Origin of the sequence: Embleya sp. NPDC020630 (assembly GCF_044334985.1) — a bacterium.
In the GTDB taxonomy this organism is placed as follows: Bacteria; Actinomycetota; Actinomycetes; order Streptomycetales; family Streptomycetaceae; genus Embleya.
In genome coordinates this window covers 57,266-114,936 of record NZ_JBIRUB010000017.1, presented here as the reverse complement: position 1 = coordinate 114,936, position 57,671 = coordinate 57,266, and the positions used below count along the sequence as shown (strand labels likewise).

Below are 57,671 nucleotides of genomic sequence, written 5' to 3'. Positions count from 1 at the left end.
GGCCCGATCGACGCGCCGGTGACGCTGGTCGAGTACGGCGACTTCGAATGTCCGTTCTGCGGTCGGGCCGAGCCGGTGGTGCGGGAGCTGCTGGCCGACTTCGGCGACGTGCGCTACGTCTGGCGCCACCTGCCGCTGCCCGACGTACACCCCCGGGCCCGACTGGCGGCGATCGCCGCCGAGGCCGCCGCGGATCAGGGCGCGTTCTGGGAGATGATGGACCACCTCCTCGAACACCAGGACGCACTCAAGCCGAGCGACCTGATCGAACACGCGCGCACCCTGGGCTTGGACGTCGACGAGTTCCGCCTGGCGCTGCGCACCCGGCAGGGCGCCGATCGGGTCGCCGAGGACGAGGAGTCGGCGGACCTGAGCGGGGTGACCGGTACACCGACCTTCTTCGTCAACGGCCGCCGCCACCACGGCCCGTACGACATCGCCGGCCTCACGGCGGCCGTACACGCGGCCAAGGAACGCGCGCTGATGGACCGCTGAGCGGGCGGCGCGCGGGGCCACTCACCTCGGCGCGGCCACCCGCCTCGGGACAGCGGACACAGCGGACACAGCGGACGTAGCGGACGCCGCGCTCACCCGGTCGATTCCGCGAAGTCGTCGCGGGCCCGGACCACGTCCCGGGTCAGCCGTTCGAAGGCGCGGGCGGCGGCGCTGCGGTAGGCGCTCTCCCGGCGGAGCAGCACGACGGTACGCACCGGCAGCGGCGGGTCGACGGCCACCGGGCGCAGATGCGGATGGTCGCGGGCGATCGCGTCCGGCAGCACGGTGGCCAGCGGGGTGCGTCGGACGATCTCGGTCAGTGCCTGGATCGAGTTCGCCTGGACCGCGATCCGGGGCCGTACGCCGTGCCGGGCGAAGTACTCGTCGATGTGCCCTCGGGTGGCGAAGTCGTCGCTGAGCAGCGCCAGATGCTCCGTGTCCAGGTCGCGCACCGGCAGCGGCGGGGCGTCCGGGGCGGGGGTCGGCCGGGTCGCGCCCACCACCAGGCTGAGCCGTTCGGTGCCGAGCGCCGTCCCGACGAGGCCCGGCAGGTGTGTGCCGCGAAACGCGATGCCCAGGTCGAACTCGTCCGCGGCCAAACCGGATTCGATCCGGTCCTGGGTGGTCTCCACGACGTCGAGGGCGATCCCGGGGTGCCGGGCGTACAACTCCTCGGTCAGCGGCCCGACCAGGTATGTGGTGAACGTCGGCGTCACCGCGAGCCGCAGGCCGCCGCGGGTCAGGTCGGCCACGTCGTGCACGGCGCGTTCGGCGGCAGCCAGGTCCTGGAGGGCCCGGCGGGCGTAGTGCAGGTAGCTCTCCCCGACGTCGGTCGGCCGCACCGTGCGCCCGCTCCGATCGAGCAGGCGTACTCCGAGGATGCGTTCGAGCTGCTTGATCTGCTGGGACAGGGTCGGCTGCGAAACACGCAGCTCCTCCGCCGCACGGGTGAAGTTACCGTGCTCGGCGACGGCGAGCAGGTAGCGGAGGTGCCGTAGTTCCGGAGCCATGCGGACGACTATAGGTGATGGCTATGGCTTCGATGGGTACTGCGTCTTGGACGCTATAGGCACAGCTCATGCATGGTGGATCCAGTCGGACAGGAGCGCCTTCGAGGAGCACCTTCGGGGAGCAACTTCGGGGAGCACCTTCGTCTTCGTAAGGGAGTAGTGCCAGCCATGCATCACCTCACCGCCGGTGTCACCCGGTTCCAGCGCGATGTGTTCCCGGCCAAGGCGCCGCTGTTCGACCGCCTGGCCCATGCCCATCGGCCCGCGACACTTTTCATCGGCTGCTCCGACGCCCGCGTGGTGCCGGAGCTGATCACCCAGAGCGAGCCGGGCGAGCTGTTCGTGATCCGTACGGCCGGCAATCTGGTGCCGGCCCACACACCGGGCGCGGGCGGCGGTGACGGGGTGGCCGCGAGCATCGAGTACGCGGTCGCCGTCCTGGCGGTCACGGACGTGATCGTCTGCGGGCACTCGGCCTGCGGGGCGATGACCGCGCTCGCCGAGGGCCACGACCTGGCCGGTACGCCGCAGGTCGCCGACTGGCTCAGGCACGCGAATCCCGGCCGGGCCCGCCCGGCCGCCGACGCCTCGGATCGGGTGGGCGCGCTGGTTCGGAGCAACGTCGGCGACCAACTCGCCAACCTGGCCACACATCCGAGCGTGGCCCGCGCCCTGGCCCGGCAGGCACTGACCCTGCACGGCTGGGTCTATGACATCGGCTCCGGCACGGTTACCGCGCTGGACGCCGCCACGGGCCGGCCGATCGCCCTACCGGCCTGATCCCTCCCCTCCGTCCGACCGCCCCCTCCCACACCCACTCTCGTAAGGAAAACCCCATGCCGCACGCCCTGTTCGACCCCGCCCCCCGTCAGCAGCTCGCCGCCACCGCCGTCGAGGCCAAGATCCGCAAGGACCTGACCTGGGAGCGGATCGCCGAACCCACCGGCCTGTCCGTCGCGTTCGTCACCGCCGCCGTCCTCGGTCAGCACCCGCTGCCCGCCGACGCCGCCCACGCCGTCGCCGAACTCCTGGACCTGGGCCCGGACGCCGCAGCGCTGCTCCAGGCCATCCCCACTCGGGGCCCGGACACCCCGGGCCTGCCGACCGACCCGACCATCTACCGCTTCCACGAGATGCTGATGGTCTACGGCACCACCCTGAAGGCGCTGATCCACGAGCAGTTCGGCGACGGCATCATCAGCGCGATCAACTTCCGCCTCGACGTGCGGAAGGTCGCCGACCCGGAGGGCGGCGAGCGCGCGGTGATCACGTTGGACGGCAAGTATCTGCCGACCAAGCCGTTCTGAGATTCCGGCTTTCCCGTCTCTTTCCGCCCACCTTCACCCGAACAACCAAGAAAACCCCACGACCAAGAAATCCCAAGGACTCCCATGGACTTCGCCCAACGCACCATCGACCTCGCCCTCCGCAACGTCGAGGAGGGCGGCCGGCCCTTCGCGACCGTGATCGTCCGCGACGGCGAGATCGTCGCCGAGAGCGCGAACAAGGTGGCCCAGACCGCCGATCCGACCGCGCACGCCGAGATCCTGGCGATCCGCGAGGCGTGCCGAAGGCTGGGGACGGAGCATCTGACCGGCGCCACGATCTACGTCCTCGCCCACCCGTGCCCGATGTGCCTGGGCTCGCTCTACTATTGCTCCCCCGACGAGGTCGTCTTCCTGACCGCCCGCGACGACTACGCGCCGCACTATGTCGACGACCGCAGGTACTTCGAACTCGACACCTTCTACGCGGAGTTCGCCAAGCCGTGGGAGGAGCGCCGGCTTCCGATGCGCTACGAGCCGCGCACCGCCGCCACCGACGTCTACCGCGAGTGGCAACGCCGCAACGGCGGCGAACGCCGGGTCGCGGGCGCCCCCACCGCCTGATCCGGCCGCCGGGGCCGTTCGCCGCCGTTGCGGAGTCGATATCGCCAACTTCCGCACTCGCCTTGACGATTACGCTTCGGCGTTTCTAGGGTGCGGCGAGTAGTCACCCTCCGGAAAGGTTGGTTCGTGATGGCCGCTCGGTCCGTCGTTCCCGCGCGCCGGTGCGTTTCATGACGGTGGGGCCCGACACGCTGACGGCGCTGCTCAAGCGCAAGGACGTGCTCCCGGCGGGATGGGAGTCGGTGTTCGGCATGGTGGCGCGCGAGGACTTCGTGCCCGCCCGGATCTGGCCGGACGACACCGACGCGCTCCTCGATCGCGACCGGGATCCTGAGGCGTGGCGCCGCGCGGTCTATTCGGACCGGGCGTTGGTGACCCAGTGGGACGACGGCCGGCACTCCGGCGCCGAGGCGGGTCGGCTGGCCACCTCGTCGGCGTCGATGCCCTCGACCCTCGCGGAGATGTTGTACGACCTCGACGCGGCGCCGGGGATGCGGGTGCTGGAGGTCGGCACCGGGACCGGGTACAGCGCCGGCCTGCTGGCCGCGCGCGGCTGCCGGGTCACCTCGATCGAGGTGGACCCGCACCTGGCCCGGCGGGCCCGGGAGAATCTGGCGGCGGCCGGGTTCGGCGATCTGGTCGAGGTGATCACCGGCGACGGCACGCTGGGCCATCGGGCGGGCGGGCCGTACGACCGGATCCAGGTCACCGCCGGGGTGCGGCGGGTGCCGGCGGCGTGGATCGAACAGGCCGCGCCCGGCGCGGTGATCGTGCTGCCGTGGGGCACCGACTACGGCAGTGGCGACTGCGCGCTGCGCCTGGTGGTGGGCGCCGATCGGCGTGGTGCGAGCGGGCCGTTCACGCTCGCCACGGCGTTCATGAAGCTGCGGGCCCAGCGGCCGGATTGGCGGCGCTACGGCGGCGCGGCGCTGCCCGACGACTGGGCCGCCTACGCGCGGGCGACGACCACGACGTTGGGCTACGACGACGTGGTGGGCGGGCCGTTCGACTCGGTGGGCTTCGTGCTCGGCCTGTGTGTACCCGATTGCCTGGCCCGGCCGGTGCTGCACGGGATATTCGGCGCGACGTTGTGGCTGTACGGCGCCGACACCGGCCGGGGTCACTCGATCGCCGCGGCCGACTTCGGCACGGACGCGCCGACCGTCCGGCAGTCGGGCCCGCGTCGGTTGTGGCATGAGGTCGAGGCGAGTTGGCACTGGTGGAACGCCCGGGGCCGGCCGACCATCCACGACTTCGGCCTGACCGTCACAGTCGCCGGCGACGGTGTCGTCGACCAACAACCGTGGTACGGCGCCACCACGTTTCCGCTCGTCCCGCCGGCGCACGACTGGCCCGCGGCGGGCCGCGGTTGACGTCCGGGGGTCAGGCCGGGGTCGGGGCCGCGGCGGCGGGGAAGCCGGCGTCCGCGAGCCAGAGCAGTGCGCTCTCCGCGACTTCCGGCCATCCGCTGTCGACGGTCAGCGAGTGGCCCCGGTCCTCGAAGCAGCGATAGTCCGTGATGGCACGGGAGTTGCGGTAGCACTTGAGCGTGGCGCGGGTCAGCACGTCGGGGACGGTGTGGTCCTGCTTTCCGGACAGCAGCAGGAGCGGACCGCGCGACTGGTTCCTGGTGGCGACCTCGGCGGCGGAGTTGCGGGTGAGGTTGCCCAGGGCCAGTTGGAAGAGTGGGCGGGCCGAACTGGGGATCGTCCAGGCCGCGAACAGGTCCTCCGATTCCTTGCGGGACACGGTGTTGGCGAAGCCGTACCGGAACTGGGCCTGATTCAGCGACACCGCGCGCTTGGCGTTGGCGGGGTTGCGCAGGATCGCGTATGTCGCCTTCACCTGGGCCGGTCCGATCGCCTTGACACCCTTGATCTGACCGGGGCAGATCGCCACGGCCGCGGCGGCCAGGCCCTCGCCGAGCAGCTGCTGGGCGATGAGGCCGCCGACGGAGTGGCCGATCAGCACCGGCGGGGTGTCGAGGCCGCGAATCACGTCCGCGTACGCCGCGGCGATTTCGGCGAGGCCGACGCCGGCCTGGCTCTGCGGGTCCCGGCGGGTGGCCAGTACGGTGCCCGGCACTCCGGGCCACTCGGGCGCCAGCGGCTCGTAGCCGGCCTTCCGGAATCGTTCGATCCAATTCCGCCAGCTGGTCGAATGCAGCCACAAACCATGGATGAACACCACGGGAGTACGTTTCACGGCCCTACCTCGCCTCGCTCACCAAGCCCCCGCCGCACAGCCCGAACAAGATCCTTTCCCGCCACTGTGGCACCGCCCCCGACACGGCGCCGGCCGCGCCGCGGCGGACGTGTGGTTGTGTCCGGGGTGGGGGCGTCGACGGGGGCGGATTTCGGAATGGGCGTCATGTAAGGTTTCTACAGATGTGTAGAAGCTTGGTTTCGGCGGGCTCGGTGCGAGCGAGGCCGCTTGGTCGCCTGCGATTCAGGGGGTGGAACTGTGCTGAATGATCATCGAGAGCGACGCATGGGAGTCGAGTGGGTGACGGCTCCTCCGGAGGAGGAGATCCGCCGGGTCTACGAGCCGGTGGAGATCCGTAACCGGGACGGCAGTTGGGCGCTGGGACGAATCAACGCGCGCTGGTACGGCGGGCGCGGCGAGGACTGGTGCCGCCTGCGCATCGTGGGCAGCGACCGCCCGGCCCGGTGGGTCCCGTTCGACCCGGACGTCTTCGTGGAACTGCAGATCGACGGGACCTGAGGGCGGCCGCCACGGCACGGCTGCGCACCGCCCGTAGGGCGCCCGTGGGGCTATGGGGGCGGCGCTGCCGGTCGGCAGGCGCCGTGGGCTCTGGCGCGGCGGCGACCGGTACGCGCCTACCGGCTCGGGACGCATCGCCGCCGACGCGGCGCAGGCCGAGATGCGGCGTTGCCGGTCGCCGCGGATCGAGGGGCGGTGCTGCCGCCAACAGGCACCATGAGCGCGGGCGTGGCGGCGCCCAGCGCGCGCCTACCGGCTCGGGATGCACCGCCGCCGACGCGGCGGGGGCCGAGATGCGGCGTTGCCGGGCTGCGCGAGGCGAGGTGCGGCGCTGACCGCACGCGCGGCCCAGGACGCTTGGCTTGCGGGCGGCGCGAGGCGAAGTGCAGGTCTGACCATACGCGCACGCCAGGGCGCTTCACCTCCGGGCGGCGCGAGGCTAGGTGCGGCGCTGACCGCACGCGCGGCCCAGGACGCTTGGCTTGCGGGCGGCGCGAGGCGAAGTGCAGGGCTGACCATACGCGCACGCCAGGGCGCTTCACCTCCGGGCTGCGCGAGGCGAGGGGCGCTGACGGCACGCGCACGGCTGCGCGCCTCGCTTCCGGTTGACGCTCGCCGGGCCGCTCCCCCGCCGGCCTTGGGTCCGCCGGGGTGCGGCCGTCGACCCTCGTTGGGGGCCTCGTAGGCTCGGGCGTTCGACGCTGTATGAGGAGGTCGACGTGTCCGATGGGACGTGGGGCTTTCCCGCCGTGGGGCGGCGGGTGCTGGTCAGTGGGGCCGCGCGGGGGTTGGGTCGGGCCGTCGCCCGGGCGTTCGCCGCGCATGGGGACCGGGTGGTGGTGCACTACGGATCGCGACGGGACGAGGCCGAGGAGACGCTGGCCGGCCTGGCCGGTCGGGGACACGTGCTGATCGGCGCGGACCTCGCCGAGCCGGACGCGGTCGAGCGGCTGGTGGCCGAGGCGGAGGAGGCCCTCGGGGGCATCGACGTGCTGGTCAACAACGCCGCCGTCAACACCCCGCATCCGCCTGCCACGACCGACTACGCCGAGTGGGTGACCGCCTGGCAGCGGCACGTCGCGGTCAACCTCGTCGGCGCGGCCGGATTGAGCCACCTCGTCGCCCGGGGCATGATCGCGCGCGGCACCGGCGGCCGCATCGTCAACGTCGGCTCGCGCGGCGCGTTCCGGGGCGAGCCGGACCACCCCGCCTACGGCGCCACCAAGGCCGGACTGCACGCGCTGGGCCAATCCCTGGCGGTGGCGCTCGCCCCGCACCGGATCGCGGTCGCCTCCGTCGCCCCGGGTTTCATCGACACCGACCGGGTGGCCCACCGCCTCTCCGGCGCCGAGGGTGCCGCGATCCGCGACCAGAGCCCGTTCGGCCGGGTCGCCGATCCGGCCGAAATAGCCGCCGCCGTCCTGTGGTTGGCCTCCCCGGAGGCCGAATGGGCATCCGGCACGATCCTCGACCTCAACGGCGCCTCCCACCTGCGCACCTGAACCGACTCCGGATCGCGCGGCCGGGATGCCGGAGCACCGACCCCCACCAACCGAGCATTCACCGTTTGCCGTTCGTACTACGAACTATTAATATTTGTAGTACGAACAGTATTCTTATCCAATACCCCTACCCCGCCAAGCCGGACACCGACGTCGCCGCCGACGCGCTGGGCCGGATCCGCGAGACCACACCGAACTGGCGCGCGCCGAACGGGTGTTGCTCGTCGGCGCCGGACCGGTCGGGCTGGAGCCGGCGGGCGAGACCAAGGCGGTGTGGCCGGACAAGCAGATGGTCGTGGTGGATCCCGCCGAACAGCTGATGTCCGGCTTCCGGCCCGAGCTGCGCGCCGACCTGCTCGCCCAACTCGAGGCGCTGGGCGTGGAGTCGCGCCTGGGTACGACCCTGACCACCCAGCCGCCGAGCGAGCCGGGGCAGGCCAAGGCGTTCACCGTGGACACCACCGAAGGCGGCGGGATATCCGCCGACATCTGGTTACGCTGCCACGGGGTACGGATCAACGGGGACTACCTGGCCGACGGCGCTCGTCGCCACCCGCACGCCGCAGGGGCAGGTCCGGGTCACCGACACGCTCAACGTCGACAGGCACGCGCACATCTACGCGATCGGCGATGTCACCGACCTGGCCGAGTCCAAGATGGCCGCGTACGCGATGCGGCACGCCGAGGTCGTGGCGCGGAACATCCTGGCCCAGGTGCGGGGGGGGGAGGCGCCCACGGCCACCTACCTGCCCTCGCCCGAGCCCTCGATCCTGCTTCCGCTCGGGCCCACGGGTGGCGTCGGCCAATACCCCACGCCGGACGGGCCGATGGTGGTGCCGGCGCAGAACGTCGCCGAGTACAAGGGCCGGGATCTGGGCACCGGCCGGTTCGTCGATCTGTTCGGTACGGGCTGAGTCGCGGCGTGGACCGCGCGCGCCGGCGTGGGTCGCCGGCGGTCGCCGTCAGGCGCCGTTCCCGCAGGCGCCCTCGTCGAGTTCCATGAACACCGCCGGCACCTCGTTGTCCCGGACCAGGCGGGACAACAAATCGGCGAGCCTGGTGCGATCGGCGTCGCCCAGACCGGTCGGCAGCTTCTCGACCCGCCGGCAGGTCTCCGCGTAGAACTCCTCCGCGAGTTCGGCGCCCTGCTCGGTGAGCGCGATGCGGACCGCGCGGCGGTCCCCGGGGTCCGGCTCGCGGCGCACCAGGTCGCGCTGTACGGTGCGGTCCACCAGCCCGGTCAGGCTGGACTTGGCCAGGCCCAGCATCTCGCCCAGCTCGCGCATCCCGTACGGCTGCGGCATCAGTACGCAGAGCAACTGCCCCTGCTGCGGGGTCAACCCGTGGTCGCGGCTCGACTCGGCGTATACCGCGTTCACCAGGAATGCGGATCGCACCAACGCGGTGACGACCCCCATCTGCTCACCCACGGTCTTTCCCATCCGCCAAGCCTACGGCACCGCCGGTCACGGAAGGTGAGGGCGGTCCCGTCGCCCCCGGGTGGGGGTGACGGGACCGCCCGGTGTGTGCGTGTGCCGTGCCGCGCCGTGCGGTCGGCGCGGTCAGCGGCCCTGAAGGGCCTTGACGTTGTTGCCGAAGGTCCAGTTGCGCGAGCCGTCCCAGTTCAGCGACCAGGTCATCAGACCCTTGAGTGCGCCGCCGTACTTGTTCCACGCCTGCGAGACCAGGCCGGTCGACATGTAGCCGCCGCCCGCGCCCGGTTGCGCGGGCAGGCCGGGGACCTGCTTGTCGTAGGGAACCTTGATCGTGGTGCCCTGGACGACCAGGCCACGGTTGAGGCAGTCGGTCTGCGCGGTGAAGCCGGCGACGGTGCCGGCGGAGTAGGAATCGCCGTTGCAGCCGTACATGTTGCCGTTGTAGTACTGCATGTTCAGCCACCACAGCCGGCCGTTGTCCGCGTACTTCTTCACGATCGGCAGATACGCGCCCCAGATCGAGCCGTAGGTGACGCTGCCGCCGGTGACGTAGGCCGTTTCGGGGGCCATCGTGAGACCGAACTGCGGTGGCATCTGGGCCAGTACGCCGTCGATGATGTGCATCAGGTTGGCCTGCGAGGTGGACGGGGTGTTGATGTTGCCGCCGCCGACCAGGCCGGTCTCGATGTCGATGTCGATGCCGTCGAATTGGTACTTCTTCAGGATCGGCACCACGGTCGCGATGAACCGGTCCGCCACGGCACGGGAGTTGAGGTCGATACCGGCCGCGGCGCCGCCGATGGACATCAGGATGGTGGCGCCGGCCGCCTTGGCCTGGCACATCTCGGCCGGGGTGGCCACCTTGACGGTCGAGTCCATCCCGTCCTCCCACAGGACGGTGCCGTCGCCGAGGATGACCGGGAACGCCGCGTTGAGGACGTTGTATCCATGCGCGGCGATGCGCGCGTCGGTGATCGGGATCCAGCCGAGCGGCGGGTGTACGCCGTTGACCGCGCCGTCCCAGTTCTCCCAGTAGCCCTGGATCACCTTGCCGAAGGGCTTCGGCTTGCGCGGACAGAGATCGTCCGGCGGGTCGGCGGTGGTGGCGGCGGCCTTGGCCAGGTGCGGACGGCCGCTGCCCTGAATGCCGTCCGGGGTGGACGCGGCGACGGAGCCGCCCACCGCGAAGGCGACCGCCAGGGCGACCCCAAGCAGGCGTGAGGTCCTGCGCTTCATGCTCGATATCCTTCCGGCCGTTCGAGCGCGGCCGGGCACGGAAGGAACGTCCTGCGTGGCACGCCTACCTCCCGGGCGGGGACGGGCCCGGAAACTCACGTGGTGCAACACCAAAACGCTAAAGTGGTCCAGACCTCCAGGTCAACAGGTCCAGACCACAGTCAAACTCCGTCAAACACCCCGCACCCCCGAACCACAAACCGCAACGCGACCCCGGAGCCCAACACAAACCGCGGCGCGAACGCGGGGCCGAGCGCAAAACCTGGCGCGGACGCGGGGCCGAACGCGGCCCGGACGCGGGGTGAGCGCGGAGCCAGGCGCGGGCCGAGGCGAAAGGCCGGGCGCAGAAGGCGAGTCCAGGCAAAGGGCCAGGCACGGGGCGAGGGACGGGCACGGGGCGAGTCGCCGGCGTGGAGTGCAGCCAGGCGAAGCGCCGGCCATGAGGGCGCGGCGTCGAGTGAGGGACACATCAGCGGCGGCGAGAGGCCGGGCGTAGAACGCGGAGCCGGGCGCGGGACGAGGCGCAACCCGAGTCGGCGCGGGACGCGAGGCGACACACGAGCCCAGGCGGCGCGGGACGCGAGGGCGCGCACGGCCCGAACCGGCGCACGATGCGGGGTGGTGGGCTATCGGGGTGGGGTTGGGGGGTGGTAGATGGCGGTCAACCAAATGTGGAGCAGGGTGGTTACTGCCTCCGGTTCGGATAGGGAGGGTTGGTCGGTGGCGAGCGTGGCCAGGAGGACTCGTTCGTTCATCGACGTGAGTGCGATGGCCAGCGCTCGGGCCGGGGGGCCGTCGGGGGCGGCGCCTCGGGTGCGTTCGGCGGTGATGGCGGCCGTGGCTCGGCGGATCCAGTTCTCCATGACGCGGGCCCACAGCTCCTGTACCTCGCGGTTGGTGCCGTGGGCTCGGGCTGCGGCCAGGGTGACCGCGCGGTGGGCCCGGAAGGTCGCGAAGAAGGCGTCGATCGTCGATCGCCAGTGGGCCGTCGGGTCCGCCGGCAGGTCTTCGAGCATGCCCTCCGAGCCGGCGTCGGCCTCGGCGACCACCCGGTCGATCAGGCTGAGCAGGACCGCCTCCTTGGAGGCGAAGTAGAAGTAGAAGGTGGGTCGCGAGATGCCCGCTCCGCGGGCCAGGTCGTCGATGGAGATCTCGTCCAGGCCGCGCCCGCCGAGCAGTCGCTCCGCGGTGGCCAGGATGGCCCGCTCCCGATCGTCGCCCGAGGGACGCGAGTCGCGCCGGCCCCGACGCGGGCGGATGCTGTCCGTGGCGGGGGTCTCGGTCACCCCCGAACCCTATCGCCCGTCGAACGTCTCGACACTGTGTTGACTGGCTCGACGCCACGTCGATACCGTTGCCTACGCTACCGCCCGGTAGCCGCGCGCCGCACCGGCGTTCGCTCGGGTGTCGCACCCGTCGCGCACTGTCGGGCGCCCCTCGCGGAATGGGGAACGGCATGGCCAGGGAACACGTCGACGTACTGATCGTCGGAGCGGGCCTGTCCGGCGTCGGCGCCGCCTGCCACCTGCGCCGACACTCCCCGGGCAAGTCCGTACTGATCCTGGAGGGCCGCGACGCGATCGGCGGCACGTGGGACATCTTCCGCTACCCCGGGATCCGTTCCGACTCGGACATGCACACCCTCGGCTACTCCTTTCGGCCGTGGACCGCGAACGAGGCGATCGTCGACGGCGCGGCGATCCGCGACTACATCCGCGACACGGCGCGCGAACAAGGCGTGGATCGGCTGGTGCGCTTCGGGCATCGGGTGCTCGGCGCGCAGTGGTCAAGCGGCGAGGCCCGGTGGACGGTACGCGCCGCCCGGCGGCCGGTCGTGCCCCCGACGCAGGCGCCCTCGGCGAGGTATATACCGACGCCGATATCGACGGCACCGCCGACAACGAACCCGGCCCCGACGCCATCGCCGAACCCCGCCGCCGAAGCCGCATCCGATCCGGACGACGAGGCACGTCCCACCGAAGTCGTCGAGCTGACCTGCTCGTTCCTGTTCGTGTGCACCGGCTACTACCGCTACGACCAGGGCTACACCCCCGACTTCCCCGGCATCGAGGACTTCGCCGGACCCGTCGTCCACCCCCAGGCGTGGCCCGAGGACCTGGACTACACCGACAAGCGGGTGGTGGTCATCGGCAGCGGCGCCACCGCCGTCACCCTGGTCCCCTCCATGGCCGACGCTGCCGCGCACGTGACCATGCTCCAGCGCTCGCCCACCTACGTCATGGCGCTGCCCGCGCGCGACACGGTGGGCCGACGGCTGCGTCGGGTGTTGCCGGACCGCGCCGCGCTGCCGCTGATCCGGGCCAAGAACGTCGGCCTCACCATGCTCGCCTTCCACCTCTCGCGCGGCGCGCCGAGGCTGATGAAGTCCGTGCTGCGCCGGGGCGCCATCCGGCAACTGCCCGAAGGCTATGACGTGGACACCCACTTCGCGCCCCGCTACGACCCGTGGGACCAGCGCATGTGCTTCGTCCCCGACGGCGACCTGTTCGCCGCGCTGCGCGGCGGCCGGGCCTCGATCGTCACCGACACCATCGCCGGCTTCACCGAGACCGGACTGCGTCTGGACTCGGGTGCCGAACTGCCCGCCGACATCGTGGTCACCGCGACCGGCCTGAACCTGCTGGCCATCGGCGGCATGACGTTGACCGTCGACGGAACCCCGATCGAACTGTCCGAGACGGTCGCCTACAAGGGCATGATGCTCTCCGGCGTGCCCAACTTCGCCCTGGCCCTCGGCTACACCAACGCCTCGTGGACGCTCAAGTGCGACCTGGTCAGCCGCTACGTATGCCGGTTGCTCAACCACATGGACGCGCACGGCTACCAGGTGTGCATGCCACAGGCCCCGCCCGCCGACGCGCCGCTCGAACCGCTGCTCGACCTGAAGTCCGGCTATGTCCTGCGCGGCACCGCGATGTTGCCCAAGCAGGGCCCGACCGCGCCGTGGCGACTGCACCAGAACTACCCGCGCGACGTGCTGCTGTTCAAGCACGGTTCGCTCCAGGACCGGGGGATGCGCTTCGGCCGCGCCATCGCCCGGCCACACCCGGCCGAGCCGGCCGCGCACTGAACGCCTCCCGGGCAAAGGGCAGTTCCGGGGCCGGTCCCCGGGAGAACCGACCCCGGAAGAAAGCGGGTCAGGAACGCGGCGAACACCACGACCGGGAGCCAGGGTTCGATCGGTCCTGCCTCCGCGCCGAGCATGCCGTGCTGGAACACCAGCGTCATCGCGCCGAGCGCGGCCCCGATGCTCAGCAGGTTCAACACCGCGGCCTTGAGCGGGATGAGCAGCGAACGAAACACCATCATCAGGATGACCAGCGCGGCCAGGATCCCCGCGCCCTCGGCACCACTGCTCTCGTTCCGGCCCATCGCCCGGGCCGCCTCGCCGCCCAACTCGACCCGCAGCCCGTCGTGTCGAATCGACCGCGCGGTGTCGTGGATCCGCTCGGTCTGCGCGGTGGTCATCTCCTCCGAGGTACCGGTGAAGTACCACCGTGGCATAGCCGACCCGGCCGTCGGGGGAGATCGCCGCCGGATCGTCGTACAGGCCGCGCACCTGCGCCACCTTGGGCAGTCCGGCCACCTTGCCGAGCATCGCCTCGATCCGCTGTCGGGTCGCCTCGGTACGCAGACCGGCCTCGTCGCGCAGCACGATCTGGAGGGTGTCGCCGGCCTCGGCCGAGGCGTGTGCGGCGAGCAGGTCCGACGCCCGCTGCGACTCGGCGCCCGGGATGGAGTAGTCCTCGTGGTAATCGTCACCGACCGTCGAGGCGACACCCCAGGTGCCGACGAGAACGACCAGCCACAGCCCTACGACGAGTTATTTGTGGCGATGCGCAAAGCCGGCGAGGCGGGCGAACACCCCCGCTCGTGGGGCCGTGGGGGGAGCTTGTTCGGTGAACGTCATGGGTCTTCCCGGATCGTGTCGATCGGCACAGGCTTCGCCGCTATGACGCGCCCGGCGTGCCGAATGTGACCGATCGGCGCGAGAACCCTCCGACCCGACTCGCGCCCGCCCCGGGCGTGTGGCCGGCCCGGTGGCGTGGGTCCCGCGTGTGTACGGTCAGCCGCGCAGCGCGCTGCGACTCGCGCGCCGCAGGAGCCACGGGACGGTCAGGTGGTGGATCGGCGCGATCGCGCCCCACACCACGCGGCCGATGCGCCGCTCGTGGCGCACCCGGGTGATCCACACGACACCGTCGTCCCGGACAAGCAGCGTGTTGTACGCCGTGACCAGGCGTGAACTCGCCGTCACGGTGCACGAATCGGCGTCGGATGTCACGATCGACCAGCCCAGCACGTGCGTCGGCGACGGCCGCGGTCCCAGCCGCAACCCGAGCACGAGGGTCCATCCGATCAGCAACATCCCGCGAAAGGCGGCCGGCGACCCCTCGAACGCCGCCCGGGCCCACTGCTCGGGGGTACGCGCGCGAGCCGTCGCCGTCCCCAGTTCGAACGCCGAGGCGTATTCGGCCCCCGGCAACCCCGCGCCGGGCGCCGCCACGTCCGGCACCACGATCCGCCGCACCCGCGCGCCACCCACGAAGCATCCTCCCGACACCGACTTGCCGATCCGGTCGATCCTAGGGCGTACCCGACCCGGATTCGGCGCGGCCCGCCGTTCATTCGCCCTCGTCACACCCTCTTCTCCCGGGCGGGTGCTCGCTTATCGTGGGTTTCATGGACAGTCTGTCGGAGCCCATCGCCGAGAATGTCGATCCGCTGCGCGCGCTCACGTTGGACACGCTGCGTCGGCGCACCAGCATGAAGTGGCTCGCCTACCCGGAGGATGTGCTTCCGCTGTGGGTGGCCGAGTTGGACGTCCCCTTGGCCGAACCGATCATCCAGGCCGTGACCGACGCCGTCCGGCTCGGCGACACGGGGTATGCCGCGGGCACCGAATACGCCACCGCGCTGGCCGACTTCGCCGCCAAGCGGTGGGGGTGGCACTCGCTTGCGGTCGAGCGTACGGCGATCGTGCCGGACGTGATGCAGGGCGTCGTCGAGATGCTCAAACTGGTCACCGGGCCGGGCGATCGGGTCGTGGTCAACTCGCCCGTGTATCCGCCGTTCTACATGTTCCTGAAAAACATGGATCGCCAGGTGGTGGAGGCCCCGCTCGGCGCGGACCACCGGATCGATCTCGACGTACTGGCCGACACCTTCCGTACCGCGACGGCCGCCTGCGGACGGGTCGCCTATCTGCTGTGCAGCCCGCACAACCCGACCGGGACGGTGCACACCGAGGCCGAACTGGCCGCCGTGGCCCGGCTGTCCGCCGAGCACGGGGTGCGCGTCGTGGCGGACGAGATCCACGCGCCGCTGGCGCCGCCGGACCGGTACGTGCCGTACCTGAGCGTCCCGGGCACCGCCGACGGCCTGTCCCTGATGTCCGCGTCCAAGGGTTGGAACCTGGCCGGGCTCAAGGCAGCGCTCGCCATCGCCGGCCCGGCCGCCGCCGAGGAACTGGCCGCGCTGCCCGAGGAGGTGAGCCACGGCCCCAGCCACGTCGGCGTGATCGCGCACACCGCCGCGCTGCGCGAGGGTGTCGGCTGGCTGGACGCCCTCCTGGCCGGACTCGCGGCGAATCGGCGGCTCCTGGCCGACCTGCTCGCCGAACATCTGCCGGCCGTGCGCTACACCCCCGCCGAAAGCACCTACCTGGCCTGGCTCGACTGCCGCGACCTCGGCCTGGGCGACCGCCCGGCGGCGTACTTCCTCGACCGGGCCAAAGTCGCGCTGACCTGCGGCGTCGACTTCGGCACCGGCGGCGCGGGACACGCCCGGCTCAACCTGGGCACCCACCCGGACATCGTCACCGACGCGATCCGCCGGATGGCCGCCTCGCTCTGACCACCACACGCATCGCCGGGACGGCCGATGCGCACGGACTCGGCCGTCTCGGCGGGCGCTCAGTCCGTCCGGTTCGGGCCGGCCAGATACTCCAGCGCGTGCAGCAGGTACGCGGCGGAGGGGTCGGTACGGTCGGTGCGCAGCGCCCACAGCGCGACCTCGGTCGGGAACTGTACGTCGGCGAACGCGATCACGACCCCGCTGCCGTCCAGGAACAGCCGACTGCGGGCGCTGCCCAGGTCGATCCAGGTCTCGGCGACCGCGAGGGCCGCGGCCTCGTCCGCGCAGGGCAGGTAGGCGAAGCGGCCGTCCACCAGGTCGGGCGGCAGAATCCGGGCGGCGCGGCGCACCTGGGCCAGGTGGGTCTCGAAGGCGTCCGTGTGCTCCCGCGCGGTCCAGGGCAGCCGCGAACGCCACAGCAGGCAGGTGCACCAGGCGGTCACCAACGCGGCGTCCGGGTCGACGGCGGACACCGCGTCGGGTCGGCCGGCGGCGTCGGGGTGCGGCCCGGTGCGCATCAGGTGTCGGGCCGCGACCCGCTCGACCACGGCGTCGGGCTGTTCCTCGCTCAACGATCCGATCCCGTTCTCGATGCACACGCCGGAGTCGCCGGCGCCCGTCAGGTCACGCTGCACAGCACGGTAGACCACCGTGGCCACCGGGCCGGCCACGCCCCTCCGGGCCGGGCCGAGCGGGTGCCGAGCGGCGCGGGCGCCGGCCTGCTCCGCATCCGGCTCAGGCCGGTGCGCCGACCACTCGATCGGTGGACGACCGGCCGTGCAGGTGTGGGCGGGGCCAGTCGAAGTCGAGGGACGTACAGCTTGGTTCGTCCGGGTGGGACCAGGCCCCCACGGGGGCGCGCCAGAGGATCTCGACCATGATCCCGTCCGGGTCGTGACCGTGGACGGAAATGCCCATGCCCTGGTCCATGCTGCCGCCGAGCGCGTCGGCCGCGGCCAACCGGTGGCGCGCGCGTCGGAGGTCGGCGATCCTGTCGACCTCGAAGGCGACGTGGTACGGCCCTCGTCCGACGACCGCTCCCGGGCCGGTGCCGGCGATCAGGCCCAGATCGTGGCGGATGCTCGACTCGGGCGCGGAGCGCAGCAGGGCCATCGCCGGCCAGTGCGCGGTGGCGGGCAGGCGGCTGACCACCTCCAGGCCCACGACGTCACGGTAGAACCGGGTGGAGAGATCGAGGTCGCGGACGGAGATGACGACGTGGTTGATCCGACGGATCGTCACCGTGCCTCCCTGGGTGACTTGTTCGAGGCGAGCCGCACGCAACGGGGGGTGCGACGCGGGTCGTTCGACGTGGATCGCGCGACGGGGGACGCGCGTTCGGCGCAGGGGATGTGCGTTCGGCGAAGCGGAGTCGAGCGAACTCCGCCCACAGCGTAGAGTAGTCGCAACGTGACCGACGGGTCACGTGTTGGATTCGAAAGCTCGCAAACACCACTGATGCAACAACTGTCACATCGGCACCCCAACCAGACTTCGGGGCGGGGTGTTTGGCGCGTTTCAATCTGCCGGCACCGCCTTCCGCTCTCCTAGGGTGACTCTCTGGATGGGCAGTACAACCATCTCCCCCGCCCATTCGTCGCCCGACCGGCCTCGACCCTCCGGCCACGCCGGATCCCGACGTCGACCCGCGTCGGGAGAGCGCTCCACAAGAGCTCCAGGGCCTTCGGAACCCGGACGGGCCACCTCACCCTGGGTGCGTCCGGGCAGTGCCGACAGTTTCCACACAGGAAAGGTTCGGTCCCTTGCAGCAGGTGAACATGGACGATCACACCGTGTCGTTCGGCGCCGCCCTGCGCCATCATCGTCGACAACAGGGCCTGTCCCTGCGGCAGTTGGCCGGGCTCGTGGCCTACAGTCCGGGCTGGCTGAGCAAGATAGAGAACGGCATGTCGACGCCGACAATGCAGTTGGCCCGCTTGTGCGACCGGGAACTGGCGGCCGACGGCGTACTGGCCGCGTTGGCCGGTTCCACGGCCGACGACCTCCCGCCCCGCCTGCGTCCGGCCCAACTCCCGCCCTCCATCGCCGGATTCGTCGGTCGCGAACGCGAACTCCGAGATCTCGACGCGCTCCTGGCACACAGTACGGAGACCGGACTGCCGTTGACGGTCGCCATCGACGGGCCGGCCGGCGTGGGCAAGAGCGCGCTGATGATCCGCTGGGCCGGACAGGTCTCCGGGTCGTTTCCCGGCGGCGTGCTCTACCGCGACCTGCGCGGCTCCTCCCCCGATGCCGAACCGGTGCGTCCGACCGAGGTCTTGGCGGATTTCCTGATCGCGCTGCGGGTGTGTCCGCCCGCCGTCCCGGCCGACCTGGAACAGCGCGCCGCGATGTTCCGCAGCCTGCTGGCCGGTCTGCGCATGCTGGTGATCCTGGACAACGCGGCGGACTCCCGGCAGGTTACGCCCCTGCTGCCGGGAACCGCCGGTTGTGCCGCCGTGGTGACCAGTCGCCGCCGACTGACCGGGATCGCGGTGCGCGCCGGCGCGTCCAAGATCCCGCTCGGACCGATGTCGCCCGCCGAGTCGGTGGCGCTGCTGTGCGCGGTGGTCGGCCCCGATCGGGTGCTCGCCGAGGCGGACGCGGCCCGGACGTTGGCCCGACACTGTGCCCATCTGCCGCTGGCCCTGCGGATCGCCGCCGAACGCCTGGCCACCCGACCGCACCGCTCGCTCGCGCTGCTCGCCGAGGAACTCGACGACGAGAAAAGCCGGTTGGACCTGCTGGCCGACGCCGACGACCCGCACCTCGCGCTGCGCTCCGCGTTCTTCGGGTCCTATCGCGATCTCGACCCGGAGGCCGCGCGGGCGTTTCGCCGGCTCGGCCTGCATCCGGACGGGCGCCTGGAGACGTCCGTCGCCGCCGGGTTGATCGGCCGCCCGCTGGGACACACCCGCCGACTGCTGGAAAGCCTGGTCAGCGTGCACCTGTTGGAGGAGACCGGCCCCGACCGGTACCGCCTCGCCACCCTGCTGCGCGCGTACGCGGCCGAACGCGCCGGCGACGAGGAGACCCGGGTCGGCGCCGACGACCCCGGGCCGACCGCCCGCTGACGTACCCGACGGCGCCGGGCCTGCCCTGCTCACCCGGCGCCCTCGGTCAACAACGCCACCAGGCGCGGCACGGTGGCGTGCCGGTAGAACTGCCGCACCGTGATCCGCGGCAGACCGGCCGCCCGCAACTCGGCGAGCAGTCGGGTCGCCAACAGCGAGTTGCCGCCGACCTCGAAGAAGCCCTCGTCCGGCCCGGCGTCGGCGCCCAACACCCGCCGCCAGATCTCCCACACCGTCGCGGCCGTCGCCGACTCGGCGGGCGTACCGAATCCGGCGGGCGGATCGGCCGCCATCGGGTCCGGGCCGTTCGCAGCCGGCACCGCGTCTTCGTCCGGCGCGGACAGTGCGGCGAGCCGGTCGGCGTCGACCTTCCCGTTCACCGTCAGCGGCAGCGCCGGCACCACGACGGCCCGGCCCGGCACCATGTACTCCGGCAACACCGCCCGCGCCGCGCGCAACACCTGCGCCGGGTCGCCGCCGTCGACCAGCACCAGATACGCGTCGATCCGGGCCTCCGCGCCGTCGTCGGCATTCGCCCCGCGGACCACCACCGCCGCCGCCTCGATCACGCTCGCGTGTTCCAGCAACACCGCCTCGATCTCGCCCAGTTCGATGCGGTAGCCGCGCACCTTCACCTGGGTGTCCAGGCGGCCCAGATGATCGATCCGGCCGTCCGCGCGCAGCTGCCCGCGATCGCCGCTGCGGTAGACCCGCTGCCCGGTGTGCGGATCCACCACGAATCGTTCGGCCGTCTGCTCGGGGCGGCCCAGGTAGCCGACCGCCACGCCGGCCCCGCCCACCCACAACTCGCCCGCCACCCCGGGCGGTAGCACCCGCCCCCTCGGGTCGCGCACCGACACCCACCAGCCCGGCAGCGGCGCACCCACGGACCGCGCCTCGTTGGCCGCCCGGGTCGGGGTCAGCGGCTGGGCGGTGACGTGCACGGTCGTCTCGGTGATGCCGTACATGTTCACCAACCGGCGCTCCGAGTACGAGTGCCGCTCGAACCAGGGGCGCACCATGGGCGGATGCAGCGGCTCGCCGCCGAAGACCACCAGGCGCAGCGCCAGGTCCTCGGCCCGTCTGCGGTCCACCTCGACGAGTTGGGCGAAGGCCGACGGCGTCTGGTTGAGCACGGTCACGCGCCGCTCGACCAGCAGGTCGTAGAAGTCCTCGACCGAGCGGGCCGTCCAGTAGGAGACCACCACCAGATGGCCGCCGCCGAGCAGGCAGCCCCAGATCTCCCAGACCGAGAAGTCGAAGGCGGTGGAGTGGAACAGGGTCCAGACGTCGTCGATTCCCGGGGCGAGCAGGTCGCGGGTCGCGTCGAGCAGCGCGAGAACGTTGCCGTGCGGCACCTCGACGCCCTTCGGGCGTCCGGTGGAGCCGGAGGTGTAGATGACGTAGGCGGGGTGCGCTGCGCCGACGGCGGGTGGAGTGAACTCGCTTTGCTCAGTCGCGCGTTGGCGGATCGTCGCTGGGTCGAGGACGGTGACGGCCGGGGCAGTCGGGTCGGCGGGGTCGGTCGGGTCGGTCGGGAAGGTCTTCGGGTCGCCGATCACCAGGCGCAGGCCGGCGTCCGTCGTGGTGTGCCGCAGTCGGGCGGGTGGATGGCGTACGTCGAGCGGCACGTAGGTGCAGCCGGCGGTGAGTACGGCCAGGAGCACCACCACGGTCTCGGCGTCCGGTTCCAGAAACACGCCGACGCGGTCGCCGGGTTCGGCGCCGGCTGCTCGGAGGCCGCGGGCCGTGAGGGTGGCGCGGGCGGCCAACTCGCGGTAAGTGTACGTGCCGTCGTCGTCGGAGAGGGCGATCGCATCGGGTCGGGCGGCGGCCGTCGCGGCGAAGCGGGCATGGATCGTGTCCGCCCGGTCGGGGGCCGGGTCGAGTCGCCGGTCCACGCCGCCCAGGCGCAGCGTGTCCCGGGTCTCGGCCGGGCTCAGCCAGGTGATCGTGGCCAGCGGAGCGGTGTCGGCGGCGGCGTGCAACTCGCGGACGACACGCGCGATGTGCCGACAGATCCGCTCGGCGACCGAGGCGTCGACCAGTCCGGCGTCGTGGCGGCAGGTCAGCGTCGGGGCGCCGGCCGGGTCCGCCGCGGCGTAGAGCGTGAGCGGCGCGATCGGGGCCAGGGACGGGCGATAGTCGGCCCACCCGCCCGCGCCGTCGGCGGCGGTGATCAACACGGTCTGCGGCGCGGGGCCCGGTTCCGCCGGCGCGACCGCGATCGGCCCGGCGGCGGGGCAACTCGCCGCGATCAGATGCAGGTAGCGGCCGACCGTGTCGTCCTCGTCCACCCGCACGTCGTGCACATGCGACCCCAGTCGGCGGCATCGGCCGTACGGCGTCGCGGCGGCCACGGTCTCGGCGGCGACGTCCAGGACGGCGAAGCGCTGCCACGGCTCGCCCGCGTGCCGGGCCGACACGAGCGCCACGGCCGCCGGGAGCAGCCGCTCGTACAGCCCGGGCAGCGCGGGCAGCGGCACCGACGCCCACCCGATCCGCCCGACCTCGCTCGGCTCCCCCAGCGCCCAGGCCGGCGCGGCCTCGGGGCGGTTCGCCCGGAACTCCGGCATTTCGGTGGCGAGCGTCGGCACCGTGCCTACGGTCACCGGGTCGGCCGGGATCGGGCCGCCGAACAACACCTCGGCCAGCCGGTGCAGCCCGCAGGGCGACACCACCGCCCGCTCCGCGACCAGGACAAGGTAGGCGACACCGTCGGCGTACACCAGGACCAACACCCGCAGCGGCCCGGCAGCCGGATGCACCGGCCGCTCGGCCTCCCGCTCCCGCCGCCGTCGGGCGAGCGGATGATCCGAGTCCACGGCCAACACCTGCCGCCACGCGACCCCGGCCCTCACCCCCGGCCAAGCTTCGGCAACCCGCCGCAACCCGAGCCGCACGGTCTCCTCGTCCACCCCCACCGGCAACCGCCGGACAAGACTGTGGCAGCTCCGCCCCAGCTGCAACTCCCGCGCAGAACGCCCCCGGCAACGCCCGGTCGACACCACAACGCGAACCTCGCCCTGTACATCCGACGCATCAGCCCCGCCCAGCACCACCCCACCGGCAGACCCGGAAGCCACGCCCAAGGCGCTGGAACCGGGAGCCACGCCGACAACAGCGGGTGCAGTCGCCGCGTCCACGGCAGTCGAACGGGTCGAACCGGCGGCCGCACCCAAGGCGGCGGTCACAACGGCGCCATCCCCGACTGTGGCCCCGGAGGCCCCATCCAGGTCCCCTGGCCGGGTACCCGAGTCCGACGCGGTCGGTTCGGGATGCGCGTTCACCACCGTCGACCCAACCGCCGCATCCACCTGGGTCGGTGTGCCCCCACAGCACCTCGAACCGGACCCGGCACCCGCCGACTCGGACCCCGCATCCGCTGGTTCGGGAACTGCGAAGCCCGTACCCACCGAAGGCGGCGCCATGACCGCCGGAACAGGGGTCGCACCCGCCGACTCAGCGCCCACACCCGCGCCCGCGCCCGCGCCCGCCGCAGCCGGCCCCGCCACGGCCATCCTCGGCTTGGGTCGCACACCGCCCGCGCCGCCCGTCGCGTTCGTGTTCGTCGCCTCGCTCTTTCGCATCCGGGCCTCGTTCCTCATCGGACGGTGAACCCCCCGTCGACCGCGAGCAGGCTTCCCGTGACCTGGCGGGCCTCGTCCCCGGCCAGCCACAGGGCCGCGCCGGCCACGTCCGCCGGTTCGACGAGGGAGTTGGTCGGTTGGGCCTGGACGAAGGCTGCCTCGTGTTCGTCGGCCGGGACGTCCAGGGAGCGGGCGATCTCGCCGAGCATGCGGCCCTCCAGGAGCGGATCGTCGCGTACCGATCCCGGGCACAGCGCGTTGACCCGCACCCCATAGGGCGCGTAGTCGAGCGCCGCCGCGCGGGTGAGCCCGATCAAGCCGTGTTTGGCTGCGACGTAGGCGGCGAAGTTGCGGTAGCCGACCATGCCGGCGGTCGAGGAGACGTTCACGATGCTGCCGCCGCGCTGTTCGACCATCACCGGCGCCACCGCCTTCATCAGCCGCCACGCGCCGCTCAGGTCGACGTCGAGCATCAACTGCCACTCGTCCTCGCGGATCTCGTGGATCGGTTTGCCGGAAGGCGCGGCGATACCGGCGTTGTTGAGCAGCACATCGATGCCGCCGAACCGGTCCAGGGCCAGGTCGATCGCCCGGTCCACGGTCGACGCGTCGGTGATGTCCGCGACCGAGGTGACCACCTCGACGCCGAACTCCGAGCACCGCCGGGCGGTTTCCGCCAGTTGGGCCGGGGAGGCCAGCGGATACGGCACGCCGGGGTGGTCCGAGGCGACGTCGAGCAGCAACAGGTCGGCGCCCGCCTCGGCATAGCGTACCGCGCAGGCCCGACCCAGCCCCCGACCCGCGCCGGTGATCACGGCGGTCCTGTCCGCGAGTCGCTGTGCGCCGTCGTCGTGCGCGCGGCCCCGGGTCTCCGCCGCGCTCATCGGCTCGGACCCACCGGTTGGCCCACCGTGCCCGCGATCAACCGCAGCAGCGCGTCGGCCTGTTCGGTGGGATACATGTGTCCGCCAGGGAGTTCGGCGGTGAGCAGCGGCGCGGTGGTGACCGCCTGCCACTGCCCGACCTCCCGCGCCGAGACCATGTCGTCCGCACTGCCGCGCACGGTGAGGATGGGCGCGGGCAGCGGCCGGTCGACGGTCGGCCGGTAGCGCTCGTGCATCTCGGCGTCCGCGCGCAGCACGGGCAACAGCAGTTCGCGAAACTCCGGATCGTCCAGCGCGGCCGGCCGGTATCCGACGAACTCGGCGATCCCGTTCAGGAACTGCTCGTCGGACAGGCCGGTGACCTGCCGCCGGCGTGATTGGTACGGGCCGTGCGAGCCGCTGACCACCAGGACCGCGACGCGGATGTCGGCGGTATCGATCAGGCGATGCGCCAACTCGTAGCCCAGGAAGGCGCCCATGCTGTGTCCGAACACGGCGATCTCGGTACGACCCCGCAGCGCGGCCAGCACGCGCGGGGCGAGTTCGTCGATCGCGGCGCCGATGTCCCGGTGCGGCTCGTCGTCGATCAGCTCTTCCCGGCCCGGCAGTTGCACCGGCACGATGCTCAGGCCGTGTCCTTCGCGCCCCCACCAGGTACGGAAGATCGAGGCGCCGACACCGGCGAAGGGCAGGCACACCAGCGGCAGGGGTTTCATCTCGGCTCCGTTTCGCATCCGCGTGTTCTCCGTTCCCACCCGTGCGGCGGGCGTCCTGCTCCCGGCCCCGGGACTCGCAAGCCGGGCCCGGACGGTTCACCCGCGTCTGCGGGCGGCGGCCAGGTCGGCCAGGCCCTCGCGCAGGGCCGGTTCGGACTCGGGGGGCGGCGGGCGACGGCCCGCGTAGATCGTGTTCAGATACGCCGCGCCCAGGTCCGGGCAGATCACGCCGATCTCGCGCAGGTCCGGGTCGCCTCGGGCGGCGACCACGGCGCCCAGGAGTGCGGCGCCGGAGGAGCCGCCCAGGGTCAGGCCGGTGGCCGCGCGTACGACCCGGCAGGCCGGCGCGGCGTATTCGTCTGCGACGCGCACGCATACGTCCCAGTCGCCCGGACGCAGGAACGACGAGCGTCGGCCGGAGCCGAAGCCGGGGATCTTGGCCGGCCGCGCGCCGCGTTCGCCGCCGGTGGCCGCCGAACCGACCGCGTCCACGCCGACGATCGTGGTGTTCGGGTGGGCGCGGCGGAAGTAGCCGGACAGGCCCGCCAGGGTGCCGCCGGTGGAGATCGCCGCGACCACCGCGTCCGGGCCGACGGCACCGATGCCCCGGGCGAGTTCGGGTCCGGTCCAGTGTTCGTGCACGTTCGGGTTGGCGGGGCTGCCGTACTGGTCGGTCCAGCGCATGCGCCGGTCGGCGGCGAGGATCCGGCGCACCATGCGCAGCCGTTCGGCGACCGGGTTGCCGTCGGCCGTCGGCTCGACCAGGACCACGTCGGCGCCCGCGTCCGCCATCAGGGTGATGCTCCGGCGCGGGGTGTCGCGGTCCACCACGAGGGTGCATCGATAGCCCCGGGCGCGGCAGATGCCGGCGAGCGCGACGCCCAGGTTGCCCGAGGTGGACTCGACGATCGATCCGCCCGGCTCCAGGCCGCCGTGGTGTTCCAGGTGCTCGATCAGGGCATGCGCGGTACGGGCCTTGATCGATCCGTACGCGTTGGCCCCTTCGAGCTTGAGCCACAACCGGCGGCCGATGCCGCACACGGGCAGTACCAGCGGCACGAGCGGGGTGCCGCCGATCCCGAGTTCGCCCGCCCCGGCGGTCGGCAGGGGGAACTCCGTTCCAAGGCAGGGTGGTCCGGTCGGTCCGCGATTCATCCGCTGCGCTCCCCCGCCTGTGCCCCTGCCCCTGCTCGTGCCCGGTAGTAGCCGAACCGGAGTTCGGCGGTGTGTCGACCCGCGTGGTCGCGCAACCACAGGTCGGCCGGTCCCGGCAACATCTCCGAGACCACGATCGGACCGTGCGCCCGGTCGTAGTGGCGCGAGAACAGGTCGGCCAGCACCGGTACCCCGAAGTCCACGAAGATCGGCTTGGGTTCGCCGGCGAAGCGCACATAGACCTGGTCGGGGAACCCGTACCGGTCACGCAACCGGCGCATCCGGGTGCGGTTGGCCGGGTGCAGACCGCTCCACGATCGCGGCGGTGGCGCCGGGATCCGCCAGGTCTCCCGGTGCACGACGGTGCGGCCCACGGTCAGCCGGGGCAGGTGCGGGACGTCGTCGAGGGCGCGCAACATGTCCTCGGCGCCGATCAGTCGGGCGCCGGTGAACGGCGTGAAGATCGACTCGACCTCGTCACCCCAGGACGGCAGCGGCGGTCTGGTCAGCAGTACCCGACCCAACGTCGGGCATTCGAGCACGAGTTCGCCGCCGTCGAGGCGCACCCGCAGGTCGGCCGCGCGGCCGACCCGTCCGGGCGGGCGGGGACTGGTGCCCAGGAACTCCACCTCGGGCAACACCTCCGCGCGGGCCAGCGTCTTGCGCCCGTGTGCCAGGACCGGATCGCAGATCCGCGCGTCGGCCAGCCCCTCGATCAGGCCGCCGATCTCGGCCTCGAATCCGGCCCGGTCCGGATGCAGCGCCGGCCACAGGCCCTGGAGCAACTGGTCGTGCAGGCCGTGTACTTCGCCGACCACGACGGTGAACGCGTCGGCGTTGATCGCCGCCTCGTCCGGCGCGGCGACGAACAGGTCGGCGCCCGCCACGCACCACGTGTCGAAGTCGACCTCGGCCGCGGCCCGTTTCGCCCAGTCCATGTCGAGCCGCACCCGGGGCCGGTCGGCGTTGGCGCGCAGCCGGTCGCTGAGCGCCGAAGGCCCGTCCATCCGGGTCCGGTCGTCGATCTTGCGCAGCCGCTCACCGAGCCCGGCCGCGTCGGCGGCGGCCAACACCCGGTCCAGCGGCACGCTTTGCCCACGAAACGTGTCGGCGAACCACTCGGTGATCTCGGCGACCAGTCGTCGCCGCCGGGCCAGAGACAGTTCGAACAGCAGGTCCAGGAGCACCGGCGCCTCGTCGGTGAGATACCGGTGCAGCGGGCGGCCCAGGTCGAAGCGCGGCCAGGGGAAGCGTCCGTCCTCGACCAGGATCGACCGGTCGGCGTAGTGCCGACCCGCGTCCTTGTCCGCCGCGGCCCCGGTGACCTCGGTGAACGTGCGCCCGACGGCGGACAACGCCTCACGGCGCGCCGCCAGGGACGGTGCCTCGTGGAACCGCTGTCGGCACAGGTCCAGTTCGGCCAGTACGCCGCGCCATCGCCGGCCCGCCGGGCCGGACAGGCGTGCTGCGAACTCGATGAGCGGGTGCAGCGGATCGATCAGACCGACCGGGACGGTCAGCCCGAAGCGCACCGAGCCGCGCCGGTCCAGCGCGCGCAGCAGGTCGAGCGTGCCGTCGAGGTCCAGGCCCTCGGCGGCGGCCAGTTCGGCGGCGGTGGTCCGCCCGTCGCAGCGCGCGACCAACGCCCGCTCGGCCGGCGTCCGGGGCGGCTCGACCCGTTCGTCCAGGGTGATCGGCCACCGGTCGTAGCGGACCGCGAACTGCCGTCCGTCCCGCTCGACCAGATTCGGCGGCACGCGCGGCGCCACCTCGGCGAGCACGTCGGGATCGGCGCTCATCACGTCGGCGATCGCCTGCGCGGCCCAGTGGGTCCAGGCGGTCGCCAAGCGCACCGGGGCCGGCTCCCCGAGGTCGAGCCGAAACGGCTCGTCGGGGTGTACCCGAGCCCAGGCGACCGGGCCGAAGAAGCTGGTGCTCTCGTTCTTGGCGCACATGCGCTGCAGGTACATCGCGGCCAGCAGCACCCGTCGCCGGTCGGCCGAGCGCAGCCGGCTCGGGTCCGGATCGGTCCGCAACCAGTGGTGCAGGCGTTCGTAGGCTCCCCGGCTGGAGAGCAGGACGGCCTCCAGGAAGCGCGGATCCGCGCAGGTGCGCAGCAGGCGGCGCACACACTCGGCGATCGGGTCCGCGTCGGCCGATCCGCCCGCGACGGCGGCCTTCCCGCCCGCGTGCCGATCGGCCGGTTCCGGGACGCGCAAGTCCTCCAGCAACTCGTAGGCGAACCCGGTGGATTTGACCAGCGCCCAACCGGACAACCGCCAGGGCCCCTCGGCCGCCGGCCCGGACGCGGGCACCGATCCCGCCTGCGACCCCCGCACCTCAGGGACGTCCGTCTCGTCGCCCATCCCTAGTCGTCCTCGTACAGGAAGGTCTTCCAAACGGTCATCATGTACGCGAGCGCACGTTTTTCGATCGTGGTCAGCTCCGGGTGCCAGACGTCGAAGAGCAGCACCGCGCGGCCCGACTCACCGTCGTTCCACACCTCGTGCTCGAACGAGTCGTCGAAAACGATGGCCCGGCCCTCGCTCCAGGTCCGGGTCTCGTCGGCGACCCGCATCCGCCCGCCGCCGGGCACCACCAGGCCCAGATGACAGCGCACCCGGGCGTTGATGAAGCCGCAGTGCGGTGCCACATGGGTGCGCGGACCCATGATGGAGAAGTAGCACATGCCCGAATCGGCCACCCCGTCCGGCTCGGACAGCACCTTCATGGTGCGTGGGCAGCGGGCGATGTGCTCCGGGTAGGAGCGGCCGAGCAGGTGGAAGTAGTACGCGTTCCAGTCACCCGCCTCGGCCAGGTTCCCGGAGTTGGGGTGTCGGACGGCATCGGTCGGGACCAGCCCGCCGACCGCCTCGAACTCCTCCCGGATCACGCTGTATCCGGCCTCCAGGTCGGCGATCCAGGGGAACTGCCGTCGGTCCCACCACGGTTGTGCGGTGAGGCCGGGAAGCAGGACTTCCGGGCGCTGCACCGCGTCCTCGTCGGCGGGCTCGCGCCACGAACTGACTTCCAGGCCGTCCAGGATCCGGGTCAACCGGGACCGGTCCAGGTGCTGTTCGTCGATCCACCGGTCCAGGAACGGCCGACTGTCGTTGACCCACGCGGGCATCCCGCGCTCCTTCCTTCCGTGCCCACCAGGGGCGTTCGGGTGTGCTCAGGGCCGACGTGACGGACGTTCCGACCGAGGCGCGGCGAGGTCGGCGGTTCCCGGGTCGACGTCGGCATCGCCCGTGCGTGGCAGCCTGGTCGGGACGTCGAACCGGGCGCCGACCGCGATCAGGTCGGCCACGGTCGCGCGCGGCAGCGGGATCCCGGTCGCGCGGGCCTGGCGACTGCGATGTTCCGGGGCGCCGGGGACGCTCGCGTGTGCCCCGGCCGCCTCGGCGTCGGCGATCAGCGCGGCGGTGTCCGCGATCATCGCCCGATACGGCTCCAGGCCGCCGAACGCCTCGGGGTCGATCGCGATCAGACAGACACCGGCGATCTCGCCCCGGCCGGTGGAGTCGGGTGGGCGCTGCGAGCCGGCCAGGGTCGGCGTAGTGTCGCCGATCGCGGCCAGGCCGCCGAGCAGGGCCGCGCCGAGCGCCAGGCCGAAGCCCTTGTGCGCGGCCACCGGGCTGCCCAGCGGCAACAACGCGCCGCCCGCCAGGTAGTCGGCCGGGTCCCGACTGGGACGCCGTCCCGCGTCCACGACACACCCCTCGGGCAGTGCCTCGCCGCGCGCCGCGGCGGCGGTGATCTTGCCTTCGGCGAGCAGCGCCATCGACACGTCCACCACCACCGGGTGATCGGTGCCGGGCACGCCGAGCGCCCAGGGGTTGGCCGCGAGGAACCGCCCCGAGCCGCCGGGCGGCGCCATCACGCCGACACCGGGACCGGCGGCTCCCACGGTGATCATCCCGACCAGTCCGGCGTTCGCGAGCAGTTCGCAATAGTGCCCGAGCCGGCCGATGTGGCCGCAGTGTCGGATGGCCACCACTCCGACGCCGTGTTCGATGGCCAGGGAGGCCACCAACTCGCAGGCCATCCGCGCCGAGTAGTGCCCGAACCCGCGGCGCGCGTCGAGCAGTATGCTCGCCCGGCGCCGGCGCAGCACGTGCGGCCGGGCGCCGGGTATCAGGTCACCGCGCTCCGCCTCGGCGACGTATTGCGGCAGCCGCAACACCCCGTGCGAGTCGTGTCCGGCCAGGTTCGCGCCGACCAGGTGTTCCGCGACCTCGACGGCCACCTGCCCGCCGGCTCCCATGCGGCGGCAGACCGAGTCGACGAACAGGGTCAACTCGGCGGGCGGTACCCGGATCGCGTCCGCCTCGGTCGACGCGGCGCGGATCGGCGGCAGCGGCGGCGCGGCCGACGGTGCGAGGCCGGGCGCCCTCGGGTCAGTCCACATCGGACGTCCACATCCGCATCACGAACTCCATTGCCCGGCGCTCGACGTCGGTCAGATCGGGGTGCCAGGTGTCCACCAGCAGCACCGCCCGGGGGCGGTCCGAGTCGTTGGCCACCTCGTGCTCGAACGAGTCGTCGAAGACCGAGCACCGGCCCTCCCGCCAGGCCCGGGTCTCGGTGCCCACCCGCATGCGACAGTCCGGCGGCACGATCAGGCCGAGATGGCAACGAATCCGGGTGTTCACGAAGCCGCAGTGCGGCTTGACCCGGGTTCGCGGCGCCAGCACCGAGAAGTAGCAGATCCCGGCGTCGGCCACCCCGGGCACCGCCGCCAACGCCTCGGCCGTGGCCGGGCATTGGGCCAGATGCTCGGGGAACGTGGTGCCCATGGTGTGGAAGTGGTACGCGTTCCAGCCGCCGGTCGCGGCCAGTTCGCGCTCCTCGGGGTGTCGCTCGATCCCGTCGCTCGCGAACTGCTTCTCGAACTCGTCGCGGATGCGGGGGTATCGGCTCTCCAACGCGTCGACCCACGGATACCGGTCGGCGTCGTGCCAGGGCGAGGCGGCCAGTCCGGGCACCAGGATCGCGGGGGATTGCAGGTGCCCGGCCCGGGATCGCACCGGGTCGTCGGGATCGAGACCGCGGTAGATCCGGTCCAACTCGTCCGGTTCGATGCCCTGTTCGGCGGCCCAGCCGGTCAGGGCCCGGGCGCTGTCCTGCGGCGTGGGCTCACGCATCGTGTTCGTGGCCTTCCGCTCAGCTCGCCGACGGTCGCGCGGCGGACTGCCGCGCCTCGGCCTCGGCCCGCCGGGCGAGCCGGTCACGCAGGCTCTTGGGACGCATGTCCGTCCACACCCGTTCGATGTGGGCGAGGCAGTCCTCCCGGGACCCCTCGACGTCGACGCCGTCCACCCGCACGATCCGCCAACCGACCGGCACATCGCGGCCGACCGCCCAGATCGAGTACTGCTCCTCGTCGTTGATCACGACCGACCAACGGGTGTCCTCGACCGTCATGGTTGTTCTCCGCTCATCACGTTGTGTTGCGCTTCCGATGAAGTGGCGCCCGGTCGCACCGGTCGCGAGGGGGTGTCTCCGGGGGCGAGGATCGCCCGTGCCAACACGTCGGTCACGTCCACGACCGGGACGCGGCCCGCCCGGGCCGGGGCGATCACCGACAGTTCGGTACAGGCCAGCACGACGCAGTCCGGATCACCCGTCCGGCGCGGCAGCAGGCCCTCGATCCAGCGGGCAAACTCCCCGCGCAGCTCCTCGACCGGGTCGCCGCGCTTGACCCGGTCGATGAAGTCGTCGGTCTCCGCCTGCCGTGCCGCGTCCGGGTAGCGGGCGATCGTGTCGGGCGCCAGGTGCGGCTCGTACAGGCGCAGTTCGGCCGTCGCCCCGGTGGCCAGCAGCAGCGGCCGACGCAGCCGGCGGCGGCGCAGCGCGACACCGGTCTCGGCGAGCAGGTCGAAGACGGGTACGCCGACCGCGTCGCACAGCTCGGTCCGGTAGGCGTGTGTGGTCGCCGAGGGGATGGCGATCGCGTCCGCCCCGGCACGCTCCAACCGCTCCACCGTATCGAGCAGTTGCGGCAGCGGGCTCTCACCCCGCCCGAGCAGGTGCTCGATCCGGCTGGGCATCGGTTCGGAGACCAGCACCGCCGCCGGGTAGTCGGCGTCGTCGCTCGCGCCGCACAGGCGCAGCAGGCGTTCGTAGAAGTACACGGACGCGAGCGGGCCGACGCCGCCGACGATGCCGATGCGTTTCATCAAGGCCGAGCCTCCTCGGGGAACGATGCCGATGCGGCGGGGCCGTCGGGACACAGCGCGGTGTCCACGCCGATGCGCAGCAGCCGGGCGAACTCGGGCACGTGCGGCGGGTTGGCCAGGTCGTGGTGGGTGCCCGGCACCGGCACCACATGCAGCGCGGCGTACGTACGTCGACCCCAACTCGCGGGCACCACAGCGGGGTTGGTCAGCGTCGGGTGCCGCTCGCTCGCGGTGAACAGGTGCAGCGGGGCGCGCACCCGGGTCGTGGAGCGATGGCCCTCGGCGGCACGCCCGTTCGCGGTGAACACATCGATCATCCGGCGCAGCGTGCCGGCGTCGGCGTAGCGGGACAGCCGGTCCTGCGCAGTGAGGTGTCCGGCCAGCAGGGTGAGCACCGCGTCGTCGTCGGCCCGGCTCAGGCCGGAGCGGGTCAGGCCCTGGGTGATGCCGAATCGGGCCAGTTCGCCGGTGTTCGCGTACCACTCCTCGACCTCGTCCTCACCGAACGCGCGGGCGTCGATCACCCCGACGAACGCGACCTCCTCGCCGGCGGCCTCCAGGAGCGCGGCCATCTCCACCACGACGTTGCCGCCGAACGACCAACCCGCCAGCAGATAGGGGCCGTTCGGGGCGACCTTGCGGACCCCCTCGACGTAGCGCCGCGCCATCTCCCCCAGGTCGGTCAGCGGGGCGGTGTCGCTGCTGTACCCGATCGCCTCGATCCCGTAGACCGGCCGCCAGTCGCCGAGTTCGCGAACCAGGTGCACATAGCAGCACACGTCGCCGGACTGCGGGTGTACCAGGAACAGCGGCGGTCCGGGCAGGTGTTCGTCGCCGAGCGGGACCACCAGGTCGGGTCCGTCGGGCGAGGGCTGGGCCAGGGCGGTCGCGGCGGCGGCCAGCCGTTCGACGGTGGGGTTGCGGAAGAGGGTGTGCAGCGGCAGGTCCAGGCCGGTCCGGCGGCGGATCGTCTCGACCAGTTCGACCGCCTTGAGCGAATGGCCGCCGAGTTCGAAGAAGTCCTGATGCACGCCGATCGGGGCCCGACCGAGCACCTCCTCCCACACGCCCAGGAGCCGCATCTCGGCCCGGTTGCGCGGCGTCACCACCGCCTCGCCCAAATGCGGTTGGGGCGCCGGCGGGCGGGCGGCCAGGGCCCGGCGGTCGAGTTTGCCGTGCGCGGTGGTGGGCAGCGCGTCGAGTGCGACGTAGTGGCCGGGGCGCAGGTGCTCGGGCAGTACGTCGGCGATCGCCCGGCGCAGCGCGCGCAGGTCGGGCGGGCCGGCGGCGCCGACCACGTAGGCCACCAGCTCGGCGCCGTCCGGCCCCCGGTGCGCCACCACGGCCGCCGCGCGTACCTCCGGGCGGGCCAGCAACGCGGCCTCCACCTCGCCGGGTTCCACCCGCACGCCGCGCACCTTGACCTGCTCGTCGCGGCGGCCGTGGAAGATCAGCCTGCCGTGGAAGTCGACCCGGGCCAGGTCCCCGGTGCGGTACCAGCGGCTGCCGGGCGGCCCGTACGGGTCCGGCAGGAAGCGCTCGGCGGTGGCGGCCGGCGCGCCCGGGTAACCGATCGAGACACCCGGGCCGCCCAGGTAGAGTTCGCCGATCGCGCCGGTGGGCAGCGGCCGACCGGCGGTGTCCAGGACCAGTGCCCGGGTGCCGGGCAGCGGCGCGCCGATCGGGATCGACCCGGCGTCGAGGTCGGCGTCGGTGATGCGCCGGAACGTGGACGTCATGGTGCACTCGGTGGGCCCGTACTGGTTGACCACCACGATCCCGGTGCCCAGCCGGCGCACCCGGCGCAACGCCTCCGCGCTCGGCTCCTCGCCGCTGAGCAGAATCAGCCGCAACCGGCTCACGGCGGGCGCCGCGTCGGCATCGCCGTCGGCGACCGCGGTCAGCACCCCCAGCAGCGACGGCACCACGGACAACAGCGCCGTCACCGCGCACCGGTCGACCGTGGCCAGGATCGCCCTCGGGTCGCGTGCGTGTTCGTCGGCCGGCAGCACCAGGCGGGCGCCGGCGGCGAGGGTGCCGAAGATGTCCCGGACCGCCGCGTCGAAGGAGACGGCGGCCACCTGGAGCACGGTGTCCTCGGCGCCGATCCCGAACTCGGCGGCGAGCAGGCGGAGATACCGGCTTGCCGCCGCGTGGGTGGTGGGCACCGCCTTGGGCAGGCCGGTGGAGCCGGAGGTGAAGGTCACGTAGGCGAGGTCCGCCGGGCCGGCGGGGGAATCCGGAGGGTTGTCGGCCTCGATGGTCGACGCGGACACCACCGCCGACCCGGCGAACCGGTCCGTCGCGTCGCCGGTCGGTGACGCCTCGTCGGTCAGCACCAGGGACGCACCCGCGTGGGTCAGCAACAGCCGGATGCGCTCGTCGGGTTGGCTCGGGTCGAGGGGTACGGCGGCGGCGCCGGCCCGGAACACCGCGAGCAGGCCCACGACCAGCTCGATCGACCGGGGCAGCAGCACGGCGACGAACACGCCGGGCCGGGCGCCGGCCGCCCGCAGCCGCCGGGCCAGTCCGTTCGCGCGCCGGTCCAACCCGGCGTAGGTGAGCACCTGTTCGCCGAACTCCAGGGCCGGGGCCGTCGGCCGTTCGGCGGCGCGGGCGGCGACCAGGGTGTGCAGGCAGGCATCCTGCGACCCGGTGGGCGCGTCGATCGGCAACAGGCATTGTGCGGCGGCCGGATCGAGCAGTTCGGGTCCCGCCGCCGGGCGGTCCGGGCGGGCGAGGGCCGTGGTGAGCACACGCCGGAAGGTGTCCGCGATGCCGTGCGCGGTCGTGGGGTCGTAGAGCGCCGTGGCGTAGGCCAGCGAACCGGTCAACGTACCGTCGGGGCGTTCGGTGAGGGTCAGGGCGAGGTCGAACTTCGCGCTGTGATGCGGGATCCGCACGGATTCGGTTCGCACCCCGGGCAGGTCGAGCGCATCGGCCTCGTCCCGGTCGAACGCGAACATGATCTGGAACAGCGGGTGTCGGCTCAGTTCGCGCTCCGGCCGCAGCTCCTCCACCAACCGCTCGAACGGCAGGTCCTGATGCGCGGTCGCGTCCAGGACGGTGGCCCGCACCTCGCGCACCAGGTCCGCGAACGCGCGCTCCTCCCCGGCGTGCATCCGGAGTACCACGGTGTTGACGAACGGGCCGATCACATCCGCCAGTTCGGGATACTGACGGCCGCGACCCGCCGTCGGGGACCCGAGCACGACATCCGTACTCCCGGAGAGCCGGGCCGCGGTGACCGCGAACGCGGCGCACAGGATCACAAACGGCGTGGCCCCAAGCTCGCGCGCCACCTCGGCCGTACGCCGCGCGACAGTCTCCGGCAGCTCGAAGTCGACCGAGGCGCCCTTCTCGTCGAACATCGCCGGTCGGCGTCGGTCGCCGGGGATCTCGGTGGCGGTCGCTCCGGCCAACTTCTCGCGCCAGTGGGCGAGATCGGCCGCACCTCGGGTGGTGTCGGCACGCTCCCACGCGGCGAAGTCGGCATATTGCAGCGGCGGTCGAGCAGGCTCGGGCGGCATCGATACCGACGCCGATGCCGACCCGGATCCGGACCCGGACTCGGACCCGGCGAGCGCCCGATACCCGGCACCGACCTCCGCCCACAACAGCGGCAACGACCAGCCGTCGACCACCGCGTGGTGCATGACCACCACCAACAGGTGGTCCTCGGCGCCGATCCGGATCGGCGTGGCCCGGAACAGGGGCCCGCGCGCCAGGTCGAACGGCTCGGCGCAGCGCCGCCGCGCCTCGGCGAGCGCCGCCGCTTCCGCGTCGCCCGGACCCGCCGCGCCCGGGTCGTACACCTCGTCCCACGGCGCCCACACCGGGTCGGTCACCTGTACGGGGCCGTCGGGGCCGGCCGTGAACCGCCCGCGCAGCACGTCGTGTCGGGTCAGGACCCCCTCGACGGCCCGACGCAGCAGTGCCGGATCCACCCCGCCGCGCAGCCGCAACACGGAGGCCACGTTGTAGTCGGCGCGATCCGGGCGCAGCCGGTCCAGGAACCACAGTCGCCGCTGGAGGAACGACAGCGGCGCCGGGCCCGGTTCGGCGCGCCGAGGAATGCGCTCGACGGGCCGCTCCGGGTCGAGCGCGGCGGCGAACTCGCGCACCGTGGGCCGGTCGAACACCAGTCGCACGGGCGCCTCCACCGCCAACTCCTCGCGCAGCGCGGCGACCAGGCGCGCCGCGCGCAGCGAGTGCCCGCCCAGTGCGAAGAAGTCGTCGTGCGCGCCCACCCGTTCGACGTCCAGGACCCGCGCCCACACCTCGGCGATCCGCGACTCCCGCTCGCCGACGGGCGCGACGTACGCGGCGCTCGTCCGGGGTGAGGGCGGGTCGGGCAGCGCGCGGCGGTCGAGCTTGCCGTTCGGCGTCAGCGGCAGCGCGTCGAGTTCGACGATCAGCGGCGGCACCAGGTATTCCGGCAGGCTCTCCCGCAACCACTCCCGGGCGAGCACGCCGGGGTCCCGGTCGTCGTGGCCGGCGCGGCGCACCAGGTAGCCGACGAGCACCCGGTCCAGCCCCTCGCCGTGCACCCGCACCGCCGCACGGGTGATGTCGGGGTGGGCCAGCAGGCGCGCCTCGATCTCGCCGGGCTCGATGCGATGGCCCCGGATCTTGACCTGGTGGTCGGTCCGGCCGAGGAAGTCCAGCCGGCCGTCGGGGCGGTAGCGGACCAGGTCACCGGTGCGGTACATCCGGTCCCCGGCACGGCCGGCGCCTGCTGCGAACGGGTCGGGCAGCAGCCGCTCGGCGGTCCGGCCGGGGTCGGCGGCGTAGCCGCGCGCCAGACCGAGGCCGCCGATGTACAACTCGCCGACCACACCGATGGGCACGACGGCGAGGCGGTTGTCGAGCACGTACAGGGACGTGTTCAGCAGCGGGCGGCCGAGCGGTGGGGCGGCCGGGTCGGGGGTGCCCACGCCGGGCGTGGCGGGGGTGAACTCCACGAGGTGTGCGGCGGACCAGATGGTGGTTTCGGTCGGGCCGTACACGTTCCACAGGCGCGCCACCCGTGCACAAATGCGCTCGGCGAGCGGTCCCGGCAGTGCCTCGCCGCCGCACAGCGCCCGGATCTCGCCGCCGGGCCAGCCCGCGTCCAGCAACATCGCCCAGCCGGCGGGGGTGGCCTGGACCACGGTGGCGCCGGCGTCGGTCAGCGCGGCGCCGAGCCGGCCGCCGTCCGCGAGCACCGCCTGTGGGAGCACCTGGACCCGGGCGCCGGCCGCGAGCGGGACGAGCAGTTCCAGCACCGCGATGTCGAACGAGACGGTGGTCAGTGCGCCGACCACGGACGATCCGTCCAGGGACAGGCGTTCGATCATGTCCCGGGCGAGGTTGGCCACGCCGCGGTGGGTCACCATGACACCCTTGGGCCGGCCGGTGGAGCCGGAGGTGTGGATCAGGTAGGCCACCTGGTCCGGGTCGGGTGCGGCGGCGGTCGGGCGCGGGGCCGCCGCGTGTTCGGGGACGGTGTCGAGGTCGAGCACCGGCACCCCGAGGTCGGCCCAGGGCATGGTCCGCGCGGTGGCGGCGTGGGTGAGTACCACTCGGGTCTCGCTGTCCGCGAGAAGGGCGCCGATGCGGGCCGTGGCGTGACTCGGGTCGATCGGCAGGTAACTTCCGCCCGCGCGCAGCACGCCGAGCAGCGCGATGACCAGGTCCACGGAACGGTCCAGGCAGACCGCGACCACACCCTCGCGCGGAAGGCCCAGGGCTTCGAGTCGGGCGGCCAACCGGTCGGCTTTCTCGACCAGTTCGGTGTAGCTCACCGTACGCTCGCCGCAGCCGAGCGCGATCGCCTCGGGGGTGCGTTGGGCCTGCGCGGCGATCAGTTCGGGCAGCGTGGCGCCGTCCGGATCGCGGACCTCGCCGCGTCCCCACTCGTGGACGAGGGTGGCCAATTCGGCCGAGTCGGCGAGCTGAAGCCGGGCGGGGGGCAGGTCCGGGTAGGCGGTGGCCGTGTGCATGAGGCGGATGTAACCGGCGGCCAGGCGATGGATGGTCGCGGACTCGAAGAGATCCGGGTCGAAGACGAGCGATCCGGTGATCGGGGCTTCGGGGCCGGCCTCGGTCAGGGTGAGCGCGAGGTCGAACTTCGATGTGGTGACCGGCAGCGGCACGGGACGCAGGCGCGGGCCCGACCGGGTTCGCGCATCCGGCGCGGACTCGTGCTGGTGTGCGAACAGCACCTGGAACAGCGGGTTTCGGCTCAGGTCGCGGCGGGGATGGAGGTGTTCGACCAGGTGCGCGAAGGGCAGGCGCTGGTGGGCGTACGCGCCGAGCGCGGTCTCGCGGACCCGGCCGATCAGGTCGACGAAGCTCGGCGAGTCGGCCAGTTCGGTGCGCAGCACCACGGTGTTCACGAACGTGCCGAGCATCGCCTCCAACTCGGGGCGATCCCGCCCGGCGACCGGGGTGCCGACCGCGATGTCGGTCTGGCCACCGAGCAGGGAGAGTTGCGCCTTGAAGCCGGCGAGCAGGGTCATGAACGGCGTCGCGCCGTGGCGTATGGACAACGCGCGGACCCGGTCGACGGTCGCGGTGGGCAGGGTGAAGCGCACCTCGGCGCCGGCGCGCTCGCTCGCGGCGGGCCGGGGATGGTCGGTGGGCAGCGTGAGTTCGGGCAGCCCGGCCAGTCGTTCGGCCCAGTAGCGCAGGTCGGCGGTCTCGGTCTCGGCGGCGCGGGCGCGCTGCCAGGCGGCGAAGTCGGTGTACTGCCGGGCCGGCGGGTCCGTGGGCAGCGGCCGGCGGGCGCGGGCGGCGGCGTACAGACGTGCCAGTTCGTCCCAGGTCCGGGCCATGGCCGGTCCGTCGGTGGCGATGTGGTGCACCGTCAGCAGCACCAGCGCGGAACGATCGACGCAGCGCAGCACGGCGGCGCGCAGGGGCAGTTCGCCGGCCAGGTCGAACGGGTGGTCGGCGAGGCCGGCGACCCTTCGGGCGAGGCGGCGCAGGGCGTCGGGGTCGGCCGGGTCGCCGAGTTCGGTGCCGTCGACCGTCTCGATCGACACCGGGCCCGCGGGACGGAGCACGGGTCGGGGCAGGCCGTCGACCTCGGTGAAGACGGTCCGCAATACCTCGTGTCGGGCGACCAGCGCGGTCAGTGCCCGGCCGAACGCGTCCGAGTCGAACTCGTCCCGGAACCACATGCATTGCGGCACGTTGTATTCCGGGGCCCGGCCCAGGATGCGGTCGACCAGCCAGACCCGTTCCTGCTCGAACGAGGCCACGATCGGGGCGTCGGCCGGACGCCGGGGCAACGATCCCGAGTACGTGTCCGAGGAATCGGGCCCGGGACCGGCCAGCCGCGCCCGGGCCGCGCGCAGTCGTTCCACCAGGCGCGGGTCACGCGCACCGGTCCGCTCAGTCATCGCAGCCCCCGGCGGGCATGTCGCCGTCGGTCGGTTCGCCGAGCAGTTCGGCCTCGATGGCGGCGGCGAACCCCGCGATCGTCGGATGCTCGAAGAGCAGCACCAGCGGCAGTTCCGCGTCCAGGGCGCGACGCAGTCGGGAGACGATCCGGGTGGCCAGAAGCGAATGACCCCCCAGGGCGAAGAAGTTGGCGTCGGCGTCGTCGGCGTCCAGGAATTGCGCCCAGACCTCGGCGACCAGGAGTTCCGCGTCGGTCTCGGGGGCGCGGATCGGGCCGGGTGACGGGGCCGGTTGGGCGTCCCGGTCCGGTGCGGGCAGTCGTTTGCGGTCCACCTTGCCGTTCGGGCTCAGCGGCAGTGCGTCGAGCAGGGTCAGGCCGGTGGGCACCAGATACGGCGGCAGCCGCTCGCCCAGATAGGCACGTACGTGTTCGGGCTCGGGGCGGGTGCCGGCGGCGGCCACGAGGTAGGCGAGCAGACGGTGGTCGCCGGGCGTGGGCTCCCACTTGGTGACCACGGCATCGGCGATGTCCGGGTGTGCGACCAACATGGCCTCGATCTCTCCGAGTTCGACCCGGATGCCGCGAATTTTGACCTGGTGGTCGACCCGGCCCAGGAACAGCAGTTCGCCGTCCGGGCGGCGGATCGCCCGGTCGCCGGTCCGGTACAGCCGCTCCCCCGGGACGTCCGGGTCGGGTACGAACGCCTCGGCGGTGCGCCGCGGGTCGTTCCAGTAGCCGCGCGCCAAACCCGGTCCGCCGACGTGCAGTTCCCCCTCGACGCCGACCGGGACCGGCCGCAGGTGGGCGTCCAGGACGTGCACCCGGTAGTTGTCCAGGGGCAGGCCGATCGGCACCGTGTCGGCTTTCGCGTCCTCGGGGCCGCAGACGTGGTGGGTGGCGTCGATGGATGCCTCGGTCGGGCCCCACTGGTTGTGCAACCGGGCACCCCGCGCGTCCAGATGCGTTCGGAAGCGGGCCACCAGGTCCGGGCGCAATGCCTCGCCGCTGGAGACCACGACCCGCAGCCGGTCGAGTCCCACGGACCCGACGGCGTCGAGTTCGTCGAGGAACAGGCCGAGCATGCTGGGCACGAACTGGAGCACCGCGACCTCGTGTTCGACGGCCGCGCGCAGAATCTCCCGGGGGTCGCGGTGCAGGCCGGGTTCGAGCATGACCACGGTGCCGCCGACCAGCCACGGCCAGAACAGTTCCACCGCGGAGTCGTCGAAGCTGAGCACGGTCTTGTGCAACACCCGGTCGCCGACGGCCAGACCGTGGCGGCGGTGCATCCACCACATGCGGTTGACCCAGCCCCGGTGCGGGTTGGCCACACCCTTGGGCTTCCCGGTCGAGCCGGAGGTGTAGTAGATCGAGACCAGGTCGTCGGGGTCGACCCGGGCGTCGGGCGACGTGTCCGACCGGGCGTCGGGTGCGGTCGAGTCGACCGTGATGGTACGGATCCCGGCGTCGGCCGGCAGCGCGTCGCCCGCCGTGGCGTCGACCACGCAGATGTCCGTGCCCGCCTCGTCGAGGAGTTGTCGGGCGCGGGCCGGGGGCAGGTCGGGGTCGAGAGGTAGGTAGGCGCCACCGGCCTTGAGGATCCCCAGCAGCGCGACGGCCAGGTCCGAGCCCCGGTCCAGGCGCAGGCCGACCGGAAGGCCGGGGCGGACCCCGTGTGCCACGAGCCGGTGCGCGAATCGGTTGGCGCGGCGGTCGAGTTCGGCGTAGTCGAGGGTCTCCCGCCCGGCGATCACGGCCGCGGTGTGCGGGGTGCGGCGGGCCTGCCGGGCGAACAGGTCGTGCAGGCACTGGTCGAGGTCGTGGTCGACGGCGGTGTCGTTCCATCGGGCATACGGCTCGGCGCCCGCCTCGGGGTCGCCCGCAGCCGCATGCCGGGCATCGCCGGTCGCGGGGGACGTGAGGGCCTGGGCCCGGTCGGGCGCGGACCCGAGGGCGTCGGGCGCCCCGAGGCGGGCTTGCCGGCCGAGCCCACCCACCGGCGCGTGCGGTCGCTCGACCAGCGCCGCGAGGAGCTGGACATAGTCGCGGGCCAGCCGTTCGATCGTGGCGGGGTCGAACAGGTCGGTGGCGTAGTAGACGCTGCCCAGATACGTGTCCCCTCGCTCGGCGACGGCGATCTCCAGGTCGAGCTTGGCGGCGCGGAACGGCACCGGGTGCGGTGCGACCCCGAGTTCCCCCCAGTCGGCCGGGGCGGGGTTGACGTCCGCCATCGAGAACATCAGCTGGAACAGCGGGTTGCGGCCGAGGTCGCGCTCCGGCCGCAGTTCGTCGACGAGTTGCTCGAACGGCAGGTCCTGGTGCGAGTAGGCGGCGGCCGCGTCGGCGCGGGTGCGGGCGATCAGGTCGGCGAAGCCCAGTGCGGGATCGAGATCGACACGCAGGACCAATGTGTTGACGAACAGACCGATCAGCCCGTCGAGTTCAGGGCGGCTGCGCCCGGCGACGGGGGTGCCGACGGCGATGTCGCGGACCCCGGTGCGCCGCGCGACGAGCACCTGGAAGGCGGTGAGCAGGGTGATGAAGGGCGTGCTCTCGTGTGTCCGGCTCAGGTCGAGGAGCCGGCGGCGCAGGTCGGCGGGAATCTCGAAGTCGAACTGCTCGCCCCGGCCGGACATGACGGGCGGGCGCGGGCGGTCGCCGGGCAGTTCCACCGAGGTCAGTCCGGCCAGGTGGCTGCCCCAGTAGTCGGCCTGGGCCCGCCGGGCCGGGTCCGCCGCCGCCGCGCCGCTCTCCCAGGCCGCGTAGTCGGCGTAGCGCAGTGCCGGCGGGTCCGGTTCGTACCGCGCGCCCAGCCGGTATCGGTCGGCCAGTTCGCGGCACAACACCTCGCTGGACCAGCCGTCGGTGGCGATGTGGTGTACGACCAGGAAGAGGATGTGGTCGTCGTCGGCCAACCGAACCAGCAGCGTGCGCACCGGAGGTGCGGCGGCGAGGTCGAACGGGCGGCCGAGGTCGTCGGCGATCGCCGCGTCGGCGGCGGGCAGCGCCTGCTCGATCGGCAGTGTGCGCAGGTCGAGCTCGCGCGGCACGATCGGCGCGGCCGGTTCGACGAGTTGGTGCGCCTCGTCGTCGCGGAGCACATAGCGGGTGCGGAGGATGTCGTGCCGGGCGACCAGCCCGGTGAGCGCGGTGCGCAGCCGATCCGGGTCCAGCGGGCCGGTCAGGCGCAAGGCGACGGGCAGGTTGTAGTCCGGTCGGTTCGGCCAGAGTTGGTCGAGGAACCACAACCGGCGTTGGGCGAAGGACAGCGGCGCGAGGTCGTCGGCGGTGGTGGTGCGCGGGATGGTGTGCTCGTCGGCGTCGCGGTCGTGATCGGGCCCGGTGAGCCGAAGCCGTGCCTCGGTGGGCAGGCCGGCCAGGAACGCGGCGGGCGTCGGGTGGCGGAAGACGTTCTTGACCGGCACCTCGATCGAGTGGTCCGCGCGCAGCCGGCCGACGAGGCGGATCGCCGCCAGGGAGTTTCCGCCGAGTTCGAAGAAGCTGTCGTCGAGGCGCACTTCGGGCACGTCGAGGGTGCGGGCGTACAGCGCGCACAGGGCCCGTTCCTCGGCGGTGCGCGGGGGGCGGGAGGGGTCGGCGAGGTCGAGCGCGGGCAGCGCCGCCTCGTCCACGGTGCCGGACGCGGTGCGCGGGAGGGCGGGCAGCGGGACCAGGGCGGCCGGCACCAGGTGCGCGGGCAGCCGATCGGCCAGGAACGCGATCAGGACGTCGTCGAGTCCCGTGTGGCCGGGGGCCGGCACCAGGTAGCCGACCAGGATCTCGCCGAGGTGTTCGTCGTCGCGGCGCACCACCACGGCCTCGGTCACCCCGGTGTGTTCGGTCAGCGCCGCCTCGATCGCGGCGGGCTCGATCCGCCGTGCGCCGAGGCGCAGTTGCCGGTCGCGGCGGCCGACGTGGTCCGCGCTGCCGTCGGCTCGGCGGTGGAAGAGGTCGCCGGTGCGGTACATCCGCGACCCGGGTGGGCCGTACGGGTCGGGCACGAAGCGCTCGGCGGTGAGTGCGGGTCGGCCCAGGTAGCCGGATGCGATCCCGGGTTCGGCCAGGCACAGTTCGCCGATCATGCCGATGCCGACCAGAGTGCCGGTCTCGTCCATGAGCCGGGCTCGGGGGCCACCGGCGATAGGTGCGGCCGGAGGATCCGGTTCGCGCACGGTGTCCACGCCGACACCGCGCAGCAGCCGGGCCCACAGCGGATACGGGCCGTCCTCGTCGATGGGTCCTGAGGCGCGCAGAAGCGGCTCACCCGGGTGATCCGGGGCGGTGAGCAGGTCGCGGTGACTCGTGCACACGCCGACGAGGGCGCCGGTGGAGTCGCTCGTATAGGCGATGCAGGCGATCCGGTCGGGGTCGATCTCGACGGGCGCGGAGCCGGTGGCTGCCGCCGCCCCTGCGCGGATCGTGTCGGCCACCGGCAGGACACGGGTTTCGGGGCCGACCAGGGCGCGGACCCGTGCCGCCCGTTCGGGGTGGTCGACCAGTACGGTGCCGGCACCGCTGTCGGCGAGGATCGTGGCCAGGCGCCGGTCGGGCAGGCCCGGGTCGAGCGGCACGTACGTCCCGCCTGCCTCGATCACGCCGACGGTCGCGGTCACCGCGTCGACGCCGGGTTCGAGGAGCAGGGCGACGGGTGCGTCGACGTCGTTCAGGCCATCCGCGAGAGCCCTGGCGCGCTGGGCCAACTCTCGGTACGTCAGCACGTCTTCGCCGACGGCCGACGCCTGGGGGTGTGCGGCGACCCGGGCGTGGAAGGCGGCGATCAGGGTGTCGTGTTCCGGGTGGGTGGCCGGCGCGATCGGGCGCAGGTCCGCGAGTTCGGCGTCGTCGAGGACGGTGAGCGCGCCGAGCGGGCGGTGCGGGTCGGCGACGGCCTCGCGCAGGAGGCGGACCAGTCGGTCGGCCATGCGCCGGACGGTGTCCCGGTCGAACAGGTCGGTGGCGTACTCCACGGTGGCGTCGATGCGGTCCGGGCGGCCCGTCTCGGTGCGGTGCGGGAAGAGGTGGAACGCGAGGTCGAACTTGGCGGATCGGGTGTTGGCCAGGGTCCACGGGTCGGCCAGTCCGGGCAGTCCGGTGATCGCGTCGGGGGTGTTCAGCAAGCCGAGCGAGACCTGGAAGATCGGGTGCCGGGACAGGCTGCGGACCGGGTTGAGTTTCTCCACGAGCAGGTCGAACGGGACCTCCTGGTGCGCGTAGGCGGGCAGCCAGGACCGGTCCACCCTGGCGAGGAGTTCGGCGAAGGTGGGATCGCCGGAGGTGTCCGTGCGCAGCACCACGGTGTTGACGAAGAAGCCGATCAGGTCGTCGAGGACGGCGTCCGCGCGGCCCGCGATGGGGCTGCCCACCACGATGTCCTCGCCCGCGCCGAGTCGGGTGAGCAGGCCGGCCAGGCCGGCGTGCAGCGCGACGAACAGCGTGGTGTGCGCGGAGCGGGCCAGGTCGTCCAGGGCCGTGCACAGGTCGGCGGGCAGTTCGAAGGCGTGCACGTCGCCCGCGTGACCGGCCACGATCGGGCGCGGACGATCGGTGGGCAGCGTCAGTCCGGCCGGGGCATCGGCCAACCGCCCCGTCCAGTAGGCGAGTTGTCTGCCCAGTGGGCTATCCGGGTCGTTCTCGTCGCCCAGGTGTTCACGCTGCCACGCGGCGTAGTCGCGGTATTGCAGCGGCAGCGGCGGGATGTCGGGCCGGGTGCCGCGGATTCGGGCGGCGTAGGCCCGGCCGAGGTCGCGGGTGAGCGTGGTGAGCGACCAGCCGTCGGCGCTGATGTGGTGGACCACTACGAGCAGCAGGCTCTCGTGCGGGGTTCGGATCAGCTCGGCCCGGATCGGTGGCCGGGTGGTCAGGTCGAACGGCGCCCGCGCGGCGCGGGTGATCTCCGCGTCCACGGCGTCGGCCGCACAGTCGGTGACGGGGATCCGCACCCCGAACTCATCGATGTCGAGGATGTGTTGGTGTGGTACGTCGTCGTGTTGTACCGGGAAGACCGTGCGCAGACTCTCGTGACGTTCGATCACATCGCGCAGCGCGGCTCGCAGGGCTTCGAGGTCGGGCTCGGTGTGCAGGCGGAACAGCAACGGGATGTGGTAGTCCGGGTTGGCGCTGCCCTCCAGGCGGTTGACCAGCCACAACCGCCGCTGGGCGAAGGACAGCGGGATGACGTCGGGGCGTGGCCGGGGGGCCGGCGGCGGGCGTTCGGCGGTCCGGGCCCGGGCCGCCGCGTCCAGCCGGAGTGCGAGTGCGGCCGGGGTCGGCGCCTCGAACACGTCCACCACTCGCAGGAGTCCGGCTCCGGCGGCGGCGATCCGGGCGACCGCACGGGTCGCGAGCAGCGAGTGGCCGCCGAGTTCGATGAAGTTGTCGTCGATGCCGACCCGGTCGAGGCCGAGCAGGTCGGCGAACACCTCACACAGCAGTTCCTCGACGGCCGAACGCGGTGCGCGGCCGTCGACGGCGTGCGTCGGGGCGGGTAGCGCGGCCGAGTCCACCTTCCCGTTGGGCGTCAGCGGCAGGGCATCCAGAACCACACAGTCCGTCGGCACCATGTAGGCGGGCAGGGTGGCGGCCAACTCCCCCAACACCCGCCGTCCCCAACCCGGCTCGCCGGGCCTCGGGTTCGCGTCGCCGGTCGAAGTGTCCCGGCGTGGGACCAGGTAGGCGACGATCGTCTTGTCGCCGTGTGCGTCCGGCACGGCCAGCACCGCGGCGCCCGCGACGTCGGGGCGCAGGGCGATGCGGCTCTCGATCTCGCCGAGTTCGATGCGGAAGCCGCGTACCTTGACCTGGCGGTCGCGGCGGCCGACGAATTCGAGCAGGCCGTCCGGCCGCCGGCGCACGATGTCGCCGGTGCGGTACATCCGCGCGCCGCCGCCGGCGAACGGGTCGGGTACGAACCGGTCGGCGGTGATCCCGGGGCGGCCCCGGTAACCGCGCGCGACGCCCCGCCCGCCCAGGCACAGTTCGCCGTCCGCGCCGGTGTCGACCGGGTCCAGCCGCTCGTCCAGGACGTAGGTGCGCACGCCCGCCATCGCCGAGCCGATCGGCACGGGCGCTCCCACCGGCTCGGTCGGCACATGGAACGCGGCGAAGATGGTGCCCTCGGTGGGCCCGTAGACGTTGACCACGGTGCCGGCGCCGCCCGCCCGCAGCGCGCGCGAGACGGCGAGCGGGGAGGCCGCCTCGCCGCCCATCCACACCCGGCCGATGCCCGCGAAGACCGCCGGATCCTGCTCGACCATCACGTTGAACAGGGAGGTCGTGACGAACGCGCAGGTGACGCCCTCCTCCTTGATCAGCCGCGCGACCACGCCCGCGTCCACCTCGCCGGGCGGGGCCACCACCACCCGGCCGCCGCGAAGCAGCGGCATCCAGATCTCGAACACCGACGCGTCGAACGCCAGCGGCGAATACTGGAGCACCCGCCGATCCAGTCCGTCCGACCAGCACGGATCGGCCGCGAACGCGACCAGGTCGCGGTGTTCGACCTCGACGCCCTTGGGCACGCCGGTGGAGCCGGAGGTGTGGATCACGTACGCGAGCCGACGCGGCGATCGAGGGCGCGCGGGCGCCTCCGCCATGGATCCGGGAGGCGCGACGGGTCCGCTCGCCACGGGCCCCGGCGGCGCCACGGCGTCAGCGAAGCACACCACGTCCACCCACTCGGCGCAGAACTCGCGCACACGCGAGGCCCGTTCGGCGGTGTCCACCAGGACGAGGCCGATGCCGCACTCGTCCAGGATCAGCCGCGACCGGGCCGCCGGCGAGCGGATGTCCAGTGGTACATAGGGGCGTCCCGCCTTGACCGTGCCGACCATGGCGGCGACGACGTCGACGCCCCGGTCCATGAACACGCCGACCGGCGCCTCGTCGGCCAGTTCCGGCCCGCACACCTCGCAGTCGTCGACCGGATGGGTGTCCGCACCGCGGGCCTCCAGGAACCGGCGTACCGCGTCGGAGGATTCGTCGAGTTCGCGGTAGTCGACCACCCGCTCCGCGCAAGTGATCGCGGTCGCGTCCGGGTGTTCGGCGACGCGGGCCGCGAACACCCCCACCAGGTCGTCCGGTTCCCGCGACGCGTGATCGTCCGGTTCCCGCGAGGCGTGCGACAACGCAGTTCTCCCATCGCCGATCCGGGCCCGGGACGGGGTGCCCGGGGCCGACGTGCGCATACGCGTGTGCTCGGTGGATTCAGGGGGTTGGATGGGTTCCGGGGTCTGCTCACCCGTCCGGCCCGCACCGGCGATGACGCATGCGGACCACCATCGACCGGCGGCCGGGAGGGCGAAAGTGTTGCCCTGTTGCCCGTTCGAGGAAACACCTCCCCACGTGCGACGGCGCGCCGAGTCACCGCTACCACGAGGACTTTCGCCGTGCCGCGGGCAGGCACGCCGGGCCGCCCGACGCGGCGCTGTTTCCTCGTTTGGGCAACAGGGCAACACTTTCGCCCCCCGGGACCCTCGCCGATGGTGGACGCCATGCCCGTGCGACGGCACGTGCGGCGTCATGGGGGATCGTTCTGCGGCCCACGCGCGGGATTTCGGCCGTCGGCGGCCTGATGGCACGTCGGGGACCGACCTGGAGGGCCGATGACCAATTCCGTCGACGAAGAACCGACCTCGGCCGGCGCGGACATCAGATTCCACGACGCGGGCGGCGGCGCCGCGCCCGCGATCTTCCAGGAGCTCCTGAGTACGCGCAGGCACCGACTCGCGACGGACCTGGCCGCCGGCCGCACGGCGACCCGGTACTTCCCGGTGCTCTGCGTCCTGGCGCCCGTGATGACCCAGGCCGAGGGCGAGATCACCTACCCCGGCGACCCGATGTGCCTGTACGCCGCGCTCAGCCTCGCCGTGCACCGCGCCGTCGCCGACGCGGGGCCGATCCAGTGCGCCGAACACTACAACGACCTGGCGCCGGAGTGGACCCGATTCCCGGACCACGCCTACCGGATGACGGCCGGCCACGACGGCTACCGCGACTACGACACCGACCCGAACACCGACCAGACCGTCTTCGACCCCCGGATCTGGGACGAGACCGCCCGGGTGCGCTGGATCCGGCTGCTGCGCCGGGTACGGCCCAGGGTCGTGCTGATCAGCGCGGTCTCCCCGGCGCACCGCTACGCCCTGGAGATCGCCGGCCTGGTCCGCACCGAGGTCCCGGACGCCTTCGTGGTACTCGGCGGACGCCACGCGGACGAGACGGTGATCCGGGTATCGCATCGGGAACGCCTGGTGCTCGCCCCCAGCAGTCCACTCGCCGTGATCGCCGACGGGCGCGCGCCCCGGGTGTTCGACGCGGTGATCACCGGTGAGGCGTACCACTCGCTCGACCTGCTGATGCGTGCGCTGGCCCTGGCCACCGACCTGGACCGGCGCTGGGTCGACCGCGATCGGGTGTTGCCCTGTCTTCAGGGGCTGCTCGACAAAGAGGGCCCCTCGGTGGGCAGTTCCGTGATCGTGCTGCTGTCCGCGTCCGGGTTCGACGTGCTGCCGCAGGACGGATCCTCGCTCGATCTGGGCTCGTTGCCCTCGCCGTACGAGGCGTTCGCGATCCGCTCGCGCTTCCCGATCTTCACCCACTCCGACGGCGGTATCCGACGCACGGCACACGTGATGGTCTCCAACGCCTGTCCCTATCACTGCAATTTCTGCTCGGAGTCCTCCACGCTCGGCATCGGCCTCAAGCGGTTCCGGGAGGATCCGATCGGCCGCGCGCTGGAACGTGTGTGTGAATACGTCGGCTACGGCGCCGAGGCGCTGTTCTTCGACGACTCGGTGTTCTGGAGCGGGCGTTCGCGCGACATCGCCGAGTTCTGCGGGCGGTTGCGGGAGTTGCGCGGGAGCGAACCGGCGGCGCTGCCGGTGCGCTTCGCCCGGCTGCTGCCGGAGCCGGACGATCCGGCCCGGCTGCGGGGCCTGGAATGGGGTGCCCAACTCACCGTGGACACCCTGATCGCGCTGCGGGAGCGGCACGCGGCGAGCGAGATCCTGAACCGGATGCGCGAGGCCGGCTGCTCGTATGTGTACGTCGGCATCGAGAGCATGTCGACGCAGGTGATGGACCACATCCACAAGAACCTGCGGCGCGGCACCGACCGGCCTTGGGCCCATCGGGTGCGCGAGGCGGTGTCGCTGGTCAAGCGGCACGGGATGCGGGTGGGCACCTCGGTGTTGTTCGGCCTCGACGGGGAAACGCGCGGCAGCATCGACGAGACGATCGAGGCGGTGGGCGGCCTGATCGACGCGCGCCTGATCGACCTGGCCAGCCCGAACATCCTCACCTACCATCCCGCCACGCCGATCACCCGCGTACACGGCATGCACGATCGGCTGGACTACCACTCGCCCCGGGTGGACAACCGGCGCCCCTACACCTACTTCGAGGAGGCCTTCCCGGGCGTGGTCTCGGTGGTGCTGGCCGAGGACGACATCTGGCACATCCACCGCGAGACGGAACGCCGCTGGGGGGCGGTACGCAACGACTCGTCGCCGCTGCTCGGGGAGGGGGCCGGGGTGGGGGTCGTGCCGGAGGAGGCGGAGGGCGAGACGGCGGGCGGCCCGGACGACGGGCCGGGCGGCGCGGAGCCGGACGGCGGGACAGCCGACGGCTCGCGGGTCGTGGCCGGTCTTGTACCGGGCGTGGCCGCCGCTGCCGAGGAGCCCGGCCGATGAGCGCGGACGCGGCACCGGCGGCCGACTTCGAGCCCTCGGACCCCGCCGGACGCGAACCCACGTTCGGGTTGGAACCTACCTTCGGGCGTGAACCCGCTGTCAGGCGCGGACCCGCCTTCGGGCGTGAACCCGCTTTCGAGCACCGGGTGTTCGACGCGCTCGACCCGGATGTCCTGGCCCGTCGCGACGGGGAGAAGTGGGCCTACGCGCCCGAGGACACGCTGTCCGCGTGGATCGGCGACATGGACTTCCCCGTGGCACCCGAGATCCGCGCCGCGCTGATCCGGCGGATCGACGGCGACCTGGGCTACCCGGTGTGGTTCGACGGGACCGAGGGGGCGCCGCTGGGCGAGGCGTTCGCGGCCCGGATGAAGCGCCGGTTCGGCTTCGCCGCCGAGCCGACCCACCTGCGTCTGTTCACCGACGTCAACCAGGCGATATCGGCGGTCCTGCGCCTGGCCACCCGCCCCGGCGACGCGGTCGTCCTGCACACGCCCGCCTGCCCGCCCTTCGTCGACGACCTGCGCCGAATGGACCGCCCGCCGCTGACCGTGCCGATCGAGGAGGGTCTGCACGGCTGGACGCTCGACCCGGACCGGGTGGCCGCGACGCTCGACCGGGCGGAGCGTTGCCGGGTGTTGTTCCTGGTCAACCCGCACAATCCCACGGGCCGGGTGCTGCGCCGGGACGAACTCGAAGGGCTGGCGGAACTCGCCCTGCGGCACGACCTGTTGGTGATCTCCGACGAGGTGCACGCGGACCTGACCCACCCGCCGCACGTACACATCCCGTTCGCGTCCCTCGGGCCGGAGATCGCCGCTCGCACGGTCACCGTGACCTCGGGCAGCAAGGCGTTCAATCTGGCGGGCATCCGCTGCGCCGCCGCGCACATCGGACCGCCGGAGCTGCGGGACGCGGTGGACGCCCGGCGGGGACTGCTCTTCGGCCAAGTGGGTGTGCTGGCCGTGGCCGCCCTGGAGGCGGCCTGGGCGGAGGGCGACGCGTGGCTGGACGAGGTACGCGTCCTCCTCGACCGCAACCGCCGCCGCCTCGCCGCGGGACTGCCCGAAGGCATCCGCCACCACTGCCCCGAGGCGGGATTTCTGGCCTGGCTCGACTGCCGTCCACTGGGCCTGGGCATCGACCCGTACGTCTTCTTCCGCGACCACGCCAAGGTCCTCCTCTTCTCCGGCCCGTCCTTCGGCCCCGAAGGAAACGGCTTCGCCCGCCTCAACTTCGCCACATCGGCGGGAGTCCTCGACGAAATCCTGACCCGCATGCACACCGCGCTACGCGCACCCGGCCGCACATGAGGCGTGCAACGGCGGCGAGCGTCGTTGCCGGGTCGCCCGCGCATCGTGATCGCAACGTGTTGCGTTGGCTGGTTGCGTATACGGCCTCCGTGGTCGGTGACAGCGGGTTCTTTCTCGCCCTGGGGTGGGCCGCCAACCAGCACGGTGGGCCCGCGCGGGTCGGGTTGGTCATGGCGATCGCGGCGATCCCCCGCGCGGTGCTCATGCTCGGCGGCGGTGTGGTCGCCGACCTGTTCGGGCCGCGTCGGGTGGTGATCGGCAGCGATGCCGTGCGCTGCCTCGTCGTGCTCGCCGCCGCGGCGGCCCTGGCGCTGTCCTCACCCGGGCTGTGGCTGCTGATCGCCGTCGCGCTGGTGTTCAGCGTCGTCGACGCGTTGTTCATGCCGGCCGTGGGCGCCCTCCCGCCGCTGCTGGCCGCGCCCGGAGAACTGGTCCGGGTCCAGGGCATGCGCGCGCTGTCCGTCCGGCTCGGCCAGACCGCCGGGCCGCCCCTGGCCGGCGTCGCACTGGCGCTCGGCGGCCCGGCCGCCGCGTTCACCGTCGCGGGCGGGCTGTTCGCGCTCTCCCTCGTGCTGCTGCTCGCGGTACGGATACCCGGCGCCGGATCGATCGCCGCCGCGACGGAGGCCCCCGCCGGCGGCCGTGGGCGGGCCGCCGCGTGGCGCGAACTCACCGACGGCCTGCGCTACATCCGCCGCCGCCCGCTGATCCGTCGCCTCGTCCTGGCGAGCGCGCTGATCGAACTCGGCGCCGGCGGCCCGCTGAACGTCGGCATGGTCGTCCTGGCCGACGCACGCGGCTGGGGCGCCTCGGGCGCCGGCTGGCTCGCCGGCGCGTTCAGTGTCGGCGCGGGCGCGAGCGCACTGCTCCTCACCGTGACCGGCCGGCTGCCCCGAGCCGGCGCCGTCCTGATCACCGCCCTGGCCGCCGGCTCCGCGGGCCTGGCCGGCCTCGGCGCGACCACCGTCCTGCCGATCGCCGTCGCCGTCGCGGCCTGCGCCGGCCTGCTGTTCGGCCTCAACGGCAGCCTGAGCTACGCCCTCGTACAGACCGCGACCGAACCCGCCTACCAGGGCCGGGTCGCCTCCGTCCTCAGCCTGACCGCCTTCGGCCTCGGCCCGATCGCCTTCCCCCTGTTCGGCGCCACCGTCGCCGCCACCGGCCCGGGCCCCGCCTATACGATCTTCGCCGGGATCAGTGCTCTCGGGGCCGCCGTCGGGCTGACCTCCCCGACCATTCGCCGCGCCGAACTCCCGCGCTGAGTATGGGCGTACCGCCGCATCGGTCGGCAAAAACCGATGTCGGCGCCGCGTCCCGCGCCTCCACTGTTGACCTTTTGGTCCAGACCACTTACCGTCCTAGAGGCGTTTTGGTCCAGACCAATTTCGCCGGCGACCGCTTCTCGACCGCGACCGACGTCCCCGTCGCGCGGTCACCCCGGTGAGGCGCGCACGTGCACGGTTCCGCACAGCCCTGTTCCACGCACGCAGGGAGAGAGCCATGTCCCCACACCCACGCACAGTCCGCGGCAGATTCCGCAACAGCCTGCGCAGCCGCGCGGCCGTCCTGATCGCCGTCCTGGCCCTGCCCCTGGCCGTACTCACCGGTCTCAACGCCGGCGCCGCGCAGGCAGCCGGCAAGCTCACCGCGACGTTCTCCGTCCAGGACAACGGCTCGTGGTGGAAGGGCACTTACGTCGTACACAACGGCGGCACCGCCGCCGTCACCGGCTGGCAACTCGAGTTCGACCTGCCGCCCGGGGTCACCATCAACGGCAACTACTACGGCGACGCCACCGTCACCGGCAGCCACGTCTCGGTCAAGAACGCCTACTACAACGGCACCATCGCCGCCGGCGGCAGCACCGACCCGTTCAGCTACTGGTTCGTCGGCAACGGCCCCGCCGGCACGCCCACCCACTGCACCGTCAACGGCGACAAGTGCGACGGCACCCCCGACGTCCCGCCCACCGCACCCGGCACACCGCACACCACCACCATCACCGCGCACTCCATCTCGCTCGCCTGGACCCCGGCGGCCGGCGGCGACTACCCGGTGACCGGCTACGAGGTGACCTCCGGCGGCACCACCGTCGCCACCACCACGGCCACCACCGCCACGTTGACCAATCTGACCCCGGCCACCTCGTACACCTACGCGGTCCGGGCCAAGGACAAGCGCGGCAACCTGGGCCCGGCGAGCGCACCGGTGACGGTGACCACCGTCGACCCGGCGAGCGACCCGACCCCGCCGACCGCGCCGGGCACGCTGCGCAGTACCGGCAAGACGTCCGCCACCGTCGCCCTGGCCTGGAACGCGTCGACGGACAACGTCGGCGTGGCCGCGTACGACGTCTATCGCAACGGCACCCTGGCCACCACCGTCGCCGGCACCGCCACCGCGGCCACCGTCGACGGCCTGTCCCCCGCCACCGCCTACACCTTCACGGTCAAGGCCCGGGACGCGGCGGACAACTCCTCGCCGGCCTCCAACGCGGTGGACGTGACCACCGACGACATCGCCGGCGCCGGCAAGAACCTGCGCGTCGGCTACTTCGTCCAGTGGGGCATCTACGGCCGCCAGTACTTCGTGAAGAACCTGGACACCTCCGGCTCGGCCGCCAAGCTGGACGTGATCAACTACGCCTTCGAGAACATCGATCCGGTCAACCTGACCTGCATGGCCGGCGTCACCAAGGGCACCACCGCCAACCCGCAGGACCCCGACCAGGGCACCGGCGCGGGCGACGCGGACGCCGACTACGCCCGGCCGATGTCGGCCTCGCAGTCGGTGAACGGGGTCGCCGACGACGGATGGGCCAAGCTGCGCGGCAACTTCAACCAGATCAAGCTGCTCAAGGCCAAGTACCCGCACCTGAAGGTGGTGGTCTCGCTCGGCGGCTGGACCTACTCGAAGTTCTTCTCCGACGCGGCGGCCACCGAGGCGTCCCGGCAGAAGTTCGTCAAGTCCTGCGTGGACACCTGGATCAAGGGTGACCTGCCGGTCTACAACGGCGCCGGCGGCCCGGGTACCGGCGCGGGCGTGTTCGACGGCATCGACATCGACTGGGAGTGGCCCGGCTCGCCCGACGGGCACGCCGGCAACCACTACAACGTCAACGACAAGCAGAACCTGACCCTGCTGCTCGCCGAGTTCCGCAAGCAGCTCGACGCCACCGGCGGACAGCGCAAGCTGCTCACCGCGTTCACCCCGGCCGACCCGGTCAAGGTGAACCAGGGCTGGGACCTGTCGAAGATCTTCGACTCCCTGGACGTGGCCAACATCCAGGGCTACGACTTCCACGGCGCCGGCAGCGACAACTCGTGGGAGCCCAACCGCGCAGGCCACCAGGCCAACCTCTACACCGACACGCAGGACCCGTACCCGACCCACTTCAGCGTCGACGACGCGGTGAAGATCTACACCGACGCCGGCGTGAATCCACGCAAGCTGACCATCGGCTTCCCGTTCTACGGAAGGGGCTGGCAGGCGGTGGCCGACGGCGGGGTACACGGCGAGTGGCAGTCCGCGAACGGCGCCGCACCGGGCCAGTTTGCCGAGGAGGCCGGCACCCGCGGCTACCAGAACCTGCTGAGCAGCGTGCCGAATCTGACCGTCTATCACGACGCGCAATCCGTCTCGACCTACGGCTACACCGGAGCCGGCGGACAGTGGTGGACCTTCGACGACGCCTGGTCGATCGGCCAGAAGACGGCCTACCTGAAATCCAAACACCTACTCGGCGCGATGATCTGGGAGATGTCCGGTGACACCCCCAACGGAGCGCTGATGACCGCGATCGACAACGGCCTCAAGTAGCGCCACACGGGGCCGACTTCGGCGCCAAGCCCCACGCATCACGCATCACGCATCACGCATCACGCATCACGCATCGACCGTGCCGCCGTCCGGGACCACCGGGCGGCGGTACGGCCGCCTCCGGGCCGACCCTCACACCTCCGGGACGCGGCCCAGGCCGCCGATCATGGTCAGCCCCGCGTAGGCGGATTCGTCCGTCACCGGGGTGTCGGGACGCCAGTACGGCAGCAGCACCACACCCGGCTCGACCGGTTCGGTACCCGCGAAGTAGCCCTCTATGGTCGCTCGACTGCGGAAGCGGCCACTACCGAGGGTGGACAGGACCAGGTGCTCCAACTCCCGCCCCTCCGGCGTGGAATCGCAGAAGTGGGTGATGAACAGGTAGCTGCCCGGGGCCAGGGCCTCGCGGTAGGCGCGCACCAGCCCCGCCGGATCGTCCGCGTCCGCGAGATGGTGCAGCACCGCGACCATGAGCAACCCCAACGGCCGCTTCAGATCCAGGAGTTCGGTGATCTCCGGCCGGGTGAGCACGTCCCGGGCGTCCCGCACGTCGGCGTTCACCACCCGGGTGCGATCGTTCTCGGCCAACAACGCGCGGCCGTGCGCGAGCACGATCGGATCGTTGTCCACATAGACGACCCGGGCGCGCGGATTCTCCTGCTGCGCCACCTCGTGGGTATTGCGCGCGGTGGGTAATCCCGACCCGAGGTCGAGGAATTGATCGATGCCCTCCCGGGCCATATAGCGCACACCGCGCTCCAGGATCGCCCGATTCACCCGAGCCCCCGTACGGGCGTTGGGCATCACGGCCATCGCCTTGTCGGCGATCACCCGGTCGATCGCGAAATGATCCTTGCCGCCCAGGATCGCGTCGTAGACCCGCGCGACACTGGGTACCCCCATATCGACTCCCCCGGGTCCCCACTCGGGTGAAGTCTCCATCTCCGTCTCGTCGTTCGACGGAACCCACCACTCCTCGGACACAGTTGCCCCCCGACCGACTCATCCTCGGCGCCACAGCGGTCCCTACCGTCCACACCGATGACATCCGCGGATCCCCGCCTATGCCCCGGAGGCTATCCGCCAACCGCTCGGATAATCAGTCACATCGCCACTCCGTTCCGCGACTGTTACCCCACCGACGGTGATCTTGTACCCGCCGCCGCGGGACTACCGCCGAGGCCGGGGCCGGATCCGGACGTGGAACCCGAAGGCGACACCACCCGCGGCCCCCGCCATCAGCGCGCTCAGCAGCCATTCCCGACTGCACGCCGCAAGTACCGCGATCAGCACCGCGATCGCTGCCGGCGGCCCCCACAGGAACACCTCCCGGCGCGCGTCGCGACCGAGTTCCACCGCCATCCACGCCCTCTTCCGCCCGGATCGACACCGACCCGGCAAACACGCCGATCTCGGCGGCGCCGCCCCGAACACCCACCGAGGCATCGGCTGCGCGCAGTGTACGCGCGCGCGGCCGACGCTCCGTCGACCTCCGCGTCACCGGGCGAGTCGCCGACCGGGATCAGGCGAATCCCGCCACCGGCCGGGGCGTGTACGGGCGTTCCAGCCGGTCCACCTCGGCCGCCGTGAGGGTCAGCGACAGGGCCGCGACGGCGTCGTCGACGTGTACCGGCTTCCCGGCGCCGACGATCGGCGCGGTCACCCCGGGTCGGCTCGCGATCCACGCCAGCGCGACCTGGGCTCGCGATACCCCACGCTCCTCGGCGATCTCGGCCACCGCCTCGACGATCGGGCGATCCGCCTCGCCGTACAGCGTCTTGCCGAACTCGTCGGTCTCGCTGCGGGCGCTGTCCGCGCCCCAGTCGCGGGTCAGCCGCCCCCGGGCCAGCGGGCTCCACGGGATCACCCCGACGCCCTGGTCCGCGCACAGCGGCAACATCTCCCGCTCCTCCTCGCGGTAGAGCAGGTTGAGGTGGTTCTGCATGGAGACGAACCGGGTCCAGCCGTGCCGCTCGGCGGTGTACTGGGCCTTGGCGAACTGCCACGCGTACATCGAGGACGCGCCGATGTAGCGGGCCTTGCCGGCCTTGACCACGTCGTGCAGCGCCTCCATCGTCTCCTCGATGGGGGTCGCGGTGTCCCAGCGGTGGATCTGGTACAGGTCCACGTAATCCGTACCCAGTCGGCGCAGCGAGTTGTCGATCTCGGTCAGCACGGCCTTGCGGGAGAGCCCGGCCGCGTTCGGCCCCGGCCGCATCCGCCCGTTCAGCTTCGTGGCGATCACGATCTCGTCCCGCCGCGCGAAGTCCGCCAACGCGCGCCCGACGATCTCCTCGCTGGTCCCGTCGGAGTAGATGTTGGCCGTGTCGAAGAAGTTGATCCCGGCCTCCACGGCGCGCCGAATCAACGGCCGAGCCGCGTCCTCGGGCAACGTCCACGGATGGCTGCCACGCTCGGGCACCCCGTAGCTCATACACCCGAGACAGATCCGCGAGACGTCCAACCCGGTGCTGCCGAGCTTCACATACTTCATTACCGCGCCACCTCTTCCCGTAGGCCCCGGACCGCCCACGAACATATCCCGCGACCGTGAAACCCCTGGCCGGGGCCCGCCGAAACCGGATCGAAGGGGTGGTGGGGACGCCTCGGCCGACCGTCCCCCGTGCGGTCGGCCGAGACGGGCTCGGGGGGATGGTCAGGCCGGGATGCCGTCGCGTTGGTTGCGGGCCA

Annotated in this window: 42 protein-coding genes and 1 pseudogene (2 of these 43 running past the window's edge); 18 read left to right on the top strand and 25 right to left on the bottom strand. The window is 72.4% G+C overall.

Annotated elements, in window-relative coordinates; all coding sequences use genetic code 11:
* Positions 1-495, top strand: the final stretch of a protein-coding gene (gene nhaA / locus ACH4XV_RS37645; RefSeq protein ID WP_395797223.1) for a Na+/H+ antiporter NhaA. 1,392 nt of this gene lie to the left of the window's left edge; only the last 495 of its 1,887 coding nucleotides appear in the window; its start codon lies off the left edge, out of view; it ends in the stop codon at positions 493-495.
* A 92-nt stretch (positions 496-587) separates the two neighbouring features.
* Here nhaA and cynR read toward each other — a convergent pair whose 3' ends face one another.
* Positions 588-1,505 carry a transcriptional regulator CynR gene (cynR, locus tag ACH4XV_RS37640; RefSeq protein ID WP_395797221.1) on the bottom strand — a complete coding sequence of 306 codons (918 nt, stop codon included), beginning with the start codon at positions 1,503-1,505 and terminating at the stop codon, positions 588-590.
* A 168-nt stretch (positions 1,506-1,673) separates the two neighbouring features.
* On the opposite strand from cynR, the gene ACH4XV_RS37635 reads away from it, so the two are divergent.
* The 4 genes from ACH4XV_RS37635 (at position 1,674) to ACH4XV_RS37620 (ending at position 4,767) form a co-directional block, all read left to right on the top strand.
* Complete coding sequence (locus tag ACH4XV_RS37635) at positions 1,674-2,285, top strand: carbonic anhydrase (protein WP_395797219.1); 612 nt, start codon at positions 1,674-1,676, stop codon at positions 2,283-2,285.
* Between the two features lie 56 nt (positions 2,286-2,341).
* Positions 2,342-2,812, top strand: coding sequence for a cyanase (cynS, locus tag ACH4XV_RS37630; protein WP_395797217.1), 471 nt, complete (start codon positions 2,342-2,344; stop codon positions 2,810-2,812).
* An 84-nt stretch (positions 2,813-2,896) separates the two neighbouring features.
* Positions 2,897-3,394, top strand: coding sequence for a nucleoside deaminase (locus ACH4XV_RS37625; RefSeq protein ID WP_395797215.1), 498 nt, complete (start codon positions 2,897-2,899; stop codon positions 3,392-3,394).
* 170 nt (positions 3,395-3,564) lie between these two features.
* On the top strand, positions 3,565-4,767 hold the full coding sequence (locus ACH4XV_RS37620; protein ID WP_395797213.1) for a methyltransferase domain-containing protein: 1,203 nt from the start codon (positions 3,565-3,567) through the stop codon (positions 4,765-4,767).
* A gap of 10 nt (positions 4,768-4,777) precedes the next feature.
* On the opposite strand, the gene ACH4XV_RS37615 is transcribed toward ACH4XV_RS37620, so the two are convergent.
* Entirely contained in the window at positions 4,778-5,599 is an 822-nt protein-coding gene (locus ACH4XV_RS37615) for an alpha/beta hydrolase (protein WP_395797211.1), read from the bottom strand.
* 300 nt (positions 5,600-5,899) lie between these two features.
* On the opposite strand from ACH4XV_RS37615, the gene ACH4XV_RS37610 reads away from it, so the two are divergent.
* The 4 genes and pseudogenes from ACH4XV_RS37610 (at position 5,900) to ACH4XV_RS37595 (ending at position 8,534) form a co-directional block, all read left to right on the top strand.
* Positions 5,900-6,118 (top strand): hypothetical protein, encoded by a 219-nt coding sequence (locus ACH4XV_RS37610; RefSeq protein WP_380006923.1) that lies wholly within the window; start codon positions 5,900-5,902, stop codon positions 6,116-6,118.
* Positions 6,119-6,837: 719 nt separating this feature from the next.
* Positions 6,838-7,620 (top strand): SDR family NAD(P)-dependent oxidoreductase, encoded by a 783-nt coding sequence (locus ACH4XV_RS37605; protein WP_395797209.1) that lies wholly within the window; start codon positions 6,838-6,840, stop codon positions 7,618-7,620.
* Positions 7,621-7,834: 214 nt separating this feature from the next.
* A pseudogene (locus tag ACH4XV_RS37600) lies at positions 7,835-8,092 on the top strand (FAD-dependent oxidoreductase); the annotation flags it as partial.
* 184 nt (positions 8,093-8,276) lie between these two features.
* Positions 8,277-8,534, top strand: coding sequence for a hypothetical protein (locus tag ACH4XV_RS37595; RefSeq protein ID WP_395797303.1), 258 nt, complete (start codon positions 8,277-8,279; stop codon positions 8,532-8,534).
* A gap of 48 nt (positions 8,535-8,582) precedes the next feature.
* Here ACH4XV_RS37595 and ACH4XV_RS37590 read toward each other — a convergent pair whose 3' ends face one another.
* The 3 genes from ACH4XV_RS37590 to ACH4XV_RS37580 all read right to left on the bottom strand — a co-directional run bounded on the left by ACH4XV_RS37590 (position 8,583) and on the right by ACH4XV_RS37580 (position 11,578).
* A complete protein-coding gene (locus tag ACH4XV_RS37590) occupies positions 8,583-9,038 on the bottom strand; it encodes a MarR family winged helix-turn-helix transcriptional regulator (RefSeq protein WP_395797300.1) in 456 nt (151 codons plus the stop codon).
* 144 nt (positions 9,039-9,182) lie between these two features.
* A complete protein-coding gene (locus tag ACH4XV_RS37585) occupies positions 9,183-10,292 on the bottom strand; it encodes a chitinase (RefSeq protein WP_395797207.1) in 1,110 nt (369 codons plus the stop codon).
* Positions 10,293-10,918: 626 nt separating this feature from the next.
* Positions 10,919-11,578 (bottom strand): TetR/AcrR family transcriptional regulator, encoded by a 660-nt coding sequence (locus ACH4XV_RS37580; protein ID WP_395797205.1) that lies wholly within the window; start codon positions 11,576-11,578, stop codon positions 10,919-10,921.
* Between the two features lie 170 nt (positions 11,579-11,748).
* Between ACH4XV_RS37580 and ACH4XV_RS37575 the strand changes: the two genes are divergently transcribed.
* Positions 11,749-13,383, top strand: coding sequence for a flavin-containing monooxygenase (locus ACH4XV_RS37575; RefSeq protein ID WP_395797203.1), 1,635 nt, complete (start codon positions 11,749-11,751; stop codon positions 13,381-13,383).
* On the opposite strand, the gene ACH4XV_RS37570 is transcribed toward ACH4XV_RS37575, so the two are convergent.
* Positions 13,275-13,781, bottom strand: coding sequence for an MMPL family transporter (locus ACH4XV_RS37570; RefSeq protein ID WP_395797201.1), 507 nt, complete (start codon positions 13,779-13,781; stop codon positions 13,275-13,277). The genes ACH4XV_RS37575 and ACH4XV_RS37570 overlap by 109 nt on opposite strands.
* Here ACH4XV_RS37570 and ACH4XV_RS37565 point away from each other — a divergent pair.
* Entirely contained in the window at positions 13,774-14,292 is a 519-nt protein-coding gene (locus tag ACH4XV_RS37565; protein ID WP_395797199.1) for a hypothetical protein, read from the top strand. The two genes, ACH4XV_RS37570 and ACH4XV_RS37565, sit on opposite strands and share 8 nt — an antisense overlap.
* 87 nt (positions 14,293-14,379) lie before the next feature.
* Here ACH4XV_RS37565 and ACH4XV_RS37560 read toward each other — a convergent pair whose 3' ends face one another.
* Positions 14,380-14,859, bottom strand: coding sequence for a DUF2867 domain-containing protein (locus ACH4XV_RS37560; protein ID WP_395797197.1), 480 nt, complete (start codon positions 14,857-14,859; stop codon positions 14,380-14,382).
* A 137-nt stretch (positions 14,860-14,996) separates the two neighbouring features.
* On the opposite strand from ACH4XV_RS37560, the gene ACH4XV_RS37555 reads away from it, so the two are divergent.
* Complete coding sequence (locus ACH4XV_RS37555; protein ID WP_395797195.1) at positions 14,997-16,169, top strand: MalY/PatB family protein; 1,173 nt, start codon at positions 14,997-14,999, stop codon at positions 16,167-16,169.
* Between the two features lie 59 nt (positions 16,170-16,228).
* Here ACH4XV_RS37555 and ACH4XV_RS37550 read toward each other — a convergent pair whose 3' ends face one another.
* The gene (locus ACH4XV_RS37550) at positions 16,229-16,819 is read right to left on the bottom strand and encodes a hypothetical protein (protein WP_395797193.1); all 591 of its coding nucleotides are present in this window, start codon (positions 16,817-16,819) and stop codon (positions 16,229-16,231) included.
* 85 nt (positions 16,820-16,904) lie between these two features.
* The gene (locus tag ACH4XV_RS37545) at positions 16,905-17,411 is read right to left on the bottom strand and encodes a VOC family protein (RefSeq protein ID WP_395797191.1); all 507 of its coding nucleotides are present in this window, start codon (positions 17,409-17,411) and stop codon (positions 16,905-16,907) included.
* A 530-nt stretch (positions 17,412-17,941) separates the two neighbouring features.
* Between ACH4XV_RS37545 and ACH4XV_RS37540 the strand changes: the two genes are divergently transcribed.
* A complete protein-coding gene (locus ACH4XV_RS37540) occupies positions 17,942-19,243 on the top strand; it encodes a helix-turn-helix domain-containing protein (RefSeq protein ID WP_395797298.1) in 1,302 nt (433 codons plus the stop codon).
* Between the two features lie 29 nt (positions 19,244-19,272).
* Here ACH4XV_RS37540 and ACH4XV_RS37535 read toward each other — a convergent pair whose 3' ends face one another.
* Entirely contained in the window at positions 19,273-22,068 is a 2,796-nt protein-coding gene (locus tag ACH4XV_RS37535) for a non-ribosomal peptide synthetase (protein WP_395797190.1), read from the bottom strand.
* Between the two features lie 604 nt (positions 22,069-22,672).
* Between ACH4XV_RS37535 and ACH4XV_RS37530 the strand changes: the two genes are divergently transcribed.
* A complete protein-coding gene (locus tag ACH4XV_RS37530; RefSeq protein ID WP_395797188.1) occupies positions 22,673-22,861 on the top strand; it encodes a hypothetical protein in 189 nt (62 codons plus the stop codon).
* On the opposite strand, the gene ACH4XV_RS37525 is transcribed toward ACH4XV_RS37530, so the two are convergent.
* The 11 genes from ACH4XV_RS37525 to ACH4XV_RS37475 all read right to left on the bottom strand — a co-directional run bounded on the left by ACH4XV_RS37525 (position 22,848) and on the right by ACH4XV_RS37475 (position 47,343).
* Positions 22,848-23,717: an SDR family oxidoreductase gene (locus ACH4XV_RS37525; protein ID WP_395797186.1), complete on the bottom strand. Its 870-nt coding sequence runs from the start codon at positions 23,715-23,717 to the stop codon at positions 22,848-22,850. The genes ACH4XV_RS37530 and ACH4XV_RS37525 overlap by 14 nt on opposite strands.
* Positions 23,714-24,433, bottom strand: a complete 720-nt coding sequence (locus tag ACH4XV_RS37520) for a thioesterase II family protein (protein ID WP_395797184.1) — start codon at positions 24,431-24,433, stop codon at positions 23,714-23,716. Before ACH4XV_RS37520 ends, ACH4XV_RS37525 begins: the two co-directional genes overlap by 4 nt.
* 96 nt (positions 24,434-24,529) lie before the next feature.
* Positions 24,530-25,588 carry a pyridoxal-phosphate dependent enzyme gene (locus ACH4XV_RS37515; protein ID WP_395797182.1) on the bottom strand — a complete coding sequence of 353 codons (1,059 nt, stop codon included), beginning with the start codon at positions 25,586-25,588 and terminating at the stop codon, positions 24,530-24,532.
* A complete protein-coding gene (locus tag ACH4XV_RS37510) occupies positions 25,585-27,954 on the bottom strand; it encodes a lantibiotic dehydratase (protein ID WP_395797180.1) in 2,370 nt (789 codons plus the stop codon). The genes ACH4XV_RS37515 and ACH4XV_RS37510 overlap by 4 nt, the downstream gene beginning before the upstream one ends.
* Before the next feature lie 2 nt (positions 27,955-27,956).
* Positions 27,957-28,718: an aspartyl/asparaginyl beta-hydroxylase domain-containing protein gene (locus ACH4XV_RS37505; protein WP_395797178.1), complete on the bottom strand. Its 762-nt coding sequence runs from the start codon at positions 28,716-28,718 to the stop codon at positions 27,957-27,959.
* A gap of 45 nt (positions 28,719-28,763) precedes the next feature.
* Positions 28,764-29,999 (bottom strand): Ldh family oxidoreductase, encoded by a 1,236-nt coding sequence (locus tag ACH4XV_RS37500; protein ID WP_395797176.1) that lies wholly within the window; start codon positions 29,997-29,999, stop codon positions 28,764-28,766.
* Complete coding sequence (locus ACH4XV_RS37495; RefSeq protein ID WP_395797174.1) at positions 29,989-30,735, bottom strand: aspartyl/asparaginyl beta-hydroxylase domain-containing protein; 747 nt, start codon at positions 30,733-30,735, stop codon at positions 29,989-29,991. The genes ACH4XV_RS37500 and ACH4XV_RS37495 overlap by 11 nt, the downstream gene beginning before the upstream one ends.
* Positions 30,736-30,754: 19 nt before the next feature.
* Positions 30,755-31,015 carry an MbtH family protein gene (locus ACH4XV_RS37490; protein WP_380032525.1) on the bottom strand — a complete coding sequence of 87 codons (261 nt, stop codon included), beginning with the start codon at positions 31,013-31,015 and terminating at the stop codon, positions 30,755-30,757.
* Positions 31,012-31,770, bottom strand: a complete 759-nt coding sequence (locus ACH4XV_RS37485; protein WP_395797296.1) for an aspartate/glutamate racemase family protein — start codon at positions 31,768-31,770, stop codon at positions 31,012-31,014. The genes ACH4XV_RS37490 and ACH4XV_RS37485 overlap by 4 nt, the downstream gene beginning before the upstream one ends.
* The gene (locus tag ACH4XV_RS37480) at positions 31,770-39,158 is read right to left on the bottom strand and encodes an amino acid adenylation domain-containing protein (protein WP_395797172.1); all 7,389 of its coding nucleotides are present in this window, start codon (positions 39,156-39,158) and stop codon (positions 31,770-31,772) included. Before ACH4XV_RS37480 ends, ACH4XV_RS37485 begins: the two co-directional genes overlap by 1 nt.
* On the bottom strand, positions 39,151-47,343 hold the full coding sequence (locus ACH4XV_RS37475) for an amino acid adenylation domain-containing protein (RefSeq protein WP_395797170.1): 8,193 nt from the start codon (positions 47,341-47,343) through the stop codon (positions 39,151-39,153). The genes ACH4XV_RS37480 and ACH4XV_RS37475 overlap by 8 nt, the downstream gene beginning before the upstream one ends.
* 417 nt (positions 47,344-47,760) lie before the next feature.
* Here ACH4XV_RS37475 and ACH4XV_RS37470 point away from each other — a divergent pair, with 417 nt between their 5' ends.
* The 4 genes from ACH4XV_RS37470 to ACH4XV_RS37455 all read left to right on the top strand — a co-directional run bounded on the left by ACH4XV_RS37470 (position 47,761) and on the right by ACH4XV_RS37455 (position 54,980).
* Positions 47,761-49,848: a B12-binding domain-containing radical SAM protein gene (locus ACH4XV_RS37470; RefSeq protein WP_395797168.1), complete on the top strand. Its 2,088-nt coding sequence runs from the start codon at positions 47,761-47,763 to the stop codon at positions 49,846-49,848.
* Positions 49,849-49,994: 146 nt separating this feature from the next.
* On the top strand, positions 49,995-51,161 hold the full coding sequence (locus ACH4XV_RS37465) for a MalY/PatB family protein (RefSeq protein WP_395797166.1): 1,167 nt from the start codon (positions 49,995-49,997) through the stop codon (positions 51,159-51,161).
* A complete protein-coding gene (locus tag ACH4XV_RS37460) occupies positions 51,158-52,423 on the top strand; it encodes an MFS transporter (protein WP_395797165.1) in 1,266 nt (421 codons plus the stop codon). Before ACH4XV_RS37465 ends, ACH4XV_RS37460 begins: the two co-directional genes overlap by 4 nt.
* A 238-nt stretch (positions 52,424-52,661) precedes the next feature.
* Positions 52,662-54,980: a glycosyl hydrolase family 18 protein gene (locus ACH4XV_RS37455; protein ID WP_395797163.1), complete on the top strand. Its 2,319-nt coding sequence runs from the start codon at positions 52,662-52,664 to the stop codon at positions 54,978-54,980.
* A 132-nt stretch (positions 54,981-55,112) separates the two neighbouring features.
* Here ACH4XV_RS37455 and ACH4XV_RS37450 read toward each other — a convergent pair whose 3' ends face one another.
* The 4 genes from ACH4XV_RS37450 to speB form a co-directional block, all read right to left on the bottom strand.
* Positions 55,113-55,922 carry an SAM-dependent methyltransferase gene (locus ACH4XV_RS37450; protein ID WP_395797161.1) on the bottom strand — a complete coding sequence of 270 codons (810 nt, stop codon included), beginning with the start codon at positions 55,920-55,922 and terminating at the stop codon, positions 55,113-55,115.
* Positions 55,923-56,150: 228 nt separating this feature from the next.
* A complete protein-coding gene (locus ACH4XV_RS37445) occupies positions 56,151-56,342 on the bottom strand; it encodes a hypothetical protein (RefSeq protein ID WP_395797159.1) in 192 nt (63 codons plus the stop codon).
* A 160-nt stretch (positions 56,343-56,502) separates the two neighbouring features.
* Positions 56,503-57,474: an aldo/keto reductase gene (locus ACH4XV_RS37440; RefSeq protein WP_395797157.1), complete on the bottom strand. Its 972-nt coding sequence runs from the start codon at positions 57,472-57,474 to the stop codon at positions 56,503-56,505.
* Positions 57,475-57,636: 162 nt separating this feature from the next.
* Positions 57,637-57,671: the 3' end of an agmatinase gene (gene speB / locus ACH4XV_RS37435; protein ID WP_380032544.1), read on the bottom strand. 928 nt of this gene lie beyond the right edge of the window; only the last 35 of its 963 coding nucleotides appear in the window; its start codon lies off the right edge, out of view; it ends in the stop codon at positions 57,637-57,639.

Bases quoted from the DNA above. Each gene is read 5' to 3' on its own strand.
- ACH4XV_RS37570 (WP_395797201.1), bottom strand. From the start codon at position 13,781: ATGACCACCGCGCAGACCGAGCGGATCCACGACACCGCGCGGTCGATT.
- ACH4XV_RS37450 (WP_395797161.1), bottom strand. From the start codon at position 55,922: ATGGAGACTTCACCCGAGTGGGGACCCGGGGGAGTCGATATGGGGGTA.
- ACH4XV_RS37520 (WP_395797184.1), bottom strand. From the start codon at position 24,433: ATGAAACCCCTGCCGCTGGTGTGCCTGCCCTTCGCCGGTGTCGGCGCC.
- ACH4XV_RS37485 (WP_395797296.1), bottom strand. From the start codon at position 31,770: ATGAAACGCATCGGCATCGTCGGCGGCGTCGGCCCGCTCGCGTCCGTG.
- ACH4XV_RS37475 (WP_395797170.1), bottom strand. From the start codon at position 47,343: ATGCGCACGTCGGCCCCGGGCACCCCGTCCCGGGCCCGGATCGGCGAT.
- ACH4XV_RS37585 (WP_395797207.1), bottom strand. From the start codon at position 10,292: ATGAAGCGCAGGACCTCACGCCTGCTTGGGGTCGCCCTGGCGGTCGCC.
- ACH4XV_RS37525 (WP_395797186.1), bottom strand. From the start codon at position 23,717: ATGAGCGCGGCGGAGACCCGGGGCCGCGCGCACGACGACGGCGCACAG.
- ACH4XV_RS37445 (WP_395797159.1), bottom strand. From the start codon at position 56,342: ATGGCGGTGGAACTCGGTCGCGACGCGCGCCGGGAGGTGTTCCTGTGG.
- ACH4XV_RS37625 (WP_395797215.1), top strand. From the start codon at position 2,897: ATGGACTTCGCCCAACGCACCATCGACCTCGCCCTCCGCAACGTCGAG.
- ACH4XV_RS37635 (WP_395797219.1), top strand. From the start codon at position 1,674: ATGCATCACCTCACCGCCGGTGTCACCCGGTTCCAGCGCGATGTGTTC.
- ACH4XV_RS37575 (WP_395797203.1), top strand. From the start codon at position 11,749: ATGGCCAGGGAACACGTCGACGTACTGATCGTCGGAGCGGGCCTGTCC.
- ACH4XV_RS37500 (WP_395797176.1), bottom strand. From the start codon at position 29,999: ATGTGGACTGACCCGAGGGCGCCCGGCCTCGCACCGTCGGCCGCGCCG.
- ACH4XV_RS37490 (WP_380032525.1), bottom strand. From the start codon at position 31,015: ATGACGGTCGAGGACACCCGTTGGTCGGTCGTGATCAACGACGAGGAG.
- ACH4XV_RS37555 (WP_395797195.1), top strand. From the start codon at position 14,997: ATGGACAGTCTGTCGGAGCCCATCGCCGAGAATGTCGATCCGCTGCGC.
- cynS (WP_395797217.1), top strand. From the start codon at position 2,342: ATGCCGCACGCCCTGTTCGACCCCGCCCCCCGTCAGCAGCTCGCCGCC.
- ACH4XV_RS37470 (WP_395797168.1), top strand. From the start codon at position 47,761: ATGACCAATTCCGTCGACGAAGAACCGACCTCGGCCGGCGCGGACATC.
- ACH4XV_RS37495 (WP_395797174.1), bottom strand. From the start codon at position 30,735: ATGCGTGAGCCCACGCCGCAGGACAGCGCCCGGGCCCTGACCGGCTGG.
- ACH4XV_RS37595 (WP_395797303.1), top strand. From the start codon at position 8,277: ATGGCCGCGTACGCGATGCGGCACGCCGAGGTCGTGGCGCGGAACATC.
- ACH4XV_RS37510 (WP_395797180.1), bottom strand. From the start codon at position 27,954: ATGGGCGACGAGACGGACGTCCCTGAGGTGCGGGGGTCGCAGGCGGGA.
- ACH4XV_RS37530 (WP_395797188.1), top strand. From the start codon at position 22,673: ATGACCGCCGGAACAGGGGTCGCACCCGCCGACTCAGCGCCCACACCC.
- ACH4XV_RS37620 (WP_395797213.1), top strand. From the start codon at position 3,565: ATGACGGTGGGGCCCGACACGCTGACGGCGCTGCTCAAGCGCAAGGAC.
- cynR (WP_395797221.1), bottom strand. From the start codon at position 1,505: ATGGCTCCGGAACTACGGCACCTCCGCTACCTGCTCGCCGTCGCCGAG.
- ACH4XV_RS37515 (WP_395797182.1), bottom strand. From the start codon at position 25,588: ATGAATCGCGGACCGACCGGACCACCCTGCCTTGGAACGGAGTTCCCC.
- ACH4XV_RS37455 (WP_395797163.1), top strand. From the start codon at position 52,662: ATGTCCCCACACCCACGCACAGTCCGCGGCAGATTCCGCAACAGCCTG.
- ACH4XV_RS37505 (WP_395797178.1), bottom strand. From the start codon at position 28,718: ATGCCCGCGTGGGTCAACGACAGTCGGCCGTTCCTGGACCGGTGGATC.
- ACH4XV_RS37440 (WP_395797157.1), bottom strand. From the start codon at position 57,474: ATGAAGTATGTGAAGCTCGGCAGCACCGGGTTGGACGTCTCGCGGATC.
- ACH4XV_RS37480 (WP_395797172.1), bottom strand. From the start codon at position 39,158: ATGACTGAGCGGACCGGTGCGCGTGACCCGCGCCTGGTGGAACGACTG.
- ACH4XV_RS37590 (WP_395797300.1), bottom strand. From the start codon at position 9,038: ATGGGGGTCGTCACCGCGTTGGTGCGATCCGCATTCCTGGTGAACGCG.
- ACH4XV_RS37460 (WP_395797165.1), top strand. From the start codon at position 51,158: ATGAGGCGTGCAACGGCGGCGAGCGTCGTTGCCGGGTCGCCCGCGCAT.